46 protein-coding genes and 2 pseudogenes (2 of these 48 cut by a window edge) are annotated in these 57671 nt (G+C 38.3%); 25 read left to right on the top strand and 23 right to left on the bottom strand.

The genetic code is table 11. The annotated features are described in order from the left end of the window. The 3 genes and pseudogenes from K2F26_RS05360 to K2F26_RS05350 form a co-directional block, all read left to right on the top strand. A protein-coding gene (locus K2F26_RS05360; protein WP_220611727.1) for an IS607 family transposase crosses the window boundary here: on the top strand, positions 1-184 show its 3' portion. Its footprint begins 467 nt before the window's first position; the window shows 184 of its 651 coding nt (coding positions 468-651); the start codon falls outside the window, past its left edge; it ends in the stop codon at positions 182-184. Positions 185-193: 9 nt separating this feature from the next. After that, positions 194-1273 carry an RNA-guided endonuclease InsQ/TnpB family protein gene (locus K2F26_RS05355; RefSeq protein ID WP_220608164.1) on the top strand — a complete coding sequence of 360 codons (1080 nt, stop codon included), beginning with the start codon at positions 194-196 and terminating at the stop codon, positions 1271-1273. A gap of 75 nt (positions 1274-1348) precedes the next feature. Further along, positions 1349-1705 (top strand): annotated as a pseudogene (locus K2F26_RS05350) (DUF4126 family protein); the annotation flags it as partial. A 116-nt stretch (positions 1706-1821) separates the two neighbouring features. On the opposite strand, the gene hemH reads toward K2F26_RS05350, so the two are convergent. After that, the gene (gene hemH / locus K2F26_RS05345; protein ID WP_220610636.1) at positions 1822-2988 is read right to left on the bottom strand and encodes a ferrochelatase; all 1167 of its coding nucleotides are present in this window, start codon (positions 2986-2988) and stop codon (positions 1822-1824) included. Positions 2989-3081: 93 nt separating this feature from the next. Between hemH and K2F26_RS05340 the strand changes: the two genes are divergently transcribed. Next, on the top strand, positions 3082-3708 hold the full coding sequence (locus K2F26_RS05340) for a class I SAM-dependent methyltransferase (RefSeq protein WP_220610635.1): 627 nt from the start codon (positions 3082-3084) through the stop codon (positions 3706-3708). Between the two features lie 232 nt (positions 3709-3940). Here K2F26_RS05340 and K2F26_RS05335 read toward each other — a convergent pair whose 3' ends face one another. The 3 genes from K2F26_RS05335 to K2F26_RS25290 are packed head-to-tail and all read right to left on the bottom strand — an operon-like array spanning position 3941 to position 6626. Then, positions 3941-5539 (bottom strand): Hsp70 family protein, encoded by a 1599-nt coding sequence (locus tag K2F26_RS05335; RefSeq protein ID WP_220610634.1) that lies wholly within the window; start codon positions 5537-5539, stop codon positions 3941-3943. A gap of 47 nt (positions 5540-5586) precedes the next feature. Next, complete coding sequence (gene uvsE / locus K2F26_RS05330; RefSeq protein WP_220611793.1) at positions 5587-6543, bottom strand: UV DNA damage repair endonuclease UvsE; 957 nt, start codon at positions 6541-6543, stop codon at positions 5587-5589. Then, complete coding sequence (locus K2F26_RS25290; protein ID WP_367890334.1) at positions 6540-6626, bottom strand: hypothetical protein; 87 nt, start codon at positions 6624-6626, stop codon at positions 6540-6542. The genes uvsE and K2F26_RS25290 overlap by 4 nt, the downstream gene beginning before the upstream one ends. A gap of 210 nt (positions 6627-6836) precedes the next feature. Here K2F26_RS25290 and K2F26_RS05325 point away from each other — a divergent pair, with 210 nt between their 5' ends. The 5 genes and pseudogenes from K2F26_RS05325 to K2F26_RS05305 all read left to right on the top strand — a co-directional run bounded on the left by K2F26_RS05325 (position 6837) and on the right by K2F26_RS05305 (position 13003). Next, positions 6837-8225: a UbiA family prenyltransferase gene (locus K2F26_RS05325; RefSeq protein WP_220610633.1), complete on the top strand. Its 1389-nt coding sequence runs from the start codon at positions 6837-6839 to the stop codon at positions 8223-8225. Positions 8226-9372: 1147 nt separating this feature from the next. Further along, complete coding sequence (locus K2F26_RS05320) at positions 9373-10302, top strand: carbohydrate ABC transporter permease (protein WP_220611792.1); 930 nt, start codon at positions 9373-9375, stop codon at positions 10300-10302. Positions 10303-10409: 107 nt separating this feature from the next. Beyond that, positions 10410-10577, top strand: a pseudogene (locus tag K2F26_RS05315) (element excision factor XisI family protein); the annotation flags it as partial. Between the two features lie 426 nt (positions 10578-11003). Beyond that, on the top strand, positions 11004-11648 hold the full coding sequence (locus K2F26_RS05310; protein WP_220610632.1) for a hypothetical protein: 645 nt from the start codon (positions 11004-11006) through the stop codon (positions 11646-11648). A gap of 242 nt (positions 11649-11890) precedes the next feature. Continuing rightward, complete coding sequence (locus K2F26_RS05305) at positions 11891-13003, top strand: radical SAM protein (protein ID WP_220610631.1); 1113 nt, start codon at positions 11891-11893, stop codon at positions 13001-13003. 321 nt (positions 13004-13324) lie between these two features. Here the strand turns inward: K2F26_RS05305 and K2F26_RS05300 are convergent, their stop codons facing one another. Beyond that, positions 13325-18814 (bottom strand): translocation/assembly module TamB domain-containing protein, encoded by a 5490-nt coding sequence (locus tag K2F26_RS05300; RefSeq protein ID WP_220610630.1) that lies wholly within the window; start codon positions 18812-18814, stop codon positions 13325-13327. Positions 18815-19077: 263 nt separating this feature from the next. On the opposite strand from K2F26_RS05300, the gene K2F26_RS05295 reads away from it, so the two are divergent. From K2F26_RS05295 to murQ, 8 genes are all read left to right on the top strand, one after another. After that, on the top strand, positions 19078-19479 hold the full coding sequence (locus K2F26_RS05295; protein WP_220610629.1) for a DUF3110 domain-containing protein: 402 nt from the start codon (positions 19078-19080) through the stop codon (positions 19477-19479). A 198-nt stretch (positions 19480-19677) separates the two neighbouring features. Further along, positions 19678-20358 carry a response regulator transcription factor gene (locus tag K2F26_RS05290; protein ID WP_220610628.1) on the top strand — a complete coding sequence of 227 codons (681 nt, stop codon included), beginning with the start codon at positions 19678-19680 and terminating at the stop codon, positions 20356-20358. 308 nt (positions 20359-20666) lie between these two features. Continuing rightward, positions 20667-22055, top strand: a complete 1389-nt coding sequence (locus K2F26_RS05285) for a sensor histidine kinase (protein ID WP_220610627.1) — start codon at positions 20667-20669, stop codon at positions 22053-22055. Positions 22056-22173: 118 nt separating this feature from the next. Then, positions 22174-23148 (top strand): sodium-dependent bicarbonate transport family permease, encoded by a 975-nt coding sequence (locus K2F26_RS05280; protein ID WP_220610626.1) that lies wholly within the window; start codon positions 22174-22176, stop codon positions 23146-23148. A gap of 70 nt (positions 23149-23218) precedes the next feature. After that, on the top strand, positions 23219-23851 hold the full coding sequence (locus tag K2F26_RS05275) for a P-II family nitrogen regulator (RefSeq protein ID WP_220610625.1): 633 nt from the start codon (positions 23219-23221) through the stop codon (positions 23849-23851). A gap of 154 nt (positions 23852-24005) precedes the next feature. Further along, positions 24006-24692, top strand: coding sequence for a carbonic anhydrase (locus tag K2F26_RS05270; RefSeq protein ID WP_437441046.1), 687 nt, complete (start codon positions 24006-24008; stop codon positions 24690-24692). A gap of 300 nt (positions 24693-24992) precedes the next feature. Beyond that, a complete protein-coding gene (locus K2F26_RS05265; protein ID WP_220610624.1) occupies positions 24993-26303 on the top strand; it encodes a proton extrusion protein PcxA in 1311 nt (436 codons plus the stop codon). 207 nt (positions 26304-26510) lie between these two features. Further along, a complete protein-coding gene (murQ, locus tag K2F26_RS05260; RefSeq protein ID WP_220610623.1) occupies positions 26511-27431 on the top strand; it encodes an N-acetylmuramic acid 6-phosphate etherase in 921 nt (306 codons plus the stop codon). 239 nt (positions 27432-27670) lie between these two features. Here the strand turns inward: murQ and K2F26_RS05255 are convergent, their stop codons facing one another. From K2F26_RS05255 to K2F26_RS05230, 6 genes are all read right to left on the bottom strand, one after another. Then, positions 27671-28891 (bottom strand): acyl-CoA dehydrogenase family protein, encoded by a 1221-nt coding sequence (locus K2F26_RS05255; protein ID WP_220610622.1) that lies wholly within the window; start codon positions 28889-28891, stop codon positions 27671-27673. A 249-nt stretch (positions 28892-29140) separates the two neighbouring features. Next, the gene (locus K2F26_RS05250; RefSeq protein ID WP_220610621.1) at positions 29141-29521 is read right to left on the bottom strand and encodes a hypothetical protein; all 381 of its coding nucleotides are present in this window, start codon (positions 29519-29521) and stop codon (positions 29141-29143) included. Between the two features lie 20 nt (positions 29522-29541). Further along, the gene (locus K2F26_RS05245) at positions 29542-29949 is read right to left on the bottom strand and encodes a hypothetical protein (RefSeq protein ID WP_220610620.1); all 408 of its coding nucleotides are present in this window, start codon (positions 29947-29949) and stop codon (positions 29542-29544) included. A gap of 247 nt (positions 29950-30196) precedes the next feature. Further along, a protein-coding gene (locus K2F26_RS05240) for an IS630 family transposase (protein WP_437441045.1) occupies positions 30197-31278 on the bottom strand; the annotation gives its coding sequence in 2 pieces (ribosomal slippage) (positions 30197-30804 and positions 30804-31278; 1083 coding nt in all). 212 nt (positions 31279-31490) lie between these two features. Beyond that, a complete protein-coding gene (locus K2F26_RS24600) occupies positions 31491-33482 on the bottom strand; it encodes a Dyp-type peroxidase (RefSeq protein WP_246605527.1) in 1992 nt (663 codons plus the stop codon). Positions 33483-33648: 166 nt separating this feature from the next. After that, on the bottom strand, positions 33649-35835 hold the full coding sequence (locus tag K2F26_RS05230) for a galactose oxidase early set domain-containing protein (protein ID WP_220610619.1): 2187 nt from the start codon (positions 35833-35835) through the stop codon (positions 33649-33651). 25 nt (positions 35836-35860) lie between these two features. On the opposite strand from K2F26_RS05230, the gene K2F26_RS05225 reads away from it, so the two are divergent. The 4 genes from K2F26_RS05225 (at position 35861) to K2F26_RS05210 (ending at position 39497) form a co-directional block, all read left to right on the top strand. Then, the gene (locus K2F26_RS05225) at positions 35861-36445 is read left to right on the top strand and encodes an ABC transporter substrate-binding protein (RefSeq protein ID WP_246605526.1); all 585 of its coding nucleotides are present in this window, start codon (positions 35861-35863) and stop codon (positions 36443-36445) included. A gap of 8 nt (positions 36446-36453) precedes the next feature. Continuing rightward, positions 36454-37155 (top strand): ABC transporter permease, encoded by a 702-nt coding sequence (locus tag K2F26_RS05220; RefSeq protein ID WP_220610618.1) that lies wholly within the window; start codon positions 36454-36456, stop codon positions 37153-37155. Between the two features lie 48 nt (positions 37156-37203). Then, complete coding sequence (locus K2F26_RS05215) at positions 37204-38280, top strand: ABC transporter ATP-binding protein (RefSeq protein ID WP_220610617.1); 1077 nt, start codon at positions 37204-37206, stop codon at positions 38278-38280. Positions 38281-38711: 431 nt separating this feature from the next. After that, positions 38712-39497 carry an SDR family oxidoreductase gene (locus K2F26_RS05210; protein ID WP_220610616.1) on the top strand — a complete coding sequence of 262 codons (786 nt, stop codon included), beginning with the start codon at positions 38712-38714 and terminating at the stop codon, positions 39495-39497. Between the two features lie 33 nt (positions 39498-39530). On the opposite strand, the gene K2F26_RS05205 is transcribed toward K2F26_RS05210, so the two are convergent. After that, a complete protein-coding gene (locus K2F26_RS05205; RefSeq protein ID WP_220610615.1) occupies positions 39531-40175 on the bottom strand; it encodes an NADPH-dependent FMN reductase in 645 nt (214 codons plus the stop codon). A 64-nt stretch (positions 40176-40239) separates the two neighbouring features. On the opposite strand from K2F26_RS05205, the gene K2F26_RS05200 reads away from it, so the two are divergent. After that, positions 40240-41310 (top strand): LLM class flavin-dependent oxidoreductase, encoded by a 1071-nt coding sequence (locus K2F26_RS05200; protein ID WP_220610614.1) that lies wholly within the window; start codon positions 40240-40242, stop codon positions 41308-41310. Here the strand turns inward: K2F26_RS05200 and K2F26_RS05195 are convergent. Next, positions 41265-42404 carry an AbrB family transcriptional regulator gene (locus K2F26_RS05195; protein ID WP_220610613.1) on the bottom strand — a complete coding sequence of 380 codons (1140 nt, stop codon included), beginning with the start codon at positions 42402-42404 and terminating at the stop codon, positions 41265-41267. The genes K2F26_RS05200 and K2F26_RS05195 overlap by 46 nt on opposite strands. Before the next feature lie 134 nt (positions 42405-42538). Further along, positions 42539-43753, bottom strand: coding sequence for a tetratricopeptide repeat protein (locus tag K2F26_RS05190; RefSeq protein WP_220611787.1), 1215 nt, complete (start codon positions 43751-43753; stop codon positions 42539-42541). Positions 43754-44046: 293 nt separating this feature from the next. Here K2F26_RS05190 and K2F26_RS05185 point away from each other — a divergent pair, with 293 nt between their 5' ends. Next, the gene (locus tag K2F26_RS05185; RefSeq protein ID WP_220610612.1) at positions 44047-44826 is read left to right on the top strand and encodes a phosphate ABC transporter ATP-binding protein; all 780 of its coding nucleotides are present in this window, start codon (positions 44047-44049) and stop codon (positions 44824-44826) included. Positions 44827-45260: 434 nt separating this feature from the next. Here K2F26_RS05185 and K2F26_RS05180 read toward each other — a convergent pair whose 3' ends face one another. After that, positions 45261-45809: an NUDIX hydrolase gene (locus tag K2F26_RS05180; RefSeq protein ID WP_194059193.1), complete on the bottom strand. Its 549-nt coding sequence runs from the start codon at positions 45807-45809 to the stop codon at positions 45261-45263. A 98-nt stretch (positions 45810-45907) separates the two neighbouring features. Next, the gene (gene folK, locus K2F26_RS05175; protein ID WP_220610611.1) at positions 45908-46405 is read right to left on the bottom strand and encodes a 2-amino-4-hydroxy-6-hydroxymethyldihydropteridine diphosphokinase; all 498 of its coding nucleotides are present in this window, start codon (positions 46403-46405) and stop codon (positions 45908-45910) included. A gap of 371 nt (positions 46406-46776) precedes the next feature. Between folK and K2F26_RS05170 the strand changes: the two genes are divergently transcribed. Both K2F26_RS05170 and psb35 read left to right on the top strand, forming a co-directional pair. Then, the gene (locus K2F26_RS05170; protein ID WP_367890325.1) at positions 46777-49068 is read left to right on the top strand and encodes a transglycosylase domain-containing protein; all 2292 of its coding nucleotides are present in this window, start codon (positions 46777-46779) and stop codon (positions 49066-49068) included. A gap of 84 nt (positions 49069-49152) precedes the next feature. Continuing rightward, positions 49153-49350, top strand: coding sequence for a photosystem II assembly protein Psb35 (psb35, locus tag K2F26_RS05165; protein WP_220610609.1), 198 nt, complete (start codon positions 49153-49155; stop codon positions 49348-49350). A gap of 105 nt (positions 49351-49455) precedes the next feature. Here the strand turns inward: psb35 and K2F26_RS05160 are convergent, their stop codons facing one another. From K2F26_RS05160 to K2F26_RS05130, 7 genes are all read right to left on the bottom strand, one after another. After that, positions 49456-49878 carry a tellurite resistance TerB family protein gene (locus K2F26_RS05160; RefSeq protein ID WP_220610608.1) on the bottom strand — a complete coding sequence of 141 codons (423 nt, stop codon included), beginning with the start codon at positions 49876-49878 and terminating at the stop codon, positions 49456-49458. 57 nt (positions 49879-49935) lie between these two features. Beyond that, positions 49936-51276 (bottom strand): 16S rRNA (cytosine(967)-C(5))-methyltransferase, encoded by a 1341-nt coding sequence (locus K2F26_RS05155; RefSeq protein WP_220610607.1) that lies wholly within the window; start codon positions 51274-51276, stop codon positions 49936-49938. Between the two features lie 80 nt (positions 51277-51356). Further along, positions 51357-51695, bottom strand: a complete 339-nt coding sequence (locus K2F26_RS05150) for a type II toxin-antitoxin system PemK/MazF family toxin (RefSeq protein WP_220611786.1) — start codon at positions 51693-51695, stop codon at positions 51357-51359. Continuing rightward, the gene (locus K2F26_RS05145; protein ID WP_194059198.1) at positions 51682-51906 is read right to left on the bottom strand and encodes a ribbon-helix-helix domain-containing protein; all 225 of its coding nucleotides are present in this window, start codon (positions 51904-51906) and stop codon (positions 51682-51684) included. The genes K2F26_RS05150 and K2F26_RS05145 overlap by 14 nt, the downstream gene beginning before the upstream one ends. Positions 51907-52091: 185 nt before the next feature. Further along, positions 52092-53339, bottom strand: coding sequence for an ISL3 family transposase (locus K2F26_RS05140; RefSeq protein ID WP_437441044.1), 1248 nt, complete (start codon positions 53337-53339; stop codon positions 52092-52094). A gap of 605 nt (positions 53340-53944) precedes the next feature. Then, on the bottom strand, positions 53945-55417 hold the full coding sequence (locus tag K2F26_RS05135; RefSeq protein ID WP_220610606.1) for a glycoside hydrolase 100 family protein: 1473 nt from the start codon (positions 55415-55417) through the stop codon (positions 53945-53947). 843 nt (positions 55418-56260) lie between these two features. Then, positions 56261-57671: the 3' portion of a DnaJ domain-containing protein gene (locus tag K2F26_RS05130; RefSeq protein ID WP_220610605.1), read on the bottom strand. 392 nt of this gene lie beyond the right edge of the window; 1411 of the gene's 1803 nt are visible here — the last part of the coding sequence; its start codon lies off the right edge, out of view; the stop codon is at positions 56261-56263.

The following is a 57671-nucleotide window of genomic DNA, read 5'->3' as shown; positions in this document are numbered from 1 at the left end:
TCAGGAATCTTTATCACCTCAACAAGAATTAGTGGAAGACCTAATGGCAATTATCCACTGCTTTTCTTGTCGATTGTACGGATTGAGGAATTACTCCAAAGAAATCAAGGATCATCTCAAAAATGCTATTGACAACCCTGTACAAGATATGTCAGATTTAGACAGCAAAGAAATACAGTGTTGAGGTCGAGCAATGCTTTTATCTATCAAAACAAAACTCAAGTTAAACAAAACCCAGGAAATATTCATGGCTAAACACGCTGGTATAGCAAGGTTTACCTATAATTGGGGTTTAGCTACTTGGCAGGATTTGTACAAAGATGGATTAAAGCCAAACAAATACATCCTCAAGAAATTCTTTAATAATCATGTAAAACCTGAATTGGCATGGATTAAAGAAAAAGGTATTTGCCAGAAAATCACTCAATACGCCTTTGATAGTTTAGGTGAAGCTTTTCAAAGATTCTTTAAAGGACAGTCTCAATATCCTAACTTCAAAAAGAAAGGAAAAAATGATAGTTTTACAATTGATGCAGGTGGTAAACCAATTCCTGTAGGTGGTACATCAATAAAACTACCGACAATTGGATGGGTAAAAACTTATGAAGGATTACCTCACACCACCTGTAAAAGTATTATTATTTCCAGGACTGCTGATAGTTGGTATATAGCCTTTTCTTATGAACAAGAATGTCAACCAACTATCAAAAACCATGCTGTTGTTGGTGTTGATTTAGGAGTCAAGGAACTAGCTACACTAAGCACTGGTGTTATATTTCCTAATCCTAAACACTATAAACAGAATCTAGCTAAACTACAAAGATTATCCAAAGTCTATTGTAGAAAAGCTAAAGGTTCAAACAATAAGCATAAAGCTAAAATTAAACTGGCTAGACATCATGCAAGAATAGCAAACCTGAGAAAAGATACTCTTCATAAACTTACTACTTACTTATGCAAAAACCACGCCAAGATAGTAGTAGAAGATTTGAATGTTTCAGGGATGTTATCAAACCATAAATTAGCCCAAGCAATAGCTGATTGTGGGTTTCATGAGTTTAAGCGTCAGCTAGAATATAAAGCTAAAAAGTTTGGTTGTGAAATTATAATTGCTGATAGATTTTATCCATCAAGTAAAACCTGTTCTCACTGTGGACATAGAAAAGATAGTCTTTCTTTATCTGAAAGAATTTATCACTGCGAGAACTGTAGTTTTGAGATGGATAGGGATCTGAATGCTGCAATTAATTTATCGCGTTTGGCTAAAGCGTGAAAGTCTACCGAGGGATAACTGCTCCCATGCTCCCGTTGAAGTAGAAAGTAAAGTCTAGTTTTGTCTAGGTTTTATATAGCAGGACAGAGAATATTACAACTGGTGGAGTTATTTTTGTCCCCCATAGTAGGAGCAATTATGGGGTTAGCAGTAGCTTCAGCTACAGAATTACCAAGTTGGTTAATTGCCTTGGTAGGTGGTTTGTTGGCTTTGGTACTTCAGTTAGTACAGTTAGGCTGGTTTTATCGTTTGCGCGGTTTACCATTGTGGGCAGTTTTTTTGCAAGATAGCTTGTGTATTGTACTGGTAATTTTTGCCGTGGATGCTCCCCAACAAGGAGGATTAATAGCTTTAATTCTGCTCTGGTTTGCAGTTCGTAGTGCTGCACAGTGGTATCACTGGTATTGGGAAAATCGCCACAAGAGGGAATAGGGACTAGGGACTGGTGACTTGTGACTGGTGACTGGTGACTGGTGACTTGTGACTGGTGACTGGTGACTGGGTTATTAACCTCCTTGTCCTCCCCTGCCTCCCCTGCCTCCTGTCACCTACTGTAAAAGCCCTATAGCATGGAGTAAACCTCGACCGGTGATAATTTCGATGATCAAGGCAATGAAACCAAGCATGGCAATTCTACCATTCCAGACTTCGGCGCTAGTTGTCATTCCCCATTCCCAGCGTTCTTGAGGATACATTTTCACCTTTTTCTTCATCTGGGTAACTTGGGAAAGTTTGAGATCCGGTTTTTCTAAAGACTCAATAACCAAGTCTGCCAATGCTTTAATAAATACCGGATGAGTGTTGGGAGCAGCAGCACGTCGGAAGTTTTCAATTCCTGCTTCTTCGGCTATTTCCCGATATTCAATATCAATTTCTTGCAAAGTTTCAATGTGTTCAGAAACAAAGCTGATGGGTACAACTACCAAATCTTTAACGCCTTTTTCACCCAGTTCTTTTAAGGCATCCTCAGTATAAGGTTGCAGCCATTCCACTGGACCAACACGACTTTGATAAGCTAAAGTGTGGGCATTGGGGCGATTAAGGGTTTGCATAATTAATTGAGTACATTCCTCAATTTCCTGCTGATAAGGATCGCCGGCTTCTATAACATAGCTTTTTGGTACACCGTGGGCGCTAAAAAAGATGTGTGCCTGATCAGGGTTGGGAAATTGATTGAGTTGCTCAATGATCAGTTCCGCCATTGCTTGCAAGTAACCTGGTTGTTTGTACCAGGAAGGAATCACAGTGTATTCCAACGGTTGAAGTTTTGGGTTTTCTTGCCAAAGTTTTTCTAATAACCGGAAACTAGAACCACTGGTACTAATGGAAAATTGGGGATAAAGTGGCAAAATTACCAACTTTTCAATGTTATCCTGTGCCAGTTGGGCGATCGCTTCTTCTGTGTAGGGATGCCAATAACGCATTCCCATGTAGATGTTCGCTGCTTTGCCCATAGCATCCAGTTGCGCTTTTAAAGCTTCCCCTTGTTCTTCAGTAATGCGCCGCAGTGGTGAACCCCCACCAATTTGCTTATAGTTTTCTTGGGATGTTTTTTCTCGCCGTGTGGCAATAAACCAAGCTAATGGTTTTTGCATCCATCGAAATGGTAGGCGAATAATTTCGGGATCTGAAAACAGGTTATATAAGAATGGACCCACATCTTCTAATTTATCAGGTCCACCTAGATTGAGTAATAATACGCCTACACGACCCATAGCAGTTACTTTCCCCCAATCTTTACAATTTTTTTACTAATGTTAACAATATATCTTTATTCAATATAAAGCTTAACGTTGAGGAAATATGCAATGGCAACAATTTTTCGAGACTTGAGTTACCGCTATCAATGGTTATATGATGCCATATCCCGGTTAGCAGCCCTGAGTGTGGGCGGTGAGGGGCGTTTTCGTCAACTCGCTTTACAAGGTTTAAACCTCAACTCAGATACTAAAATTCTAGATTTATGCTGTGGTAGTGGTCAAACTACGGCTTTTTTGGTGAAATTATCACAAAATGTTACAGGATTGGATGCTTCGCCTTTATCTTTACAACGGGCAAAAAAGAATGTGCCGAATGCTACTTATATAGAAGCATTTGCGGAAAATATGCCTTTTACAGATCATGAGTTTGATGTGGTGCATACTAGCGCGGCTTTACATGAAATGCAACCTGAACAATTAAGAAAAATCATTCAAGAAGTTTATCGAGTATTAAAACCAGGGGGAATTTTTACTTTAGTAGATTTTCATACTCCCACAAATCCTATATTTTGGCCTGGTTTATCGGTGTTTTTTTGGTTGTTTGAAACGGAAACAGCTTGGCAGTTATTAAAAACTGATTTACCTCGTTTATTAAGAGAAACTAGTTTTGATGTTGGTGAACCAATTTTATATGCTGGTGGTAGTTTACAGGTAATTGTCAGTAGCAAGGCTTGAAAAAATAGGGAATAGGGAACAGGGAACAGGGAACAGGGAACAGGGAACAGGGAATAGGATTTTTGTAGGTTGGGTTGAATAAAGTGAACCCCAACAAACCCTTGTAAACGTTGGGTTTCGTTCCTCAACCCAACCTACGTGATTTCGTTGTTATTAGTTTGACGAAAAGTATTGAAATCTGTTCTTCCTGACTCCTTGAACTCCTGACTCCTGACTCCTAACTCCTGACTCCTTAACTCAATTGTGCCACAAGTTGATTTTCTACTAAGGTATTATTTGTTAATATGTCCTCAACGGTAATTCTTAAAAAACGTTGTTCATCAACTTGAAACATGACTTTAATGCGATCGCTCCCTGGAAAACCAGGGGGTGTCAGTCGAGCAATTTTTCTGGCTTCTTCTGTATCATTCAGCGGTTTAACTGTAGTTGTCACAGACTCAAGTTTGCGAGTTACTAAGCGATCGCCATCAAAATAAACTTCTATACCTCCGGTTTCTGCTCCTAATTCTCCTAAAATTAACTCAATACTCGGCTGATTTTCCCTAGAAGCACCTAAAACTAATTCTACTGGTTGACTCATGGGGTAAGCTTGGCCTGCTTTAATTATTGGTTGCCAACTATGACGCTGGTTACGTCTATCCCAGTACCGCACTCCATAGCTATGATACAGAAAATCTTTAATTTCTAACCCTTGGGTAATTTGTAATGCACCTTGAGCGATCGCTTCAAAAGGTTTTTGATAACGGATTTTTTCTGGTTCAAAATATTGTTGTACCCATGTGTTTACTACAGGTAATTGTACAGTTCCACCCACTAACAAAACTGCATGAATATCATCTAGTTCTATACCTTGACGACGGGCTTGTTGTAACAAGGTCATCATGGTATCATGTAACTTATCAAAAAATCCATTATCTTTGAGGATATTTTCTAAAGTTTGACGGTCAAGATCCAATTCATAACTTTCAAAAGTTTCATCATTAAAATAAACTTCACTGGCTTTATTTTGGGTAGATAATTGAATTTTTACTCGTTCTGCTAACCGAGTAATTACAGAATTTACAGGTAATCCTTGAGTTTTGACAAAATAATCAACTATCCAATTATCAATATCTGTACCACCTAAATTTTGCCCCGCTTTTGCTAATACACGGGCTGTTTTTACCTTTTGTTTGGAATCTTCCGCTAGGGATTTATTACCCCACTTTAATAAAAATCCTACTGGTTTACTATTAGTTTGTGCCTGTTGATCTAAACGTACCAAGGATAAATCTAATGTTCCACCACCAAAATCAATTACTAACAAATTTTCTTGTGCTGTTAAACCATAACCTAAAGCTGCGGCAGTAGGTTCATCTAACATCCTAACTTGTTCTACTGGAAGTGCTTGAAAAACTTTGCCTAACCAGTGACGATAAGCTTCAAAACTGTCTACAGGTACTGTTAAAACCAAAGAATCTAAACCACCTTCTATTAGTGTTAATTCTTCGATTACCTTAGTTAAAAACCATTTACCTATTTTTTCAAAGGTGACGATTTCTCCATCTATTTCTGGTAAAAAACCCTGAATATCTGCGCCAATACCCCGTTTAAAACTACGGAAAAATCGGTTATCACCTTTGAGATCCAAACCGCGATCGCGCACTTGCTGGCCTACTAAAACTTTACTTTCACTCGCTGCTTCTACATATACTAAACTGGGAATCAGTGGGGGATTGAGACTTTGTTGCAGGGATAAACCCGGTAAAGTCAAAGTTTCCGGTTGCTGGGTTACAGGATTCCAGCGAGTAATAACTGTATTGCTAGTACCAAAATCAATTGCGATCGCCATTTCTCAATTTATTATTGATCAAGTAATTAAGTAAAGTTAATATAACGTTAATTCTTATGAATTAACCACCAATCCCGCAAATGAGCGATCGCTTTTTCTTTGTGTTTGGCTTCTACTTCTATCCAGGGTACTTGGTGGTAAGCTTGAGGCATGGCTGTAATTAAATCACTGTGTTTTCTATCATTAAAACCTGTTTCCCCATTAGAAATATGTACTAACTGCCAATCTGGATTTTTCCAAGTTTCTCGCGCTGCCAAAACCACAGACTCTACACTAGGATGATCATAAGAATCTAACTTTTCATAGCAAATGTGATGATGTGCATCAAAAACCATCGGTATACCAGCTTGTTGACATACCTCTAAAATTTCCTGAGCATTATAAGCATATTCATCATTTTCTAAAGTTAAGCGGTTTTTGATACCTGGTGGTAGTTCAGAAATTACTTTTACCAACTTTTCTGAACGTTGAGATTTACCACCATGAATATTCATTAACGCCCAAGGTGACTGAGGTAAACCAAGTAAATCTAAAGTGTAGGCGTGGTTTGTTAAAATTTTGATACTATTTTCTATGACTTCATCAGAATCAGAACTCAAGACTACAAATTGATCAGGATGTAACACCATTCTGATGTTTAAATTTTCTGCCCTTTGTCCAATCTTACCTAAATCCTCTCTCATTTCCTCTAATATCTTCGCGCCAATTTTATCTTCCATATCACTCATGGGAAATAAAGCCGAAGTCATGCGATAAAGCCGAATATTTTGCTTTTGACAGAAAGTTAACGCCCCATCCAAGCAGCGCAAATTATTTTGATAAAGTTCTTTTAGGGTATCTTCTCTTTGTTGAGGAGAAAGTTTTAAATAACGTGTCCGGGTAATAGTCCGAAACCGCACTTGTTTATCAATAGTAATGCAAACTAAACCTAAATGTGGCTCAGTTTGTGTTTGCTGTTGTGGATTTATTTCTTTTAATGTTATCTCTTTTTGTTGTAATTTCATATTTTTTGGTAATTGGTAATTGGTAATTGGTAATTGGTAATTGGTAATTGGTAATTGGTAATTGGTAATTGGTAATTGGTAATAACATTTTGGATTTTGGATTGTTTTTGCCATTTCCAATCTAAAATCTAAAATTGTTCTGACTCCTGACTCCTGACTCCTGACTCCTGACTCCTGACTCCTGACTCCTAACTTCTAAAATATTAACAATGTTTTCCTAGTATTTTTGTAGAAACTTTTGGAAATTATATCTGTCAAGTTGTTTCAATATCTGAACATCTACATATTTACCTATGTCTCCTATTGCTCAAGGTATTCCCGGATTACCAGATTTAACACATCCTGATGAATTAATCAAGTTTGGTACGCAACTACTTCAAGGTTCACTATTGTTTGTGTTTTTAATTGTAGCTTTGGGAGTTGCGATCGCTCTCATCAGTTTTTCTCTGAGACGCAACACCAGCGAACAAGCTGTTTTCTTTGGGGAATGGTCCATTCGTTATTCCCAACTTCTCAAAGGACTACAACATTTAGCCCTAATTTTAATTTTAGTAGTTACGGGATTTTTCCTCACTTCTACTTTAAGCAACCGTTACCATCACTGGGAACAAGCAAAAGTAGCACAAGTAGCGGAAAGTGTCGCAGGTGATAAATTAGAACAAATTGCGCCCCAAGTGCGTTACATCGTCGAAGAACCTTATAGCTATACTACTCAAGTTAACGGCAAAATAGTCAAGGTGACAGATAAACAAAAAGTTACTCGCTATTTAAACTTAGCAGGTTCAAATATTCAAGTTAAAATTGACCAAAGTGTAAACGTACAAAATCGCAGTGCCATTTATAATACAGATTACAATGCTGATTATAAAATTGTCAATTCACTAAGTGATGTTAATAGTTTTTTCTTTGAAGCACTACCACCCTACGGTTATTCCTTACTTTCTAGTTATAAAGTAGAAAGAGATGGAACAAGATTAAAACAAATAAACCCTGGAGATTATGGTTTTCCTTTTCAGTTAGAACCAGGACAAGAAACCACAATTAAAGTTAGCTATCAAGCACAAGGTGGACCACGTTGGGTTTATAATGCCACTAATCAATTACTTTCTCAATTTCGCCTCACAACAATTGCTAATTTTAGAAATGCCGACTTTGCTAGTGGTATAGTTCCTCAAGAAATTAAAAATGATGGTGACAGTACCCAATTTACTTGGATATTTGATGATAATGTTTCTGTAAGAAATCCCTTTGGTGTATTTACTGCCACCAAACCAATAGGAAAAACTGGGATTATACCCCGGTTATTACTGTTAGCACCAGGATTATTTTTGTGGTGGATATTGCTTTTATATTTGTCCTTACCCATGAGTTTAAAAAATGTGACGATCGCTGCGGGTATTTTCTTTGCTTGCTTATTAACTTTAACCTATCTGGGGCGAGTAATGAATGCAGAAATAGCTTGGTTGATCATATCCTTGATTTTACTCGGTTTCATCTATGGTTTAGGTGCAAATCGTCACGCTGCTTTAGCCGCCATTATTTGTACTATTGCTGGAGCAATTTTACCTGTATTTGCATTATTAATTCCCTTGAGTGGTTTAACTTTGAGTTTGGCAGGTTTGTTATCAGTCGGGTGGTTAGCAGTACATCATTGGTATGGACAATTGATAATTGATAATTGATAATTGTCAATTGTCAATTGTCATCGGATCTCTATATATTTTTGGCATTAGGGATAACATACAGCAGATTCCATTGCTATGAGGTACAAATTTTAATAATAAAACTCTTGTGGGGTGGGCATCTGCCCCCGTGGTGTACCTCATAACACCAGAAAGTGCTGTATTTATTATCTAATACTGACGTTTGATATTTATGGCATTTTGGCAGATATTTGCAGTGTTGCATTGCTATCCTAGATGCGCGAATGTCTTTGTGCGATAATTCCGACTTGCAGAATCCCTCGGTGTAGAACCGGGGGTCTTTTTTTTGGTATCAGTTTCCACCACTATCGAAAATTGACCATAAAACCGCACTTCTAAATTACAGTTAAATTACAGTAAATTTCATTCATAAGAGGTACAAAACATGATCATAAAACTCTTGTGGGGTGGGTATCTTGCCCGCCAATAGTTTACCTCATTACACCGGAAAGTGCTGTATAATCATCATATTTCATTCGACGTAGAAAGCATAAATCAAAACCCTTTCCTTGCGATAGAGTGCATAGATTTGTTAGCAAGATAAATTGATATCAAGACTAGTCCACATTCCAATGTCTTTGATTCTATCCTCTGGTGACTGACCTTCGCTGGAGGTGATTTTTTGTCAGGAGTTATTGATTTTGGATTTTGGATTTTGGATTTTGGATTGTTTTTGTGAACTCCAATCTAAAATCTAAAATCTAAAATCTAAACTCTAAACTCTAAAATTTTCCTCCCTATTCCCTATTCCCTATTCCCTTCTTTACAACTATGAAAAAGCGCCAGAGAAAGCGGATTAAAATCTGGCGCATAGATTCCATCAGTTGTGTACGTGTTATAAACAAAGTGTAGATAACAGTAACAAAACCCAAGTTTCTTGATTTTTCAGAAACTTTTTGTTGGTTACTTTATCAGTACCACTAAAATTTTGCTACCAAAAAAACAACAGTTTTTCTAACAGTTTCAGTGGCACACCAGTTTGTATTAGAATCATAATCCATTTACTCAATCTTGATAATTAACTTATTACTTCTTAATATCAGCTATCAGCTATCAGTTGACAGTTAGCCGTTTTCAATGTTCACTGTTAACAGTTGACTGTAAACTGTTCCCTGATTAGTAGATGATGAATAAATTAACACCTAAAAACTGGATAATTATTCAAGAGAGATTGACACCTTATCTATTTTTATTACCAGCTTTAGTTTTATTAAGCTTAACTGTTTTTTGGCCTGCGCTGCAAGCATTTTACCTTAGCTTTACCAGCTATCAAGATATTGGAGAAGCGCCTAAATTTATCGGTTTTGACAACTTTCTCCGTTTATGGAAAGATGTTGTTTTTTGGAAAACCTTAGAAAACACCTTTCTCTATTTGGTTGGAGTTGTGCCAATTTTGGTAATTACTCCCTTAATTTTAGCGATTTTGGTAAATCAAAAATTGCGGGGTATGAATTGGTTTAGAACTGCATATTATACACCTGTAGTCATTTCAATGGTTGTTGCAGGTATAGCTTGGAAATGGTTGTATGCAGAAAACGGTTTATTAAATCAATTGTTGAAAACTTTAGGTATATTTCCCGAAGGAATTCCTTGGTTAACAAGTCCAGAGAAAATATTAGGAATTGTCCCCATTTCATTAGCTAGTGTCATGGCTGTAACTATTTGGAAAGGTTTAGGATATTACATGGTAATTTATTTAGCTGGATTGCAATCTATTCCTGCTGATGTTTATGAAGCAGCAGCAATTGATGGTTCGGATGGGATTCGCAAACATCTAGATATTACCATTCCTTTAATGCAGCCTTATTTAGCTTTAGTAGCGGTAATTTCGGCGATTTCTGCCACTAAAGTCTTTGAAGAAGTTTATATTATGACAGGAGGCGGTCCCCTGAATAGTTCTAAAACAATTGTTTACTATTTATATGAACAGGCATTTAGTAATTTAGAATTTACCTATGCTTGTACAATTGGCTTGGTGTTATTTTTAATCATCTTAGGATTATCAGTTTTGCGATTAGCAATTAATCAGCAAGATGATAATAATCTAGGTGTGTAATTAGGGGGTGCTGAAAATTTTCAGCACCCCCTAATTATTTCGGCACAGACCAAGAACGAACTTGACCTAAAGTTACTGGAATTCTGTCACTAACATCAATAGTAAGTTGTGTTTTGCATTTAGATATTAAAGATCAGAAAATTTGGATACAACATGATGGAACTGAGATTGGTATAGCAGATGAGTTAGTTAAATTAGGAGTGCCAAAATCAGATATTGTTTTAGCATTTCATGAACCTTTAGTGAGACAATATACAGGTTTTGCTGTTGGTTGATTTTCACGCTTTTGATGTCATATTAAGAATTTTCTTTGTCTGAATCAGGATATCCAGGATTTAAGGATTTACAGGATGTTATTTAAATTGTGTCGGGTGGGTTGACGGATGTTACCCAACATTTTGGTGATTTTGTGATTTAATTTTGTTGGGTTGCGCTTTCTTTGTACCCAACCTACATAATTTATTAGTATTAACACGGTTAAGCTAACCGCTTTTTTGCTAAATTAATGACAGTTTTGGGATATGAGATAGGAACTTTTTCAAATTGCTCTAGTCATAAGTGCTATGGGAGTCCTACTTGAATCTTGCTCAATATACTGAGACTCAATCCTTGATTATATGCGGTTTACGATTTACAGCTTGTTCAAAAATCAAATAGGAGTCCCATAATGTATTTTATTCTAACAAGTGAGAATATCACCTATGCCTACTCCAGAGAATCATCCTCAGAACAAAGATTATCATATAAACAGACAAAAAGTAGCACAAACTGTCCTGATCTTAACTGCTTTTATCCCATTAACAACTCAAAGTGGTTTAGGAACTCAGTTATTAAGCAGCTTAGATAAATACTTAATTCCAGTAGCGGAAGCAAGTCCCACTCAAATAGCGCAAAAACCCCTGAAATTGCCAAAAGTCCAATATGATTTGGTTGTTGTTAAAGACGAAAAATTGGTTAATCAATTAGGTGCGGCAACAATTTTGATTAATAGTAAAGAGATATTTGTTGTTGATGACAGTGGTAAAAAAACAATTGCACCAGATGGTCAATACAAACTTTCTAACAATTTAATTATTGAGGTTGCTCAAGGCAAAGTAATCAATCAGGCTATATTTGATTTAGGGAATAAAAATCCTGCTGCTAATGGTTCATGGGATCAGTCTTCATGGACTGATCAAGGAGGTTGGAAAGATTGGTCAAGAGGTAGTGCAATAGATTCTAAATTGAGTAATGTGGCACGTACTTTACCTAATTCAGTAGTGCGTAACACATTACAAAATATTATTCAACAAGAAGTAAAACTTCAAAAAAATCAAGACATCCGAAGAAGCAGACCTATCAAATGATAAAAATATAACCAGCATTGGCTGAAGAATAATGTAGAGATGTTCCGTGTAATATCTCTACAAAGATTCAGGACTTACGCAACTGGTACATTAGTAGAGTGCGTCAGATATCAATAATTTGTTTATTTGCTTGATTTATGCAGTCTGACGCACCCTACAAAAGATTTTTGGTGTGACACTTGCCTAAGTCCTAAGATTATCTAAATCAGGCTATATATTAGGAATACAAGGAATTTAAAACAATGAACTTGATCATGAAATTGAGTAAATTATGTAATTTAAGATGTACATATTGCTATGAATATGATGAATTAGCAAATAAAGAGAGAATGTCTTTAGATGGGATAGAGTTTTTTTTCAAAAATATGGCAGATTATATGATTAAAGAAGAAAAAAACTTCTCATTAACTCTTATTTTTCATGGAGGTGAAGCCCTTTTATTACCCCATAATTACCTTAGATCAATTTGTGAACTCAAAGATAAATATTTGACAAAAAATGGGATTAATACGAGAACTACTGTTCAGAGTAATTTATTCAAAATATCCTCTAAAACTTTAGATTTATTAGAAGAACTAGAGATTCAGTTAGGATTTTCCTTAGATGTCTTTGGAGAACAGCGTCTTGATATTGCTGGTAAAGTTTCTCAAGATCAAGTTTTAGATAATTTACAGCTTTTATTAGATCGTCAAATTCCCGTTGGTGGAATTTCTGTTCTGCACGCGCTCAATGTAGATAAAGCATTACAAACTTACCAGTTTTATAATGAATTAGGAATAGATTATCGAATTTTACCTATTCATAGCAGCCGGGAAATTCTTCCTGAGCGGATGAGTAATTTATTATTAAGTCATCAGCAAACTATTAATGCTTTAAAAATGATTGCTAAAGCTCAATTTAGTGAAATCTCTCATATTACTGTCCAGCCACTTAATGAGTATTTTCAAGCAGCCGTGAGATATATAATAAATTCTACAATTGACATTTATAATCCCTATATTCATGATTGGGCTTGGATTGTCAATACTAATGGTGATGTTTATGCTCATGGTGATGCTTATTTAGCGGAGGGTTTAATGGGTAATATTTTTCAACAAACTGTAAGTGAAATTTTTCAATCTCAGGATTTTGTAAATGTGACTAATCACCGGATGAAAAGGGGGGAACTTTGTCGTCGTTGTCAATATGATCGAAAATGCAATCAAATTGCAATTACAGAAGCGATTCCTAGTGAGCGCGTTTACGATTCATGTGGTATTTTGCAATGTGCAATTGCTAAACCGATGATTGAATTTATGATAGATGAAATTAGAAATTCACCTGATAGTCAATCAATCTTTGAAGTGTACAAATGACCTATTTTGCTAGGATAAATTTATTAATTGTGGACTGTATCAATGTAAAACCTAGATAGGGCTTGCTGAATAAATGTGGTTCTACCGTACTTGTTATGCTAAATTACCAGTCTGAAAGAGGGAACTCTTAACAGGGAACAGGGAACAGGGTAAAGAGGCAATTTTTGTAAAAATATCCAATATCTGTAGCTTATGTCTTATGTATATTAAGCCTTCCGCAGTTTTTTGAGATTGATTTTGCATACTATGTACTGAAGAACCTACTTTTCAAACATCCTCTTATGGGTGAAGCATGGGGAAGATAACTTTCCTTATTCCCTGCTAAAATCTTCTTTCAAACTCAATGATCGCCCGACTATCATCAGTGAAATTTGTGGAAGCACGAACCCGAAAATCGTCATTAATTCTGTAATTAATACCCCATTGGAAGGGGTCACTAGCGGTTAAAATTTTGATCGTAGAAAAAGAAAATTTACTAGAAATATCCACACCGGCTTCTAATGCTAATTCTATAGTCGAGTTGCTTTTACCTGCTTCGGGTCTATCAGAAAGAATGGTAGGAAATATCCGCAGTTCACTTAAACCAAAAGCATCACCAATTTGGCTAAATGCAGCTTGAAAGTTATTAAAAACAGCCGAACCAGCAATATTAATTAAACCCAATGTTGTGTCACCACGTCCTTGGGTGTCTACAAACCCACCTCCTAACAAAGTAACAATTTCTGTTTGTGAACGTGAGGGACTACTTTTCAATTCTAAATTCTCATTTAGTTGACTAGCGGGACCTTTAACTATTGCTTCGACGCGGACGGTTTCTAATTCTGATAACCCTGTAGAAACTTGTCTGCTGAGATCAATTGTTTGGATTCCATCTAATACTTTAGCAAACATTTTAATATCTAACTCAGGATCACGAGGATCAGAAGTTCTAAAAGTTGCAGTATGTTTATAGTTACGAGCTAAATTGAATTGGGTGGTAAACAAATTTACGCCACCTTTGGTTAATCTGATAGTTCCAGCGGGTATAGGATTATTTAAAGTACCACTCACATTTAAATCACCAGTTGCGAGGAAGTTGAAAACAGGTGGACGAGCTATTTCTACACTGTTTCCTAGCTTGATTTGCAAATTATTTAATCTGGTTATTCCGCTTTCAACATCACTGGTTTTGTTTTGTTTACTGGCTGCAAAAATTGATAAATCAGAACCTGTTTGAGATAAGGTTTTTGTATCAGATTCTGTTAGTAAAACTTGACCATTGGATAATTCTATCTCACCACCAATTGCTGGTTGTAATACTGAACCTGTAATTTCTAAATTACCACTTGCACCACCTTGATATAATCCCTTGAGATTTAATACTAATTGTTCTAGTTTCACACTCAATGGTTTATCTATTTGGATGTTTTGACTGTTGAAAATTGGTATTTCTCCTGTGGCTTCTATTTTACCATTGCTAAACTGCCCTTGGAGGTTTTCTACTACTACTTTATTAAAATCAAATTCGGCTTTTCCAGACACATTGGTTAGTTTACCTTGTAAAGCTTGGGCTGCAAATGTGGCGTTATTAAGAGAGGCAGTACCTTTAACTGATGGTTGTTTTCTGTTTCCCCTCACAGTTAAATCTACTTCTCCCTTACCGCTTTCAAATGTTATTTGATTAGTGAACAGATTTAATAATCCTAAACCTTCATCTTTGACTTTGACATCTAGGGTAATTTGATTGTTGTCTGGTGTTACTGATGCAAATGGTAATTTATAGGGAATATCACCAGTAATGTTAACTGGTTCGTTTCCTACTGCTATGACTTGACTACCAAATTTCAAACGTCCATCAGCATAACTAAAACCTGCGTTGGCTGACTGTATTGGTTTTTGATTGAGTGTTCCTTCTGTGATTTTTAATTCTCCTCTAGCTTGGGGGTTGGCTATACTACCAGCTATAGCAGCATCAATGTTGAGATTACCACTAATTCCTACTGGGATTTTGACAAAGTTATTTAATAGTTGAATTGGGAATTTTTCGACTGTTAATTTTCCTGATTGTTCTTCACCACCAACATTACCTATAAAGGCTATGAGTCTATCTTTCGCTTCGATGCTCAAAGGTTGTAACCGCAAAACACCTTTTTCAAAAGCACCTTTAGCAATGACTTTTTCGGCACGATAAAACCGATTAGGTTCTGTTTCTCGACCCCAAGTAAAGTTTTGTCCTTGTAAGTCAAATTGTGCTGTTAGTCCGTTTTTTGTAGCGGTGTTGATGGCAATTTCTCCGTTAAAAGTTCCTTTTAAGTCTTTTAAATCTGGTATGGGTTTTGATTCTAGCCGTTTTTGTTCTTCTGCTGCTAGGAGTGCATCAATTTCTGCTAAACGTTGAATTTGATTGAATAAAGTTTGATTTGCTAAACCTCGCGGGTTGGTGGTTAAATCTGCTGCTGTACCGTAGGTTGGAGGTGTTAAACCTCTTTGTAAATCTTGGATTTCAAATATTTGGGCAACGGTGAGTAAATCTTGAATTTTGCCTTGGTTGATGTTAATTTTGGCTTGTACTTGGGGACCTTGAGGAGTTTGTTTGAGGTTAGCGTCAAACAGGTAGCGACTTTGAGCGTTGATAAATTCGCTGTTTGTTAAGGTGGTTAAATTATTGTTGTATTGAAATTCGGTGGTGAAGCGATCGCCTTTAATTCTACCAAGTTGCGGTTTGGCGATCGCAATATTTCCCCGCGTTGCTAATGTTTTTTGATTTATTTGTAAATCTCCCGTTAACAAACCAGCTAATGCACCTTGTCCCAAAATCGGATTATTAGGTAAGTTTAAATTTAAGTTTAAATTTAACACTTGTAAGGGAAAATTATTAACTTTAACTGCCCAATTTTCGCCTTGAGATTGACCTGTAACTAATGCTTGTTGCCACTGTACTAAAAAAGCGTTAGGTTGATTATTAGCATTTAATTTAGCTGCTAGTCTGTCTCTTTTACCAGCAACATCTAAACTTAAACCCCTTCCTTGCACTAAATTAATGTTACCAGTTAATAATGGTTCAAAGGCAAACTTTTGTATTTTGCTTTGCACTTGCAAATTTCGCAAACCCAAAGATCCAATAACATTCGGTGCTGTGATTTTCCCGGTAATTTGTCCTGTAAAATCGGCTTTTCCGCCTACATTTACAGCATTAGGTAATTGCAAAGGTAATTGTTTGAGGTCATAATTTTGCGTTTGAACATTGAGATTTAATTGAGTAATTTCTGGTATACCTGGTTGTTTAGCATCGGCTAAAATATAACCACTGGCGGTTAAATTTGGAGTTCTTGCTTGGGGAATAGTTAATTGTTGACCATTCCAAGAAACTACAGCATTTAAAGGAGAATTAATTCCCGGAATACCTCGACTAAACTGCACTTGACCAGTAGCACGAATATTAGCTAATTTCGCAGACCCAACAATACCAGCAACTTTTAACTGACCTGCAAATTTACCTGATAATTGTTGATTTAAACGTTTTAATTGTACACCATAACTATTAACTAATGTTTGGTAATGACCATTAGCAAGTTGAATATTAGAAGCTGTAACTGTTCCCCCAGCAAGATTTAACTTTGCTTGACCATTTGCTTGAATAGTTTCCGGTTGAAAAGATGCAACATTACCAGCAACATTAAACTCACCAACTAACGCACCTTGTATTTGAGGTGGAACATTTGCTAATCTCTGCACAGGTACATTTTTAACTGCAACTTGCGCCTTGTAGCGACCATTACTAACTTGAATATTTTTAGCTGTAATTGTGCCATTATTAACTTTTAAACTACCTTCACCAATAGCACCGAAATTATTGAAGTTGAAATTTTCGGTATTACCTGCAATAGTAAATTTCCCGGCAATGGGATTATTGAAAATTGGGGCAGATTGTTTTAAGATTGTCCCTAAACGCACATTTTGAGCTATCAAGTCAGCAATAAAGTTTTTATCTTCTAACTGAAAACGAGAAATCGCAACTTTACCGCCAGCAATATTAATATTTGCATCTTCTGGACGAATATTAGTAATTTTAAAGTTTTCAGAAGTTCCTGAGATGACTAATTTACCGTTAAATGCTGCGTTATTTAAAGAGATATTTTCTAATTGTTGTGAGTTGAGAAATGGGGTTAATTTCACACCCGAAGCTTGAGCAACAGCTTGCCAACTTTGAGGATTATAATTACCATAAACCCGGATTATATTACCAGCAATATTAACAGCGACATTACGAAAATCAACTGTACGATTTGGGTTGATAATTGTTTCACCAGTAGCAGCATAAGTGGCTTGGGGAGCTTGCCATTTTACGAAAGTTTGGATATTGTTAGCTGTACCAATGAGGTTAGCTGTAGCTGAAACAGTGCCAATTTTGAATGTAGAGTTAATATGATCATTATAAAGTTTAGCGATCGCATCCCCTGGAACATTTTTAGCAGTTAAATTAACATTAATTTGCGGTACTTTCCCCAGGGAAATTTTTCCTGCCCCGCTAACTTCACCACCTAATTTTGTTTGTCCTTGAATATCCTTGAAAGTCAGCACAGCATCACGAGTTGAAAGCTCAAATTTACTACTAACTTTCTCAAAATCAACTTGATCAATTTTGGCAGTTTTGATATTAGCCACAGTTCCTGAAAGCACAGGTTCGTCAATATTGCCTAATATCTGTAAATCGGCTTTTACCACCCCACTCACAGGGAAAGGTGATTGCACTTTCAGAGTTTCTAAGGCATTTGACACACTTACAGCATTGACACTTCCTGATAAATTAAAGCCTTTTTCTCGGTCAATCACACCTTTAGCAGTAAGGGGAATTTTCCCATAATTACTAACTACATTATCTAACTCTATAGCTAATCCTTGAAACTTGACATTTCCCTGAGTATTACTTAATAGTTGTGGGACTTGGGGAATTTGTAGAGTTACAGCTTGTAAAGCAGCAGTACCATCTAATAAAGTTTGTTGATTTGGTATTAATTGAATTTGTAAATCACCATTTACCCGACCAGCTTGTAAATTTATTGGTAATTGAATCAAACGAGTAATATCTGCGGCTAATAAATCTTGCGTTTTTACCCTTAAATTACCTTCTAAATTTGCCTGGGCGCGGAGATTTCCTTGCAGGAAAATATTACCTCCGTTCTTTGGTTTTCCGGCTACGTCAAATTTAATTAGTCGGTTATTTTCTATCAATTGGGCAGTTCCATATAAACCTGAAAATGTTACAGGTATTAGAGACTGGTGACTGGGGACTGGTGACTCCGTTTTCTGGTTTCCTACTAATATTAACCTGGCGTTGCGAACGCGCAGTTTATCTAAATCGGTTTTAATCAGTCCTGGTTTTCCTGGTGGGGCGATAGTGGTAGTGATCCAGCGTCCTTGGTTATCCTGTTGAATATAAATATCTGGGTTAATTAAAGTAACATCTAATTTTAATTGGCGGTTAATAACTAACTGCCAAGGATCAAAACCAACGTCTACCGCTTCTATTGTCACCCGATCTGTATCCGTGGGTGTTGCAGGGATAGCTGAAGCAGCAAACCTGACTCCTGTCAGGGAAAATTCTTTGACTTTTCCCAGTTCAACTGGACGGTTGAGGGTATTGGTAAGATTTTGTTGTGCTAGGGGTGCTAAATCTTTTTGGATAAATTCTCTTAACCGCCAAATACCACCGATGATTACCATTAGCAACAACGCGCCTAAAGCCATGCTACCACGACTCAATATCATCAACCATAAGCGTTTGCGGCTTGCGGTTGGGGTTTCTTGATCTTGTTTGGAAGTGTTAGACATGGGTTTGCACTCTGGAAATTGCCGGAGTTAGTGGTCAAACATCCTCTTATAATTAGCACAATATTTAGGTGTGCCACTGGTAGGGTACAGACCAGTTTACATATTTCCCAAGGTTTAGCCAGAGATTACCACAATTAGGGTTTGATTTGCCTGAAATCTTGAAAAATATACCTTTAGGTCTATCGTTAGCTTTCCCAGAGGCACAATATCGAACTTTAATAGAAGTAATATAAACGTGAACTACAAGGATTAAAGGCTTAAAGATGCGTGTTTTTGTACTACTCTTCAATGCGGGAACTAATAATGAAGGGATTCACTCGATTCGGGTGGGCGATCGCAATACAATCATGATGTTTGAATCAGAGGATGATGCTACTCGCTTTGCTTTAATGTTAGAAGCGCAAGATTTCCCCACCCCCACAGTTGAAGGAATGGATGCTGAGGATATCAAGGAATTTTGTGAAAGTGCGGGTTTTGGCTGGGAACTTGTGCCAGAAAATAGTAATATCGTGGTGACACCTCCAGAACAGAACGTAGAAGAAACTGATTGGAAACCAGAAGGTCAAACTCAAAATAACTATGATAATAGTTCTCAGTCAGAAGAACAGGAAATGTCTGCTTCTGAACTAGACAGCTTCCGTCGCAGACTAGAAGGGTTATTGTAAGTAGTCATTAGTCATTAGTTGTTGGGAAAGTAGGGAATAGGGAATAGGGAATAGGGAATAGGGAATAGGGAATAGGGAATAAGTAAAGAATTTTCTACCCAGTCACCAGTTACCAGTCACCAGTCACCAGTCACCAGTCACCTGTTCCCTTACCTCACCAATAAATTCTCAACTAAAATAGGATTGCTAGATTGCTATATGCGAATTTTGCTAGTTGAAGATGAACCAGGAATAGCTCAATTTATCAGTCAAGGACTCAGAGAGATGAGTTACGCTGTTGATGTGGCTCATGATGGTGAAGAAGGTAAGGAATACATCTTTGCTGCTGAGTATGACATTATCATCTTAGATATTATGCTACCCAAAATTGATGGGTTAAAGCTACTAGAAGAATTTCGCCAGCAAAAAATTAAAACTCCAGTCTTACTTTTAACAGCACGGGATACTGTAGAAGATCGGGTAAAAGGGTTAGATCAGGGTGCGGATGATTACTTAGTCAAACCTTTTGCATTTTCAGAACTACTAGCACGGTTACGAGCTTTGCAACGTCGCCCACCATTACAATTTAACACCATTTTACAGGTTGGTGATTTAACTATGGATGTAGTCACAAGGGAAGTTCAGCGTGGAGGACGTTTCATTGAACTTAGCCCCTTAGAGTTTAAACTTTTAGAGTATTTATTGCGTAATTCCAATACAGTAGTTACCCGTACACAAATAGGTGAACACGTTTGGGATTTTGATTTTTATAGTGATTCTAATGTTGTAGATGTATATGTTGGTTATTTGAGACGGAAAATAGATCGGGGTTCTGATCAGCCACTACTGCATACAGTTAGAGGAGTAGGATATTGTCTCAAGGGAATAGGTGATAGGTGACTGGGGATTGGTAATTGGTAATTGGTAATTGGTAATTGGGAATTGGGAATTGGTAATTGGTAATTGGTAATTGGTAATTGGTAATTGGTAATTGGTAATTGGTAATTGGTAATTGGTAATTGGTAATTGGTAATTGGTAATTGGTAATTGGTAATTGGTAATTGGTAATTGGTAATTGGTAATTGGTAATTGGTAATTGGTGATTGGTGACTGGGTTATTAATCTCCTTTTCCTCCCCTGCCTCCCCTGCTTCCCCTGCCTCCCCTGCCTCCCCTGCCTCCTGACTCCTAACTCCTGACTCCTGCTGTATGTTTTTTCAACGATTTAATCAAAGTACAATTAGAACTCGTCTAACAACATGGTACATACTGCTTTTGGGCTGTACGCTAGTAGTTTTCGATACCTATTTATATATTCAATTAAAACATAGTTTACTTGGTCAATTAGACACAGCTTTGCAGGTTGCAGCTTCGGAAACTTTTACTGAAGTTATTCAGGTGGATGGTCATCCTACTTTGAAGATCAAACAACAGTCTGAAACTATTACCCGTAAGTTAACTAATGCTGGTTTTTCCGTGCGTTTGGTTTCTGCCCAAGGAGAAATATGGGATGGTATCGGTAGTTACAAAACCATACCACCGATGATGCCTGTAAAAATGGGTTATACCAGTGTTACCGAATACGGCAAGATTTGGCGAGTTTATACTCAACCATTATCTTTATCTTCAACCGCTGGTTGGTTACAAGTTGCCCAATCTCTAGATCCTATTTCTGAAGCTTCAGAACATCTGCTGACTTTGATGCTTTTGAGTTTTCCTTTAATTCTTTTAATTGCAGCTTGTGGAGGTTTATTTTTAGCGGATCAAGCGTTACTTCCTATTGATCGCATTATTCGCACCGCCCAAGCAATAGGACCTAATGATTTTACCCAGCGCATCGGTGATCAAGGTTCAACAGATGAAGTGGGAAGATTAGCTGTCACCTTGGATGGGATGTTAGATCGCTTGCAGGCTGCATTTGAGCATGAACGCAGATTTACAGCCGATGCTTCTCATGAGTTACGCACACCTTTGACGGTGATTAAAGGCAGACTGGGTGTAACTTTAAGTAGAGAGCGTACACCAGAAGAATATCATCATACCTTACAAGAATTACAACGGGAAGTTGATCGTTTGATTCGTCTTGCTAATGGTTTGCTTTTTCTCACTCGTTTGGATCAAAGTGAATCTGAATATCAATGGACTTTGACTCATGTTGATTTAAGCGAGTTACTAGAAGTTCTCATCGAGCAAATTCAGCTTTTAGCAGCAGATAAAAATATTACCATCTGTGCAAGTATAAAACCCTTACTTTACATTACTGGCAATTCTGATCACTTAACCAGTTTGTTTTTAAATTTACTAGATAATGCCGTTAAGTACACATCCCCGGAAGGTAAAATTAGTGTAGAAACATATCGTGAAAGTGAACAGGTGAAAGTAACTATCACTAATACGGGTAAAGGAATTGCAGCGGAACATTTACCCCATTTATTTGAGCGTTTTTATCGTGCAGAAAGCGATCGCTCACGGTATACAGGTGGCTCAGGATTAGGTTTGGCGATCGCCCATGAAATTGTTCGCTTACACGGTGGTAAAATTTATGTCACCAGCAACCCCCATCAATTCACCACATTCACTGTAGAATTACCATTTTGATACTGCCTAACTAATTCTAAGAAAATTCTTAATTTCTTCTCATGCTTTTCTTAAAATTTGTGGACTAATTTAGAGGGTAGTTCATAAAGTTTTCTAATGCTGAGGAAAGAAAAAATCAATGGATGGCAGTTTAATTCTTTTTAACATTCTCAATCCCCCTGTGTTGTTCTTCTTTTTGGGAATGCTGGCGGTTTTTCTAAAATCAGATTTAGAAATTCCCCAACCCTTACCAAAATTATTTTCACTGTATTTACTGTTATCCATTGGTTTTAAAGGCGGACATGAACTAGCAGAAAGTGGCATTAACTCGCAAATAGCAATGACGCTGATAGTTGCTATTGTCATGGCTTCTATTGTACCAGTATACACATTTTTTATTCTCAGACTCAAACTTGATCATTACAATGCGGCTGCTATCGCTGCTACCTACGGTTCTATTAGTGCAGTCACCTTTATTACCGCTAGTTCTTTCCTAGAAAAACTGCACATTCCCTATGGTGGACACATGGTAGCAGCATTAGCTTTAATGGAATCTCCAGCTATTATTATCGGCTTAATTCTGGTGAGAGCATTTGCACCCAAGACAGAAGGTGAAGAAGGATTTTCTTGGGGAAAAGTGATGCACGAAGCTTTTTTAAATGGCTCAGTATTTTTGTTAGTTGGTAGTTTGTTAGTTGGACTATTAACAGGAGAAAAAGGTTGGGAAAAATTACAACCATTTACTCAAGGAATTTTCTACGGTGCGCTGACTTTCTTTTTACTTGATATGGGATTAGTAGCAGCCAGAAGAATTAAAGATTTAAGTAAAACAGGTTCTTTCTTAATTGGTTTTTCTGTTTTCATTCCTGTTGTCAATGCTATCTTAGGAATTTTGATTGCAAAAGTCTTGGGAATGGGAGAAGGAAACGGACTTTTATTTGCGGTTTTATGTGCCAGTGCTTCTTATATTGCCGTACCAGCAGCAATGAGATTAACTGTTCCCGAATCTAATCCTAGTCTTTATGTTTCTATGGCTTTAGCTTTAACATTCCCCTTTAATATTATTGTGGGAATTCCTCTTTACTTGCAAATTTTAAAACTTGTTGGTGTATAAGGTTTTAGAGTTTTCCCAGCAGATTTGAAACCCTTTAATTCTTCTATTATCTCACTGATAGGTATTAGTCATGGAACTCTTTAACCGAGTAGAAATCATTGTTAGCTCCCTGGAACAACGAGAAGTAATAGATATCCTTAATTCTGTGAGAGTTCCTGGATATACATTAATAGAAAATTCTTCCGGGAAAGGGGATAGGGGGATTTGTCATAACGATTTGGGGAGAGAATTTAGCAATAGTTATATTTCTACTATTTGCACTAATCAAACACAATTTGAATACCTGATCAGAGATATTTTACCAATCCTCAAAACCATTGGTGGTATTTGTTTAATTACCACAAGTAATTCTCAGATATCAGATGACTTTTCTCCCAGTCTAACAAGTCTAAATTTATCAATCCCTATTATGCAAGAAGTCCAAAAAGTAGAGATTGTTATTGATACATCTCACATTGAAGATGCTCTGAACATTTTAGAAAGTGTCTTCGTTTCGGGATATACAATTATTAAAGATACCTCTGGTAAAGGTGATCGAGGTTTAGCATCTTCCGATATTGACTATGGATTTAGTAATAGTTACATTATGACAGTCTGTACCAATCAAAAACAATTAGATAACCTAGTGGAAAAAATCACCCCTCTGCTGAAAAAAATCGGAGGTGTGTGTTTGGTGACTGATGCAAAATGGGTTAATCACTAAATAATTAAGGAGTCAGGAGTCAGGAGTCAGGAGTCAGGGCTAAAGTCCTGATTTGGATGACTAAAGTCATCACTACAAGCCAGCAACTACCAAAGAAAGAATAAAGGAAAAAAACAGCCAAAAAGCAAGACAACAAAGGTAAAATCATAATTCTATGAATTCTACAATGCCAATGAAAAGAATTATCAAAGGACTGAACGAATTTCAAACTAACTATTTCACAATTCATCAGGAAATGTTCCGCCAATTATCTCAAGGACAAACTCCTGAAATTCTCTTTATTACTTGTTCTGATTCTCGCATTGATCCGAATTTATTAACACAAACTAAACCAGGAGAACTATTTATTATTCGTAATTTAGGTAATATTATTCCCACTCATGGAAGTCCTAATAGTAGTGAAGGTGCGGGAATTGAATATGCTGTTTCTGCTTTAAATATTAAGCATATTATTGTTTGTGGTCATTCTCACTGCGGTAGTATGAAAGCACTCCTACAATTAAATAATTTATCTGATGAAATGCCTTTAGTTTATGATTGGTTAAAACGCAATGCTGAATCTACCCGTCGTCTGTTACGCGAAAACTATCAAAATTATGATGGGGAAACATTGCTCAAAATAGCTGTAGAAGAAAATGTTTTAACTCAAATTGAAAATTTAGAAACCTATCCCGTGATTCGTTCTAAATTACATGGTGGTAAAATCTCTCTCCATGCTTGGGTTTATGAAATAGAAACAGGACAAATTGTTGCTTACAATGCTAATGATAGTAAGTTTGTGCCTTTAAGTTCTGACGCTTTTCCTGTTCCTGATCCTTTAGCTTGTTTAAAAGCAGGTTAATTGAGAAAATATTTATTTAATATTTATTTTTTGATGAGGTAGAAAAATTCAAGTTGATAAATACATAAACTTTGGATTTAAAAAATCAATTTTTATCAATTAATTCAAAGTTTATCTACCTCATTTTTTGATTTTTTTAGTAACGTAAGTTGCTAGTTAGGGAAAATGTCAGAATCAGGATAACCAGGATTTAAGGATTAACAGGATAATAACAGAATTTTAATTAGCAATTACCCATTACCAGCCTTAACAAATAACTAGCAACTTGAGTTAGTAAACATTTAGCCATCTACCATCAAAATGAAAAATTACGTACATTCAGATTTTTCAGATAAGCTAACTGAAAAAAACAACAACTTAAATATTTTGCATCAAGGTAATCAATGGTTTTTCCGCACACCAGAAAGAGCATTAGAACAAGCATATAAAATGGCTTTAAATATAAAAGAAATTGAGTTAGAACATTTTGCAGGGGATAAAGTATCTAGTCAGTCAGGTGTTTACAGTCAAAATGTATTAGATTGTTTTCAGACAGATGTGGAAAAATATTTAAAGATTATTAAAATCAGAGTTTTAGAATTTAAAGTGAGTCGTTTTTTTATCAAAAACTCTAATTACGCTTTTTTGGATAAACTAAAATTAATTGATGAAGTTCTCTCCAGATACAATAATGAGGATCTAGAATTATCTAATTCTAATGTTGTAGATTATTCTCAAAACCCAACTCTTACCAAGTTAGAATCTCACCAACAAACACCAAAAAATTTGTCTCAACTAACATCAAAACTCAGTTTAGAAAATATTGAACCAGTCACCAAAAAAACTGGTATTTTTCCCAGATCAATTGGTAGAACATTTCGCAAAATTACCAATGATATGAGTCCAAGTTCTGAACAGGAGGTATTGCGGAATTTTCAAGCATCGAGAAAAATTACCAAACGAGCTATTAACTGTTTGTTGTTATTAATTCTCATTCCCTTGTTAACTCAAGAATTGTCTAAAAAGTTTTTCATACTTCCTGCTGTAGAACATTTTCGCAGTGTTGAAAGTACACCTATTTTTCTGAACTGGGAAATGAAAGAGAAAGCACTAAAAGAATTGCAGTCTTTTGAGGAAGAATTAAAATTTGACAATTTATTGAAACATTCTCCTCAAATTTCTGCGGAAGCTATGGAAGAAAAAATTTCACTCAAAGCAGAAGAATTAGCAGAAGAATTTAAACATAAAAGTAATAGTGCAGTGGCAAATGTTTTTGCTGATTTATTAGGTTTATTTGCTTTTGCAGTTGTGGTAGTCACCAATAAAAAAGGGGTGATAGCTATTAAAAATCTGTTGAATGAAATTATTTATGGTTTAAGTGATAGTGCCAAAGCATTTATCATTATTTTATTCACAGATATTTTTGTAGGTTTCCATTCTCCTCACGGTTGGGAAGTGATTTTAGAAAGTATTGCTAGTCATTTGGGTATTGCCGCAGATAGAAATGCTATTTTCCTATTTATTGCTACATTCCCAGTAATTCTAGATACTATATTCAAGTATTGGGTTTTCCGTTATCTGAACCAAATTTCACCTTCAGCAGTAGCAACACTGAAAAATATGAATGAATAGGTAATTAATTGATAATTGATAATTGACAATTGACAATTGTTTCATTTAAGGTTTAAAACCTCCCCTTTGAAGGGGAAAAAAATTTCCCTTGGGTTGCGTTATCTCGTAACCGAAATTACAATATCAATTATTTTGTAACCTGAACCGAGTAGTATTGACTGATAACTGATAACTGATAACTGATAACTGATAACTGATAACTGAAAAATGACAAATTTACAAGAACGCGGACATCTACTCACAGAACAAGTAAATCCTAATAGTCTAAATTTAGACCAATTAAATTCTTTAGAATTGGTAGAATTATTTAATACTGAAGACCAAAAAGCTGTAGCTGCTGTTGCTGGGGCTAAGGTTGAGTTAGCCGCAGCTATTGAAAAGACAGCAGAACGTTTACATCAAGGTGGACGTTTATTTTACATCGGTGCGGGAACGAGTGGACGGTTAGGGGTGTTAGATGCGGCTGAATGTCCACCTACTTTTTGTACTCCCCCAGAGTTGGTACAGGGTATTATTGCTGGTGGTGCGGGGGCGTTGTTACGCAGTTCTGAGGGTTTAGAAGATTTAGCGGAAGACGGGGAAAGTGCGATCGCCCAACATAAAATTAATCAACTGGATGTAGTCGTCGGTATCACTGCTGGGGGAACTACTCCTTATGTTCAAGGTGCATTAAAAGCAGCACGTCAAAGGGGAGCTTTAACGGTTTTTATGGCCTGTGTTCCCGCCGAACAAGTTCCTTTTGATGCAGATATTGATATTCGTTTGTTAACAGGTCCAGAAATTTTAGCCGGTTCGACTCGTTTGAAAGCTGGGACTGCAACTAAACTGGCCTTAAATATCCTTTCTACCAGCGTGATGGTGAAATTAGGGAAAGTTTACGGTAATAGAATGGTGGATGTTGCGGTAACAAATCAAAAATTACGCGATCGCGCTTTAAGAATTTTACAAGATTTAACAGGTTTAAGTCGAGAAGCCGCAGGTTTCTTATTAGAACGCAGTGGAAAATGGGTGAAGTTGGCTTTATTAATGCATTGGACAGGTTTAGATAAAACCGCAGGTGAGGAACTTTTAGCAGTGCATAAAGGTAATTTGCGTGTTGCTGTTGATAGTTATAAACAGGAGTGCTAGTATGTCGAACAGGGGCTGTGTTTAGCTTTTGAGTTGTCGTTCTGGAAGAGAATCAATCTACTACAGAGCGCCCTCTCTCTTCGTACTCTTTTTTTGAACAATGTATTGATATACACCAGATTTCATTGCTATGAGATACAAATCATAATCATAAAACTCTTGTGGGGTGGGCATCTTGCCCGCCCATAGTGTACCTCATTACACCGGAAAGTGCTGCCAGTGTTTTTTTTACAGGATTGTCACTCCGTCAAGTTTTCTTGGCGAGTTGGGTGGGTGTTAAAATAGGCACGATCAAAGGACTGTCCTAGAATCTCCTGACCAATGGATGACAAAACGTGATCGCTATTATCGTGCAGGACGTAAAAGGACAAGTCTCGGAATATTCGCTCTAGAGGACTCGGTTGAATCAGGGAGCGAGCGCCACAAGCGTGTATGCAATCGTTCACCGTTTCCACTGCCAGCGCCTCAGTAATGTAACGGGCGCGATTGCCTGCTTGTTTAGCCTCTAACTCCTGGCCTGTTTCCCAGAGGGTGGCTACTTGCCGCAACCAGAAATGCATAGTATCAATATTAATTGCTGCCTTAGCAATCCGGTGTTGTACGTAGGGATCGTGTCCTTTTTTCTGCTTTTTGATGTATGCTAAAGCATAGTCATAAGCTCCCTCAGCAGCACCTAAAAAAGCCGCACCATACTGAGGCGTAAACCGCGTCTGCCACTCCTCAATCACGTACTGTCCTGGATAGCCAATTAGGTTTTTTTTAGGGATGAAAGTCTGATTAAAACGCACTAAATAACTAACTGTACCTCTCATCCCAATGGGCTGCCACCAACTATCATCAAAGCTGACACTGGGATCAGATAAATCACAGGCTAACATCAGGACTGAGGTCGGCGAACTATTGCTATGACGCGATCCTCCAGTCCCTGTTGAGTTCACCAGGAGAACTGCCCACTGTGTTGCTGGGGCGCTGGTGGCGAATACCTTTGTCCCATCAAGGATGTAGCCATCATCTACCACTTGAATGGTTGTACCGAGGCTGACTTTTTGACCTGGGATCTGTGACTGGGGTTCTCCACTCCAAGCTGCCCATTTTTCACCGCGTTGGACAATGCCCTCAAACCAACGCTTTTTCTGAGACTCATTCGCCATACCGGCAATTATTACCTGGGCATTGGCGTGTCCTTCCCAGCAACGGGCTAGGGATAGATCCACTTTGGCCAGTTCTTTGGTCATCATCCACAGGGTAAAGATATCGGTCTGATGTCCTAACCCTAAACCACCATGCTCAGTTGGTACAGCAGGTGCATAAAGACCTGCATTAAAAATGTCTTCAAAATTTTCTGTTGGGAAGGTGGCAGTGCGATCGTAACAAGCGGCGCGAGAAGCAAATTTATCGCGGGCAAGTTGGCTAATGCGCTCAACCAGGGTTTGCTTATTGAGAGTTAAATTGGAAATCATCTAATAGATATCTCCGAAAAAGAATCAAATTATGGTATAACAGAATTTAAACTCAAGCAAAATTTGCAGTAATGCAACTACCTCCGGGCAGGGTGAAAGTTAACGCTTGGAAGCCAGTGCGTTGGGCGGGTTTCCCGACTTGAAGCAACTGGCGTGGAGAGAACCACCTCTGGCTTAGATACTGCAAGGGATCTAAGTTAAGTGGACTCGTTGAACCAAGAATCTCAGCGGCTAAAGCCAGTGAGAGTGTCAATTAACCTGATAATAAAACTCCCGACAAAAATCGGTTTGCTGACCATCCTTGAACTTATGATATCCGGCAATGACGCACAAGCCTTTGTTCATGTTAGTGGCCAACAAGGATTCCACTGAATCCCGATCATATCGCGCAAAGAAGGCATTTTCTTTATTCATAACATCTACGTACGGCGTTACCTCTGCCTCACCCCAATCTTCTGAAGAGGTTAGACCATAGGCGTGGATGATGATTTGCTCATTATGCTTAGTCAGGGTAAATTTCCCGATCCATCTGGTCTTTGTGTTGGAGTTAATCCAGGTACCCAAAACTCGCGTGAAATCAACAACGGTGTCGTTTTTAGACTGGTTATCGTCAAATTCGTTTCGATCCATCTTGAAATACTCCTTTTCCACTAGCGATGATAAAATTCGCGGCCCAAATGGCTGGTTCGACCACTACCATCCAAGTAGCGGGTATAGGACTGAATGACCAGGATTTCTTGTTTTTCGTTGGCCACCAAATGTCTCTCAATGCCGTCTTGTTTGTAAAAAGCGTGAAATCCTCTGGCTACAATTGAGGTTTCTGCGGCATAAGGAACAGCCTCAACTTCACCCCAGTCAATGGGATCAGGTTCATTTGCTCCATAACCCCGAAACATCAGGCGACCATCTTGTTCAGTAAGAACCACTCGAACTAAGTAATTGCTCTCTGTCTTAGTATTAATCCACTCACCCACTAGGGGAGAAATATCAAGGGGCTTTGCCTCCGAGGGTCGGTGGTCAGCTTTCATCTGATATGCGTATTGAGTTGTTTGTTCCACGGGCTAACTCTTAACTTATACAATAATTAGTATAAAGCATGAATGAGATACAAGTCATAAAGATGAGATAGAGGCGAAATATCTGGATCTTTTGACCAAATTTATGGGAGGATGGTTTGCTTTGGTGCTAATAAAATTTTTAGAATCAGTTGGACTTCCAACCTATTTGCTTTCCAGGTCGTTGAGGACAAAGAGAAAAAATCAAAGCCGCCCCTGATTGACAAGAAACGACTCAGATATAGGACTCCTATTTGATTTTTGAAAAAAATCCGTACATCTGAAGAGTGGCAAAATCAAAGGTAGTGTGTCGAATAAACCATTCAAACATCCATTTCAAATGCGAGAATGTTGGAATTAAGGCACAAAAACGCCGCACCCATGTTTTGGCTTGTAACCAAATATCCTCAATAGGATTTTGTTCTGGACAATTGGGTGCAAAACGGACGCAGCGTATTTTCCATTGGTCAATTGTCAAACCTTGATTAACTTCATCCAAAAACCCTTGAATTTCTTTGGAACGATGATAGGTCGCACCATCCCAAAAAAGTAACAATTGTTGCTCGCCAGACTCATTTAGTAAATATCGCAGATAATCAATTGTATTTTCTGAGTTCCCCTTATCGTAAGCTCTGAGCAGCAATTTTCCTTCAAGATAATCAACTGCCCCATAATATGTTTGTTTATTGCGCTCATTCACCACTGGAACTGTTATTTCCCTATCAGTTCTCCCCCAGACATCGCCACTTAAGTCTCCCCACATTAAATGACACTCATCAATTAATAATACCCTCAATTTGCCGGTTTCTATTTCGGAACGCTTGCTTGCCAGTAGTGTTTCAATCTCTTTTTTTTTTCTGCCACAGCCTCTGGGTTGGCTTTGGGATTTAACTTTGTGGTCTTCTTCCAAGCTATGTCAGCAGCATCGAATAAATCATAGTAACTTTGCTTTGACTCATAAACCACATCATATTCAAAGGCTAGTTTGTACTCCAATTCCCCCAGTTCCCAGCAGTTCTTGGTTTGCAACCAACTTAACACTTGTTCTCGTTGTTCGCTACTCAAATGGCTTTTTCGCCCTTTGTGGTTTAACTTTAAGCCATTAAGTCCGTTTTCCTCGTAAGCTTGCTTCCAACCAGTTATCGAACCTAAAGACACATCTAAAATTGTCTGGATTTCTTCGTATAAGTAATCTTGGTAAACCAATTTCACCGCCAAGGCTTTTCTGGCTTCACGAGCATCACGACAACCTGCTATGAAGTCTTGTAGTTCGGCAATTGCAGTTGCCACTTTTGCTGGGTATGATACATTTGATAGATGCTGCTTTATCATTGTCTATTTTTACACTTATATCCTCACACGTATTTTCTCTTAATCTTTTTCAAAAATCAAATAGGATTCCTATAGTTTGGGCATTTAAACTCCAAACCCCTTTTTTTAACCTGCTTTCAGATTCATAGAGAGGTTTTGACAGCACCTCTCTATAAAGTAAACTCAGCCTAAGAGCTTAGGTATCTTCAGTTTTCCATTTTCAGAAAACTCATTTAGTTCTTGGGGTTTTCGAGGGTTTCGATGTATTGCTCGAGTGTTGCGATGTTGTTATCGTAAGCAGAAATCTCACCCCAGAAAACAAACTGTCCCCTTACTTTTGTCCTTACAAAATACTCAAATTCCAAGTTCCGCTGCTCAAAGAACTTAACAAATTCGTCCTCTTTTCCCGTATCCCCATTTAGACCAATTGCCCAGTTCAAATCTTTGTATTCCTTAAGTTCAGCGATTTTATTTCTACAGGCAATAATGTCCTCATTGTTCTCGGTTATGATTACGGGAGCAAGAGACTTGAGGAAACTGATGCTGGGGGCAAAGAAAAATTCTCCACCTCTCATAGTTATCCAATGCTTGAAGGTAACTTCCTTCGTTTCTGGTTTGCCATACTCTATTGGCCAATTGTATTGCTCTCCGGGCGCTCTTCCTGGATCGTTTTCAATGTCTGGATTAATGTCTCTTTTTTCTACACCAATGACTACATCTGTTCCCACATCTCGTTTTACAAAGTTCCTTTGTTTCGCCCAAGCCTGCTGCATGAAGTTGAACTGACTGATTAAACTGGCTTGGAAGCACATAAACAGCAGTCCAACTCCGCCTTCTGGCGCTGGTTTGGGTTCGCCATAGGTAATTCCCCTGCGGACAATGCGATGCATCTTCTCCTCATCTAGAGCGATGGGTGTGGCGACGATGTTTGGAAGTCCGGTATCCCCACGAGGATTAACTTTGCGAGTGTGGGCGAAGAAGGGACACTTAGAACCTTCTGAATCATCTTGATAATTAAAGTTGTCAGTATCAGGATGTTGAAGCTTGTTTTCTTCATTGTCTCTATCGGCGATGACTACGGGTGTTCCATCGCGGAAGCGTCCCATACTGTATGCTTCTGCTAATTTGACTTTTTGGCGTTCTTCTGGTGTTAACTGCATTTTTTCCATCCAATCTTGGAGGGACTGATTACGCATCGGCTCCCGCACTGCTTTAGTCTGGTTGTCGGTTTCCTTCGTGACACCTTCTGTCGCTTCCTTAGTGAGCATTCCCAAAGCTCTAGCTAGTTTGACCACATCTCTGTTCCAGCCCCCAACGTTCTGCTCCAGTTTGCGGAAGACCAAAAAACTGCCGTAACTCTCTTGTTCTTTACCCAAGGGATCTTTGAACAAAACCAAGCTCAGGGGTGCGCGGGGGTCCCATTTGTCAAATTCGTCCTTTGCTCTTGCCTTGTCAATATCTCGCTTCAGAAATAGCGGTTGACTGACTCCATCTCGAAATCCGAAGTGTTCGATCTCTTCTTCATTTTGATCTCTGAGGACGTATCCTATTTCCTCATGGGCAACTGTGGCGATGTTATTACTTAGCTCTTTTTTGATTTTCTCAACTGTTGTTCTCAATAGAGCAGGCAGCTCATGCAGTTTGGTTGGATCATTCTGCTCTTGTATCTTTGCTTCCTCTGTTCTGGTCCCTACTATCCTATCCCCTGCCAGCAAGACAAGAGCATGAATTTCGTTTTTAAAACCGTTTTCCCATTGACTGATATCGTCGCCGAGTTCATTTTGCATATTGGCATCTTGCATCCCTTGCCGAAATGCGTCTTCATTGGGCAACTGATGGAATGCATATCCTAAGTGCATATAACCAGCCCTGGTTAAGAAGAAGTTGGCAAATAATGGTTTGATTCCTACAGTTTCCTTATTGCGATAAATTTTTCCCTGCCTGGCTTGCTCTAGCGCTGAGTAAACATATTCATGACTAAAATTGCCAATCCATTGCTTGACAGCTTCGATTTCTGCTTTCCCAATGTCAGTTTTCATGTTGCCCTTGAATTTCAAGAACAAATAAACAGCATGGTTTCGTCCGTGTGATTTGAGGATGTTGCCTTGAATCTCGTTTAACAGCGGTTCATATTGTTTTTTTAGTGATTCATCTTCACCATCATCAAAAGGGGTAACAATTTCGACGATTTTGTTGATGTCAATTTTCTCAATGTTAGTTGTCATAACTAATTCCTTACTTTGGATTTACTGAAACTTGTCTGTTGGAGAGTCTCTATTTGAGAGTCGGATTGGGAGATATTTGATAAACAATGAGTTTAAAAAAAGCGAGTTTAAAAAACCACTACAAATATCTCCCGTGTGGAAGAATTAACGACAAGACAATTAGCCGTTAACTAAGTTGCACAATCTTGGCGTGGGAGGGCTTGCCGGTACTATTGACGTAAAACAGCATATAGTAGCCGGGTGGGGTAAAGTGTTTGTTGCTGGGGACGGTGAAGGAAAGGATACGACTGTTATTTTGGTTAACTGTGCTGATCTCATTGCTGGTGATCTTGAGATCTACCAATCGTTGACCATTATCAAAGGAGTGGGTGACAGATCCGAATTTGACGAGAACTACAGAACCTGGTTCTACAGAGGCATTGCTCACAGTGATAGTTGCGGACTCGCCATATTTCAGGGTTTTAATATCTGTGATGATTTCTGGGCGATCGCCGGGTCCGAAGAGATAGGGTGGGTAAAAGATCCCATGTTGCCAAATCTCACCGCTATTGCCTTCAGTGCCTTTGTCCACAAACGCGAAATCGCCCTTGGTATCCAGACGAACTGTTCCGTCTTTATCAAATCTAGCGGCACGAGAGTTGTTACCACCCATGACTAATACCCGTGCATCCGGCAACAGCAACGCGGTATTGTGATAAAGCCTGGGTTCGACATCCGGGTTCATCAGCTTGGTACGGAAGCCTTGGTGGTCGGTTTTGGTCTGATCAGGGATTAATAGGGTGGGGTTGTAAGCCGGACGAGCTTCGGCATAGTTACCCCCATTGACGACCAAAATTTCCTTGTTAGGTAGAATGACAGCAAGTTCCATAGCCCGCTTACCATAGCGACCCAATTTTGAGGACTGCTTCACATACTTGTTCTTGAGGGGAAAACCCTGGACTAAGTTATCTACGATAGCCTCAGTATCCAGCAGGATGTCCTCATCAATTTTGCCAAAGAAGTCGCTATCAATCTCCCAAGAACCCTTACTGCTAGAGTCCGTTGGCGCTTTCCAACGCTCTAGACTAGCAGCGATACTTGCTCCCGGAATACCATTTGTCGGTCCTAGCCCAATGTTATTTGTACCGACGATGCCACCCATTAAGAGGATATCTCCGTCAGGAGAATTGGGATCAAGTAGGGCAGTCCCATAGACTTTGTTGATGGCTTTTCTGTCAGGACCTGGCTCAAAGCTAATGGAATATTTTCCCTGAGCATCTTTATTGAAGGTTACGAAATAACTATGGACACTTGCGTGGGCAATCTTGGGTTCATTTTTACCACCGCCATCGCCTGTGATTAAGAATTGGTTTTCCTTTTTGGTGGGTAGTATGCGGGCATAGAGATCTATGATGTCAGAGCCAAAGCTCTTATCGTTCATCTGCGTGACAAACGGATTGTTGGGGAGATTCTTGACATCTATAGACTGCCAAGCCTTATCTTTGGGCGCGTTGGGATCGTAGATTTCCACCAAGGTGCTAACGATCTGAGAAGGATCTGTTGTGAATCCAGAGAAGGATGCGATCGCTCCATCAGCTAGAGGAATAAGCGTAGGATACCAGTGACCATCCTTGGTGAAGCCCAGGTTTTCCCACCTCATTTCCCCTTTTTCTGTTGTTTTCCAGTCATCTTCTTTCCAGTGATAAATATTGGCTTGTCTTGACCCTGAGAAGCGGACACCAGGGTAATATGAGCGACTACCACCAACAAATAACACATCACCGTTGGGCAATTGTAAATGACCGGAACAGAACGGGTCATTACTTTCGCCGTCTATTACCGCTGGGAGGGAGTTAATCCGCTTGAAGGGAGATGTGGTGAAGTCTGGGAGGATTTCCTTGTCCTTGTCCTTGTCCTTGGTGTAATAAGGATCAGAAAGAGCGGGATCGAAGATGGAAGTGTTGTCAACAACTTTGTCATCTTTAGTATTCACACCGTCTTCTATCTTGCCATTGGTTGTAACACGGTTCCGGTTGCTACTACCATTGACAATGAGAACTTTGTTGTTAGGTAATAACGCGGCGTGGACAGCTTGCATCCGATCTTTTTCTTCAGGCATCGGCAGCATATACCAAGCGCCCATTTCTTCTGGACAACCTTCATTGGCCAGCAGTTTCTTACCCAGTTTGCTGCGGAGTTCTTTTTCTAGCTTACTAGGTGGTCCTGCACAGATTTTCGGAGTTTCTGATGGTGCTTGAGCCGCAATTGCGTAATAATAACCGTTGCAAAAGGTGATTGCCACTGCTATGACAAAGATCACCAAAATTTTCAGGAGTTTGTTACGCGTCGTGATTGTCAATTGTTTTTGAGTCATAAATCCTTGTAACAGTAGTCTAAAAGTGCAAAAAGATAGAAAGGGTGCAACATCAGCTATTTACACTTCAATTACTCGTATATCAGATACGTCGATATTCTATATTTTAAAGTCACCACTGGAACTAGTTGTTATAATTTTTTACGTAGAAGCGTTCAGCCTGATTGCTAAAAACCAAGCATTGTTTATATCGCGGGGCGATGACTCAGGGACTAATAAATTGGAGATAAATTTATGGCAACAGGCTAAGATTAAACCTGCTGGTGCTTGGTATCAAGAAACAGGTGCGGGTATGGGGCAAACCCTACAAGTCGCTAATGAAAAATACGGTTATACCTTAGCAGACCGGGCAACATATATATTTCAAAAGCAAAACCTGTCTTTACCTATACTGGTGGAAGGAGACCCTAAACTCCTGAATCTCTACCATGTTATGGAGGTGAACCCAAACAAATTCACCAGAGTGAATACTTCAGGAGCTAAAGCATTTAGCGATTTTCTGTTGTCCCCTGAAGGACAAAAAGTGATTGCAGATCATGGAAAAGCCAAGTTCGGACAGGCGTTGTTTTTTGTTGATGCCGGTAAAACAGAGAAAGATTACGGATTGTAAAAAGATTTGTGGATAACATCATCCAAGGAATTATTAAAGCTGTTGAACTTTTAGTTAGTGGTAACAGTGATGTCTTTCAAGTCATGGCACTGACGCTGACAGTGTCTGGACTTGCTACAGCTATTAGTGTGGCATTGGGCGTACCATTGGGATTATGGCTGGCTTTAAAAGACTTCTGGGGCAAGCAGGTGTTAACTAGCCTCGTTAACTTCGGTATGGGATTGCCACCGGTGGTGGTGGGTTTAGTGGTCAGCCTGTTTTTATGGCGATATGGACCTTTAGGAAACTTTAACTTGATGTATACGCCCACAGCGATGATTTTCACCCAAGCAATCATTGCTTTACCCATAGTAGCCAGTTTAAGTTTAGCAGCAATTCTCAGTATTAATCCGAAATTGCGCTGGCAACTGTTATCAATGGGAGCCACTCCCTGGCAAGCTAACTGGTTGCTGATCAAGGAAGCACGATTGGGGTTAATGGCTGCTGTCATTGCCGGTTTTGGACGCATCATCTCGGAAGTTGGCGCATCCATGATGGTGGGCGGCAATATCAAAGGGCAGACAAGAGTGCTGACTACAGCGATTGTTATGGAAGTGGGGAAAGGTAATTACGATATCGCGATCGCAATTTCATTGATTTTATTGCTCATTGCATACAGCATTATTATGTTTCTGACGATCTTGCAATATGACAAACAAAGTCAACTATAGTCAACAATCTTACTTCTTCCTGATAACTGTAGCTTCTTGGAGGTCTCGATGAGCGAGTATATCCTCAAGATGCAGCAAGTTACTGTCAGTAGCAAAAAACGTAAAAATATCCTCGATATAGAACATTTTGCACTGCGGCCAGGGGAACTTGTAGCCATGCTCGGTCCTAATGGTGCTGGCAAAAGCACACTGTTAAACACAATAAATCTGTTACAACCTTTCCAGGGTGAAATGGAATTATTTGGACACAATGTGCATCATGCCAATCAAACATTGTTACGTCGTCGTTCTGCTTTGGTATTTCAGGAAAAGTTGCTGTTAAATGATACTGTATTTAATAATGTTGCCAGAGCATTACAGTTTCGCGGGATATCAACAAAGCAGATTCAGCAAAAAGTATATGCTACACTTGCAGATTTTAGCTGTGAGCATTTGGCAAATCGCTCAGTTCGTTCATTATCTGGTGGCGAAGCAAAACGCGTTTGTATTGCTCGTGGGTTAGTCACTGATCCGGAACTGCTGCTTCTAGATGAGCCTTCTGCCTCGTTGGATTTGGGAATACGTAGCGGGATGATTGAGAAAATTAGACAATGGGCAGAAGTTAGAGGAGCATCGGCAATATTAGTCAGTCATAATTTTACTGATATACTACGTTTTGCTGACCGGGCGATCGCTTTATTTGGCGGCTGTATTGTCCAGGATGATAAATTGGAAACCCTGATCCACCGACCAGCTAACGAGCAGCTTGCCAGACTGGTAGGGATAGATAATATTATTCCATGCCAGGTAAAACAGAGTAGCAGTGGATATTCTATCAATCTGGCCAATGGAATCAAATTTTCATACCCTGGAGAAATAAAAAAGTCCATTACTGCATGTTGTCTGTCAGGGGATACTTTCAATGTTTACGATGCAAATTCTTCAATGCAACACAAACCTTGGTCGGTAATTATTGAAGGGCTAGTAGAACGAGTTGTAAATGGTATGGGGACTTATAATATTTGGGTTAAGGTGGGAGAACAAACTTTAATTGCTAGAGTGCCTCGGAATCATATATCTGGTAATATGTATCGCCATGAAATGATTAAGCTGTCTTTCAATGCGGCAGATGCACATTTTGTTTAGAAAAAATTGACATTTTCTATGAGTATCGAATAACTAATTATTTGTTGTCTTCACAAATTCATATCATTCTGTGATGCAATTGCCAAAACAATGTAAATCAATGATTAGCTCATTCAAGGCGTATAATGTAAATCTTATCTTTTTACTGTTGCCTGAAAAACCCTGCATTATTGCAATGTAGTTTATATAAAAATTACATGGATTCAAAATCTAAACGACATTAATTGGTTATAGCGATTCTTATTCACGTGGTTGCACTATAACCTTTGATTTATAAGCTTTACAGTCTCACGCACGTATGTACCTTATCTGAGCGAGAAACGCTATAAGACGACAAATAATTTTTTATTCGACAGAAAAAACGATTGATTCTACAAGCAATAGTTTAGGCAAATCTAGTGTTTTTATACAGTAACCCACCGAAGATAACTATGGATTTAGGATTGAGTGGCAAAACCGCCTTAGTGACGGCCTCAAGTCGAGGCATTGGCAGAGCTATTGCCGAGGGATTGGCAGAGGAAGGATGTCAAGTTATTATTTGCAGTAGAAATGAAGAAAATTTATTCAAAGCTGCACAACAAATTTCAGCGAAAACTCAGCAACCCATTACACCAATCCAGGTTGATTTGTCGCAAAAAACTAGTATCCAACAATTACTAGAGCGGATTACCAATCAATTTGAAAAAATTGATATTTTAGTTAACAACGTGGGCGGTCCACCTTTAAATTACCACTATGAATTAACGGCACAAGATTGGCAAAAGTCATTTGAACTGACTTTTATGAGTCAGGTGACAATTTCTGAATATTTGATTCCCATAATGAAAAAAAATCATGGTGGCAGGATTATTTTTATCACTTCAGTTGCTGTTAAGCAGCCGGGAATACTGATTGCTAATGCTCACAGGGCAAGTGTTGCTGTTTATGCGAAAACTCTCTCCAATGAACTGGGGGGAGATAACATCCTCGTTAATACTATTTGTCCTTCTTTTACAGTTACTGATCAGTATTATGATGTTGTCGATGAACAAGCCAGAAGAAAAGGAATTTCTCCTGAACAAGTTATGGAAGAATGGATGAAAAGTGTTCCTCTCAAGCGCCCAGCATCAACAACAGAAGTAGCTAATCTGGCTGTTTTTTTGGCTTCAGAAAAGGCGAGTTATATTACCGGAACTTGTATACAGGTTGACGGAGGATTTGTAAGGAGCTTGTTTTAGGATGAAATTAAAAGTCGTGTCTTAATCAGGACTTTATTTAATCCGCACTGTACTAGAAGATTGTTTTTGATTAATCATCGCCTCCGTATACCAAACCAGTTCTTTGATAAACGATTCCAGCTTGGTTTTGAATGTTAAATTACGTAAGTTTCCCTGTTCGTCAAAAAGTTCCTGTACGTTGGAGATGGGCAACTTATCTGGAATTGGTAAGCCTCCCAGCGCCAAACATACCAGTTGTAACTGCGTCAGACAATTTAGCCCTCCGAAACCTCCAGAGGACACAGTACAGATGCCAATAGGCTTATACCGCAAAGCTAGGGGTTCGAGGTAGTCAAGGGCATTCTTCAATACTCCTGGGTATCCTCCCTTATATTCTGGAGTAACAATCAGTACACCGTCAGCTTGACTAAGTTGAGAACAAAACTGGACTACAGTGGGCAGGGGAGTTGATGTTTCATTCGATCTCTCCTCCAGGATAGGAAGCTGATATTCGCGCAGGTCAATGAGTTCAGTTTGAATGTGATCCCACTGACGTAATTCTTCCAATATAAATTCAGCCACCTTCACACTCTGTCTGAGAGTTCGGGAACTTCCCAGAAGAACAGGGATATAAGTTTTAATCATGCCTAGCTCTGCCAAAACCTGGAAATTGCTGTGTGGATTTTGCTCTTGTATCATATTATCCGTAAAGTAACTTGAACCTTTGTTTTCATGGTAATTTGAATAAAAAACTGACTTAATTATGGAAAAGCGTTTAAGATTCCATTGGAGTCTTTCCCAAGCAGGAGATACATTTAGAAAATCTAAATCCTTAAATACTCAATCTGGTGTTGCCAACATTGACGCTCAAATTGCCTTGTGCCAACGAGCCGAAGAGTGCGGGATTGATTCTATGCTCATGGCAATTGGCTTTACTCGACCCGATCCAATGCTGCTTTCACTAATGCTTGCTCAAAAGCTCGAAAAGATTAAATTTATGGTCGCTGTCAGACCGGGTTTGATTTCTCCCACTTTATTTGTGCAACAAATCAATACTTTATCTTGCTTGGTTAATGGCAGAGTACATATCAATGTAGTTAGCGGACGCTCTCCTCAAGAACATAAATATTATGGTGACTTTTTAAACCATGATCAAAGATATCAAAGAACAGCAGAGTTTCTAGCTATATGCAATGCTTTTTGGCAGCAAGAAGGAGAGGTTAATTTTAAGGGAAACTTCTATGAAATTGAAAAAGGTAAAATCAATACTCCCTTTATTTCACCAGAAACAAGTTACCCGGAAATTTTTCTAGGCGGCAACTCAGATAGTGCTGCGGAAATCGCTGGTAAATATGCTGATTGTCTTTGGCGTTTTCCTGATGCTCCAGAGAAACTTCAACCCCAAATTCAAACAGTATTGGAGCAAGGCAAAGAAGTTGGCTTATTAGTTTCGTTAATTACTCGTCCAACTCAAGAAGAGGCCATAGCTGCCGCTCAAACCCTCGTAGAAAGATTTGAAGATAAAACAAAAGAAGTGGTGAGAGAATTTCACAAACAATCGGATTCTGAGGGATTCAAATCTGTATTTGCTTTGTCCCAAAATGAGCAGTCGCACTGGATAACTCCTTATTTATGGACTGGTGCTGTTCCTTATCTTGGCGCTCCCGCGATCACTTTAGTAGGTTCTTATGAAAATATTGCTAAAGCAATGATGGAGTACAAAGCTATTGATATTAGTCAATATCTCTTTATGGGTTGGCCAGATATTGAAGAAATGACTCATTTTGCTCAAGGTGTGAAACCCTTGCTTGGTTCGGTTGTCACAGATAGCTGATGTTTAATCAGGGGAGTAACTAGCAGTGAACGTAGTCCCAGAATAATAAACATTCTAGTCAGATGCATTGACACAACCAGGCTGGTATCACCACCAAACTCAAGGGTGCTGGCGACCATTGCCTGTGTTCCTGTGGGCATTGAGCCGAGTATAGCGGTTATAGTATCAATGTTTGTAACTAAATGAAACTCGTATCCGACTACCGCGCAAAGTAGAATCAGCAACAGCGCCAGAACAACTTCAATCAAAACTGCTTTCACCAGTGGACGAAGACCTTGGAAGTTGAACTGTAAACCTGTAGCAAAACCAATAAGTACCAACGCGCTGTTGAAGATATTATCGGGAACTTGTATATTGTACGGCAGTACCGAACAGGCAACCAATCCTACAAATAAAGGTCCGAAAAATAGGGAAGCCGGAAAGCGGATTTGGCTACCTAACCAGACACCTAAGCCGCTGCATACAACAACGATGAATAAATTCAAAGACATGGGTATTGCTATACTCGTTGCAGGCAGTGTAGCGATCGCCTGTCTTGGGAAATCGGCATCAGCACTGGGAACAAGTAAACTAACTCCAATTGGAACTACCACAATAATCAATAAACTTCGCAGGTACTGAAGAATTGTCACGGCGATCGTATCAGCACCAACTTCCTCACTTAAGGTAATCAGACTAGGGATAATGCAGGGGATAGATGCTAAAAGCCCAGTTGTCCAATCCAGTCCAGCTAAACGACTCAGAAGATATCCCTTGAAAATACTTGCACTACTTGTGATGGCAATACAAATGAGTAACGGTATTGCATAGGTTGACATCATACTCACGCTATCCCAGGAGAATTGGGTAGCAACCGAAATACCTAGCACAGCCTGTGCAATCATTGAAAAGGCTGGAGACATCGGTTGAGAACTTTCTTGATTCATGGTATAGATAATCCCCACAACCAAGGGACCGATCAGCCAGCCCAGGGGGGTATGCAGCCAGTCAAACAAAAAACCCGCAACACTCGCTGCAAATAGCAACGCGACAGTCTTCGCAATTGTGGGAAGATATGAAACATTACTTTGGAAAACGTTCATATTGTCATTCATCTACAGAATATGGCTATTGAGTTCACTAAAGTTATTGGTATCGGAATTAACTTCAAATTTTTGACTGGTCTGACACCAATCCAATTTTAGGAACTCAGCCGTCCACTGTAAAGGTATATTAAAGAACTTACTCTCTATTGCAATAATGCCTCAATCTTCTGAGCAAAATATGTCTCTTGATGTTTCAGTTGTCGCGCTATTTCTAATCCCTTTTCAAACGCTGCTAATGCTTTTCCCTCTTCTTTCTTTTCTAAATACATTTCTCCCATTTGATCATAAGTTTGCATCAAACCATAAAAATTGGTTGCTAATGTTTCAGTTTCTAACAAAATTCTACTAGCTTGCAAAGCTTCATTAATTTGATTTTGGGAACGATACAACCTAATTAACTTCTGCAAAGCTTCACTCGCCGCCACATACTGTTCTAATTTCCAAGCAATAACATAAGCTTCTTGATAATTATTAAAAGCTTCTTGCAGAAAATTGGGATTTTCTCTGATCAAAGATTGATAATTTTCTGCTATTTTGATTTTTAAAGCCGGCACTTGAGTAAGATTCTTATTTCTATTATAAATTGCCGCTAACTTATTCAAAACATTGATCGCTTGTCGGGGTTGTTTCCCCTGTTCATAAATATAAGCTAGTTGTTGTAAATATGCTAATTCATTGTTCCTATCACCTCTGTTAGTAGCAAAATTTAGCAATTCTTCGTAAGTTTTAGCAGCTTGAGAATAATCAAACCAACTTAAATGTAATTCCCCTAGAGTATTTAAAGTTGCTAATTCAGTATTAACATCTTTTTGTTCTCTCACCAATGTTAAAATCTGCTCGTAAGCACCTACAGCTAATTTGGGAATACGCACATTTTGGTAAGCTTCACCAAGCGATCGCCATAATTGCAAATCTGTACTTTTCTCTTTTAACATCTGTTTTTCAATCTCTTGCAACCGCTGGGTAATATACATTACCTGTTCACGCTCATTTTCCTGCCACGCGATCGCCCCCACCCTAGATAACACTTGCACCTGGGCTAAAGAACCTAAAAAGCGCCGCAGTCGTAATTCTCTATTCCAAATATCAAAAGCAGCGGTTTTATCTCCCCTTTGAAAAGTCCTTGTCGCTTCTTGGTTTAACTCATCCAGTGCAGTTTCCAACTGTTGCAATTCCTCAGTAGTTAAAGGTTGTTTTTTCCATGAACTCCTCACCAGAGGATCAGGTTTAGTCATTTCCAAAGGACTCGGAGGAAACCACCTCATTTGTTCTGGTTTTTTATTTTGTGCCAGTGTGACAAAACTGCACAGATGCCAGACAATAATAGTAGTAACCATACAACTCAAACGTCTTACCATAAACAACTCACTTTTTTCTTGTCCTGTTAAAAATAGTCTAGAAAATTTACCCGTCAAATCTTGTATTAGCATCTTCTTGCTAACATCCCAGTTAACATCCTAGACTGTAACCCTGATTATGGCCTAAGATTACTGGTAATTGCTAATTTTACTCCTGACTCCTGACTCCTGACTCCTGACTCCTGCTCTATGTTTCTTAGTCATTAAATTTTAGATTTTGGATTTTAGGTTTTGGATTTTAGATTTTAGATTAATTCACAACATAAATCCCTATTCCCTATTCCCTATTCCCTATGAGTAAAATAATTCCTGCCATCCGAGTTAAAAATTTTAACTTTTATTACGGACATCAAAAAATCATTGAAGATGTCTCAATGGATATTCCCCAAAATAAAATTACCGCGATTATGGGACCTAGCGGTTGTGGTAAGTCCACATTTTTGAAATCTCTCAATCGCATGATTGAACTAGAAGGAGAAGTACAAGTTGAAGGGAAAATAGAATTTTTTAGTCAAAATATTTATGGTCGTCGTGTCAACTTAAATCGCCTACGTCGTCAAATTACTTTAATTTATGGTAAACCAAATCTTTTTCCCATGAGTATTTATGATAATGTAACTTATGGAGTAAAATTAATCGGATGGCATCCCAAAGCCGAATTAGATGAAATTGTCGAGTCAGCACTAAAAGCTGCCGAACTCTGGGAAGAACTCAAAAATAAACTTCATAAATCGGCTTTAGAATTATCCTTTGGACAACAACAAAGGTTGTGTATTGCCCGTGCTTTAGCAGTTAAACCGCAAGTCCTCCTCATGGATGAACTTTGTGCAGGACTTGATCCCATTTCTACGATGAAAATTGAGGAACTTATCGAATGTTTGCGTTCTGAATTAACAATTGTATTTGTCTCTCACAACATCCAACAAGTTTCTCGTTTATCAGATTTCACAGCTTTATTCTACTACAATGAAAATCATATTGGGCAGTTACTAGAATTTGCACCTACCAAGAAACTGATAACCCATAACTTTGATTATCGCTTGCGAGATTATGTTTCTGGACGTTTCCACTAAACCTGGTTTCTATCATAGCTGGGATAAATAATTGATAATTGATAATTGATAATTGATAATTCATAATTAAATTTATACTTTACTCAGGGACTTAAACATTGCCTGTAGGATACACCACAGGGGAATAAAACCCTTTTTAATTATTAATTATGAATTTCTAATTAGGGCTTGCTGAATAAAGGCAAAACCCAGATAAATCAAAGGTTTGGGGCTGAACAATAGGAAACAAAATGCAAGATTTTTGAAGGTTAGACCTGAAAAACTGTGCATTTTGGGGCTAAGAAATCCAAAAATTTGGGGATGACAGATAGCTGAAACTGTCACCTGTCACCTGTCATCACGACAAGACTTTCTCAGCAACCCCTAATTATGAATCAGATTCCTAACCTGTACCGTAGGCATCAGCAAGTGCCTTTTCTAGCAGCATATCACCATTACATCAACAAAGAACGGGCTAAGAAAAAACTAGCTATAGTTTTTGCATCTACAGGTTCTCCTTCACGAATAGCTGTTTCTAGTTGTTCAGGAGTCAAAAATACAGTTTCGATATCTTCATCTTCTTCTTGCTGTGGGGGAGTTTCCAGCTTTTCCAAATCTCTAGCCAAAAAAGCATAGATAATTTCATCAGAATAGCCAGGAGCTAAGAAAAACTCTCCTAGTTTATCCCACTTATGAGCGCGGTAGCCAGTTTCTTCTTGTATTTCCCTTTTCACTGTTTCCAAGGGTTCTTCATTAGGTTCTACCGTTCCTGCGGGAAATTCTAACAACCTACCTTGAACTGCAAAACGATACTGACGGACAAGAATCAGCTTACCATCGTCGGTAACAGGAAGAGCCAGAGCGCCACCAGGATGACGAATACACTCCCATTCTCCTTCAGATTTATTAGGTAAACGCAAACGATTCACTTCAAAGTCAAACTTGCGCCCTTTATGAAACAAACGTTGCTTGAGTAGCTGTGGTAATTCTCTACCTAGTGGCATAGTCCAATTCTATTGTCTGCAAATACTCAGAATATATACGGGGGATGGTTGGGAAATCAGGGTGTTTCTGCTGCCAAGGATGGTAATTTAATAGTCGGTTATTCATCTTTCACTAAGTGTACATCAGAACGGTCTACTTCTTGCAGCAGATTCCGAATTGTACAACCAGATACTGGTTCTCTCCAATCTGGGGCAATTTCTGCCAATGGGACTAGGACAAAAGCTCGCTCGTGCATCCGGGGATGGGGGATCTGAAGATTTGGCTCATTTAAGATTAAGTCATCATACAACAATAAATCCAAATCCAGGGTTCTTGGTCCCCAATATTCTCGACGCACACGACCAAATTTTTGTTCAATTGCTAACAAGCTGGTTAATAAAGCTTGTGGAGACATTTCTAATTGCAATATGGCACAGGTATTTAAATAATCTGGCTGTGGCGGTCCTACGGCTTTGGTTCTATACCAACTGGATTTTGCTTCGAGAATAATACCAGGAGTTTGGGCTAAAGTCTCTAAAGCGGCTGCTAAAGTTCTTTGGGGATCACCCATATTACTGCCGAGAGCGATCGCACTTCTGGCGAATTTTTTAGACATTCTTTTGCTGCTGAATGCTCTTGCTAGGAGGCGGGGGATCAGTTTTGCTGCATCAGCTACAAACTTTTTCCCATGTTTTGATATCCCAACAATTATTTAATCATCTTCAAAAGCCAATGGAAATAATGGTTTGGGAAATAAATCAATTTTACACTGAATTAATTGATTATTTATGGGGTATGATGATCTAACGCTGTGAGCGCAGCAAAACGAGCCTTTCGGCATCAATAATCAACTGAAGTAGCTCTGAGGAGAAACTGCTCTTGCCACTTGGGAATCATCATAAAAACGAGGAGTCCACAAACGAGGAGTCCACACATGAACACCTACCGCCAACTATGCTGGTGAAGGCAAGGCAGTTACTTAACCAGATGACTACTTTATCATCTGGGATGGTTGCCAGACTTGGTAGGAGTGATAAACCTTTTTATCGGCAGTTTTGGTTTTGGACAGGCTTAGGTGTAGTCAGTTTAGGTGGCGGGATCATTGCCTGTAATTATGGGATTAGTGTAATAGACAGTTCTTTACCGGATAAATCAGAACTGAATGCGGTAATACGAGAGCAAACACTGACTATTAAAGCTAGTGATGGAACTGTTCTCCAGCAGCAAGGAGAAGCAACCAGAGAACAGCTAAAGCTGGAACAAATACCAGAGAACTTAAAGAACGCTTTTATCGCTTCAGAAGACAGAAGATTTCAACAGCACAATGGGATAGATGCTCAAGGTATTCTCAGAGCATTTGTGAATAATTTGCGATCGCAAGATGTGGTAGAAGGTGGTAGCACTATTACCCAACAAGTTGCCCGCATACTGTTTCTCAGTCAGGAAAAAACCCTGTTACGCAAACTCAAGGAACTGCGTCTGGCTCAGAGAATGGAGCAAGAACTCAGTAAAGACCACATTTTAGAGCGTTACCTGAATTTAGTCTATTTGGGTTCTGGTGCTTATGGTGTAGCAGATGCCGCTTGGGTATACTTTAGTAAATCCGTGGATCAACTGACTTTATCAGAAATGGCCACCATTGCTGGACTTGCTCCTGCTCCCAACATTTACGCCCCAAATAAAAATCCTCAATTAGCTATAGAAAGGCGAAATCGGGTGTTACAAAGAATGTTGGACGATGGCGTAATTACACCAGAGCAACAGCAAGCAGCTATTCAAGAACCACTCACAGTAAATAGCAATTTACCCAGACGCTTTCAAGTTGAGTTTCCTTACTTTACTTCCTACATTCAGCAGGAATTACCAAAATATGTTCAGCCTGATGTGTTAGCAGCAGGAGGGTTAGTAGTAGAAACTACCTTAAACCCAACTTGGCAAAAGGCGGCAGAAGCAGCAGTGGCTAAAACTCTGAGAACTCAAGGTAGTTGGGCAAATTTTCAAGAAGCCGCTTTAGTAGCTATTGATCCCCGCACCGGGGAAATTCAAGCAATGGTAGGAGGTAAGGATTTTGGTAAAACCCAGTTTAATCGTGTAACTCAAGCAAAAAGACAACCAGGATCAACATTTAAAGGTTTTGTCTATGGGGCGGCGATCGCTACAGGAAAAAGTCCCTATGATAGCTACGTAGATGCACCATTAGTCATTGATGGTTATGAACCAAAAAACTACAATGAAAAATTCTATGGCTCAATGAATCTCAAAGATGCTCTTACCCGTTCTATTAATACAATTGCAGTCAAGGTATTAATAGATGTGGGATATGAGCCAACCATTAAACTAGCACAGGATATGGGGATTAAATCGGAACTCAAGCCTACCTACTCTTTAGCACTTGGTTCTAACGAAGTCAATCTCCTAGAATTAACCAGTGCTTATGGTTCTTTTGCTACCCAAGGTTTACATACAGAAGCGCATGGAATTCGTCGCATCCTCAACCGTCAGGGTGATGTGATTTGGTCCGCTGATTTCCGACCTCAACGGGCTTTAGATGCCGATAGCGCCGCCATCATGACTTGGATGCTACGGAATGTAGTCAGAAATGGTACTGGTGGGGCTGCCCAATTAAATGATAGACAGGTAGCAGGGAAAACTGGTACATCTGACGAAGCCCGTGATTTGTGGTTTATAGGCTATATTCCCCAAGTAGTTGCCGGAGTTTGGCTAGGTAATGACAATAACCGCCCTACTAATGGTAGTAGCACCAGCGCCGCTTATACTTGGCATGAATTTATGGAAACAGCAGTAGAAGGAATGCCAGTAGAAAAGTTTCCTGAACGACCTAAATTAGAAAATCGCAAAGGTACGATCAAAGCCCAACCCATCAAACCGAAAAAAATTGTTAATACTTCCGTTGCATCTGTTGCATCTAATGATCAACAATCAGATCAGGATGATGATGATTCATCAACCAAACGCAGACGCAGACGCAGAAGCTCTTATTCTGAAGTAGAACAGCAATCAAACTACACTTCAAGACGTAGACGACGTTACCGACAACAAGAAGAGTCCACTTCCAGAAGACGGAGGCGCTTTGATTCTCAATCAGGGAATAATTCTGGTGCAGAATCATCTCGTTCTAGAAGACGAAACCGCAGCCAAGATTCAAATTCTGCTCCCCCTGTAAACAATAATTCCTCTGGATCTTCCCCGTCCAAACCTTCCTGGAGAGAACGCCTTAAACCTGGTTCTTCATCTTCTTCTTCCTCCTCTGGTGAGTAATATTTCCCACTGGTGACAGATGTAGATGGTCAACTCGTTTTATACTTTGTAAAGAAGTGTTATGAACGGTAGGATAATATACTCATGAATTTATTACTTGAAACAGCAGCACCAGTCGCAGCCGGTAATCATTTTCCATTAGCTTTTACTTTAGTGTATGTAGTTGGTTTTATTGCGGCTGTCACCATCGGTTCAATCGCTTGGTACAACTCAAAACGTCCCGCAGGTTGGGAAAGCAAAGAACGTCCTGATTTTGTACCCAAGGTGGATAAAGAGTCATAGAAGGCAGAAGGAAGAGGTGACAGGTGACAGGTGACAGGTGACAGTGAAGAGGAAACAGAGAAGATATTTCCCAGTCCCCAGTCCCCAGTCCCCAGTCTCCATTACCTAATTCTGCACATCCACCCAGCGGCGGTAAAGTTTTTGAATCTGTTTTAACAGTGGGGTGTAAATGGGTTGAGTAGAATCATGGGATTTACTCAACTCCTCTAATGTGGTGAGTAGTTTAGCTTCTTCAATGGCTACTTCACCATCACTGTAAATCAATCCACTGATAGCTTCAATCAGAGTTTCACATTCTTCTAAACTAGGGCGATCGCCTAAATATTCTTTCACCCATTCATAACATTGATTTGGTTTGACTGGTACTAATTCATACAACCAAGGTTTAATCTCTGGATCAGTGGCTAAACCCTTAGCCTGAGCTATTTCCCGCAGATATTGTCTTTCTTCTGGCTGGATTCTACCATCAATCCAAGCTGCTCCAATCAGGATTTTAACTAGATTTTTAACATGAGAATTACTAACCATTGTTGCCTCTTCTCATAGATTCGGGCTTTGGTTAAATGGTACAATGGTAAAAAGTATTCACTCGGAATCCTTGGTTTTTCTTAAACGCACCATGAAAAAACCATCCATGTCTTGTTGATGAGGCCATACCTTCAACCACCCAGGGTGAGAAATATTAAGAAAATCAAAGCTGGGATGTTCAATTTGCCAATCAGAATTTTCTGCTAAGAACTTAGAAATAACCTCTTCGTTTTCCTGTGGATGCAGTGTACAAGTTGCATAAACTAAAACCCCTCCCGGCTTGACAAAATTAGCAGTATGTGATAATAGCTCTTTTTGAATTTGGGCTAATTCCTGCACAGAGGCGGGAGTTTGTCGCCAACGCGCATCGGCGTGACGGTGCATAGTACCCAAACCAGAACAGGGAGCATCTAATAATACACGATCCGCGATGTTGTGAAATTGGGTAAAAGTGCGGCTATCCCCCGTGCAGATTTCGATAGATTGTAAATTGAGACGTTGAGCATTTTCAGTAAGTTTGCGTAAACGAGAAGCAGTTTTATCACAAGCGTAAATTTTGCCCTTATCCCCCATTAACTCTGCAATATGGGTAGTTTTTCCTCCTGGTGCTGCACAGACATCAATTATCACCTCACCAGGTTGGGGGTCAAGCAAATGACCAACTAACTGGGCGCTACTATCTTGCACACACCACCAACCATCTTGAAAACCGGGTAAATTTTGAATCGCTCCGGTACTACTAATTAATCTTAAACCTTGGGGTAAATGGGGAATTTTTCTGACTAAAATACCAGCATCTTTAAAAGTTGATTCTACTTGTTCTAAGTCACTTTTAAGAATATTTACTCTTAAATCAATAGTCGGTGTTTGATTCATCCATTGACAGAGTTTTTCTGTTTCCTCAAAACCTAATTGTTTTAACCAAACTTCAATGATCCAATTTGGAAAACTATATAAAATTCCTAATCTTTCTACAGGATTTTCTGGTAATTTTAATGGTTCTGAGGATGTTTCTAAAAGGCGTAAATATTGACGTAAAAAACCATTAACAAAACCAGTTAAACCAGAAAACCCATTTGTTTTTGCTAGTTCTACGGTAGTATTTACAGCAGCAGAAACAGGAATTTTTTCTTGATAACGGAGTTGATATAAACCCAGATGTAAAATTGTCCGCAGGTCTGGTGGTTGTTGGAGTGCTGATTTCGTAGCCAGTTGATTAATAATAGCGTCTAAAGTGCGTTGTCTTCTCACACTACCATAGACTAATTCTGTCATTAAGCGACGGTCATTGTCGGGTAATTTATACTTTTGTAATACACGATCTAGAGCGACATCAGTATAAGCTCCTTTGTGTACTTCTTTGAGGGCGGTAAATGCAGCTTGACGGGGGTTAGACATGGAATACTTACACCATTATTAAAATATAAAATTAAATTCAGTAAAACCAAAAAGTTAGAAGAAAATAGTTTTAATATCTGCTACTCCAAAGCTAAATGTAACTTAATAGCATCATTTACTAAATCTATCAAATCTTGATTTAAACACCCGACGACATCTCCCAAAATGCGCTGTTTAGAAATTGTTCTTATTTGTTGCGCTTGCACCTTAGAAGGTTTAGATAAACCAGAATCTTCTGGATTTAATAAAACCTCAAAAGGATATATACGACTGGTATTAGATGTAATGGGTAAAATCGTTACCGTAGTAGAAGCATTATTATTAGCATCATGGCTAACAATAAGTACAGGACGACGTTTATCCATTTCTGAACCTATTGCGGGACTGAGATTTGCAAAATATATTTCACCACGTTTCATCACTGAGTCCATCCCCTACAGTTACATCCCATTCTGAGTTAATTTCCGTTGCTGCTTCTTGGTAAGCTCGTTCTAACTCTTGATAACGCAATAGTTCTATAGCTAGTTCAATCACTTCTGAACGAGATTTACAACCTTTAGTTAATTTGTAATTTTCAATAAACTGCAATAAAGGGGATGGTAAGGAAATGGAAATTTTTTCAGATTGCATGGTATTACCAAATGGTAATTATATTTTTCCTACTTTATAGTAGCATAGATAGTCAGCCAGGGAATAAATTCTCTGTCTCATAGCGGAAGTCGGTTAAAACCGACTATTTTCAATTCATTAATTGGATATTTTTACATCAATTATGATTGAATTTTTAGTGGTTCTTCAGTACATAGTATGCTAAACTAATATTTAAATCTCCAACTGAGTAAGCATCTAACTCGGAAATTACTAAAATTTCTAAATCCATAAGCAGAACGTTTAATCAACTTGAGTTTGTTATTGATACCTTCAACAACACCGCTAGTTGTACGATGATCAAAGTAGGCAATAATTTCATCTAACCAACGGACAATGGTGTTATGGCTGGTAGGATAATGATTTCTAGCTCTTAGCAACCATATACTAAGTTTATATAGACCCTTTAACCAATCCTGAGTTTTGTCAAAAATTCGCCGAATTTTCTCTTTTAATTCGTACATTATTTTCAAAGAGGGGGAGACTTTTTTTACTTGATTGAGCTTGATTTTTTGCTCATGATTTAAGTCTTCACCGTTCTTCAACAACACATATTTACTTTTATTTAACCCCTCTAATATTTTCTCTTTCTCTACTTTCTCTTGTTCATTTTTTGAACTTTTAATGGCATTCTCCACATTTCTTTTCTCTCTTTTTCTGGCTATATCTAATTCTTTGTTTATTTGTACAATTACATGAAATCTATCTGCCACTACTTGAGCATTGGGCATCATTTCTGTAACTAGATTTTTATATCCTTGCCATAAATCTATACTCACTTCTTCTATTTGTTCTAGCACCTGTGACCCCCATTCCATCAGCACTTTCCTGATATCTTCTTGTTTTATACTAGGTAAAATCGCCAGTAGTTCAGATTTATCTAAATCTATTAATACTGCACAATATTTCCCCTGTCCTTTAATTAAGGCTATTTCATCTATTCCTAATCTTTTTACTGCTGATGGTTTTGATTCTATTAATTCCGATTCCGCATCTTTCAACATCCTTTCTATTTCTTCTGTCGTCACTACTCCCTTAGATGCTACACTGTTGATATCATTATCTAACACCTCTTTGATTATCTGACGTGCTAGTCTTTTGGTATATGTTCTTCTTGTACCTATGAAATCCAAATTTTCACTAAAAGGTTTTTGACATTTTTCACATTTAAATTGTCGTCTATTTATTTCTAAATATACTGGTTTTTCTCCCCACGGTAAGTCTTTGACTATATGCCTATGATTCTGATGTAATCTCTGACTTTTTGTTCCACAACGAGGACATATACTTTCTTTTTTATTTGCTTCGACCTGTAATATTATTCCTATCCCTTCATGTTGACGATGTGAAATTACTTTGATATCCTTTATATCCAGAAGCTCTGTTAAGATTTTAATTCCCGGTTTTCTATTCATGACTGTAAATTCACCCAATTTTTAACATTCTCTCTTACAGTCAACAACAATTTGGTCTCCCAAGTCAACTATATCAATGGTTTTGATATTCTTCTTCATCTGATTTAGATTTTTTATTCTAATAATTTAGCATACTATGTACTGAAGAACCAATTTGAAGCTTGGTTTGAGTTTTTGCGGGTAGAAATTATCTCTAATGTAACCGTTTATAGCCTCTACCATGATAATTTCCGTCAATGGCTGAAAGGATATATGAGAAGTAGCCAAATTAATCGAGATCCCCCCTTCTCACAAGGGTAGGTATTTTACATTGTCGTGAGGGCAAGACTTGGGGGACAAGGAAGAACAGTGGACAAGGGAGGAAACCCGTGCAAATAATGTACAATTGGTCACAAAAACCGACGCTCAACAGACCATTTTTTGTATAAAATCTTCCTTGTCTACTTTCCCTCCTTGTCTTCCAGGTCCTGCCTTAACAGATAATATTAAAAACCTACCCCTGTGAGCCTTATTAAGGGGGGAAATTAATCAAAGTCCCCCTTTTGGGGATTGAGGGGGATCTACAAATAAAGGTGGGTAACACAGACGCTAACCCACCCTACGATTTATAAATTCATATAAGAATCTAAATTACCCACTTCAAATTCACAAGCTCTAGAAATTGTTTCTGGGGGTAATTTATCAAAGCTAATTAATGGTAAACAATCAGGATTATCCATTAGTTCTTTAGCTAATAAATATCCTGCAATAGTCCAGGTTTGATATTTCCTTGCTTGTTTACCAATTAGTCTACCTTTTTTGCCATCATAATATTCTGGCCATTCATCATTACTCAATCTTGCTTGAGCTATTTCAATTGCTTTTTTTGCTAACTGTGCTTTGTTGGTTTTTACTGCTGCTGCGGCTAACATCCACATCAAAACTGGCCAACTTCCTGCATTATGATATGACCAGGGGATATTTTTGGGATCGCATCCGGTAACTACTCGATACTCTTCACCTTGTAAGGCAGGATAACAGATTTTCATAGGCATATCTCCTACTAAATCTTCCCATCTTTTTTCAATTAAATTTATAATTGCTTGTGATTGTTCTTCTGTGGATAAATCACAAATTACAGCCATTAAATTTCCCAGGGTGAAGAACCGAGTATCAAACTGTGAAGGACCCACATTTCCGGCAAAATAACCACCCTTTTTTGGTAGCCATTTATCTAATTCATAATAAGGTAAAGAATCTGCATAAATATTGAAAAGATTGACGGCGGTTTTACCATATTCTTCACTTTTGAAGCGATAAATGGCATTTAACCGAGCAATATCTATCCAATAATGTTTGCGAATATGCCCACATAACAAGGGTAATCTATTATCTATAGCTTCAATGATATCTTGATTACCTTGACAAATTAATAGCTCTCGCGCTACTCGCAAAGCTGCAAAAAATAGCACTTGAATTTCTAAAGGATGTCCATAAATTCCCATGCGTCTATCAATCATACACGCGCCATCGGGAACTAATAAAGTGGGATACATATCAAAACGATTTGCCAAACAGATTTCCATAATTAACCGGATACCTGTTTGAAATTCCGGTTGATAAGCTAATTCATAATCATTGGTAGCGACTACATAAGCACGTAATAAAATCAGCCACCATAAACAAGAATCAACAGGTGTGACTCTGGCGATCGCGTGTTCCCCAAAATCAGCTTCTAGAAATTCTTCCCCATTGATAGTCACAACTTTAAAGCTGGCTGGAATCAAACCTCTACCTGGTTTATAAGCATCCAACGCCTTTTCTTTAGGCTGTAATTTTAATGTTTCTTCCAAGAAGTTTTTGACAATATCGGTTCTACCTTTAATCAGAAAAATCAACGCTGAAGAAACAAAATCTCTAATGAAACATTGGTCATAATTCAATGCTTCTACGGATGGATCATAAGCCGCTAACGTACCAATAGGACGACCTTTATAGTAAAGTATTGAATTTTCTAATGCTTGCCATGCCTCGTTTTCTATAGTTTCACTTGTAGTTTCACTTGTAGTTTCACTTGTACTTAATTCATTTAGTTGCATCGCCAGAATAACTCCATTGAGATAGTGAATTTGTGGTGAATGCGCCTTTATTTCTCATGAGTATTTGCTATGTTCAGCAGCATATAACTTGAGCAGTAGCAAATAACAATCATTAGTAGCAATCCTCAAACAAAATCAGTTACAATTACTGATTCTCAGCAAATTACTCAGGTCATAATTAGTTAATTTGCTTTTGATCAATTATCTAGAATCTAGAGCGTCTATTCAGTAATGCTAGGTAATTTATTTTTACCTTGTAGGGGCGAAGCATTCGGGTAATAACCTATCGCTGAAACCAGTTCATATTCTGTCCGAATGCTTCTCCCTGACGATTAATGAATCGGTGTTCTAGCTATTCACATCAAACAATACAAAAAATATTCATCAGAAAAATTACAGCAAAATATACAAGATATATTTTGAGATTCCGCATTATCCCATAAGAAAATCTAGGATAGTGCTTTTACAAACAAAAACATACCCCTCATGCTGTTTTAGGATCGTAATAATGAAGTTCCAACCCCTTACAGTATATTTACTTCACAATGATTGACTGTTTGCAACTGCTGGTTAAATTATTCCCCTTTAACTTAACAATTTATAACGTTTTTTCGCAATATGCAATATAGATCATTAAAAAATTTAAAATGTCAATTTTCTGGAAAATTTCAACGTTATAACCCAATCATCAAACCAAATCACAAATAACTAGCTCATGCTGCTAAATTCACCACAAATCTACCAGACATGAATCATAATATCTCATACTGCTATTTTTCGTAAATTCTGTCACATTAACTACATATTACCCTATATTACTCTTGAATTTTTAAATCAGATTAATCAACCCCTGTTAACATTAACAAACCTCTGAAAATGTTGATAAGCTTGATTAATTGCTTGCATTGCAGCTTTAGCAGTATCCGTATTGTTAATATCAGGATGATATAGTCTCGCTAATTTTCGGTAGGCAATTTTTACATCTTCACCATGAGCATTTTTATCAACTCCTAAAATTTCCCACCATTCCCCAGTTAAAATTACATTTTCCCGATTTTTTAGCTGTTGCCAAATTTTGATTGTTCCACTTTTACCACCACTGACAAGCATTTTACCATCGGGTGAAAATACCAAAGGACTAAACCCAGAAAGAGTTTCTAAAATTTCCCCATTTTGTAAATTCCAAAGTTTGATAATTCCGTCTTGACTACTACTAGCAATAGTTTTACCATCTGGATGAATAGCAATAGCTAAAACCTCTGTAGAATGTTGAATAAAAGTGCGGTGTAATTCTCCAGTTTGTAAATTCCAAATTTTAATAGTTTTATCCCTACTTCCACTAATCAAAATTTTACCATCGGGAGTAATAGCTAATGTATTTACTTCTGCTAAATGTTCATTGATAATAAACCTTTGCTCACCAGTTTGTAAATTCCAAATTTTAATAGTTTTATCAGCACTTCCACTAACTAAAGTCTTATTATCAGGACTAATACCAATAGCTAAGACTGCTGCTGTATGTTCATTTAAAATGCGTTTGTATTCTCCGGTATAACGTCCCCAAATGATAATTTTTGTATCTGTACTTCCACTAACAATAATTCTGTGATCTCCACTGTAAGCGACTGCATTCACAAAACCATGATGACTGTAAGTATTATTTAAATAATAAAATGTCCGGTTAAATCTTTTAGTTTCTAATTGCCAACTGCTAATTTTTCGGTCTACACTACCGATAATTATCTCTTTACCATCGGGACTAATAGCAACTGATAAAACTGCTTCTCCTTGTCCGACAAAATTATATAAAATTTTTCCTGTTTTTAAGTCCCACCAAATAACTTGTTTATCATCGCTACCACTAATTAAACTATTACCATCGGGATGAATAGCTACTGCGTTAACCTTGGCAAAATGTCCTTTTAAGGTTTTTACACATTGCCAATTTTCAGGTAAGTGGTTATTCAAAGATATATTTTGATTTTCAAGTTGTTGATTTTCAAGTTGTTGATTTTCAAGTTGTTGATTTTCAAGTTGTTGATTTTCAAATTGAGGACTTTGATAATTTGACTTATCATTTATTTTAGCCTTGAATTTTTCTAACTCATCCTCCATTTCTAAATCTGCAAATTTTTGGTTAATATCATCACCGGATAAGAATAAATCTAACTCTAATAATGCCGCATTGTAATAATCCATTTCTACAACTTTTGTTTCCATGCGTTCAAAAACTTGCATGGGAGTTTCTTTAAAT

This window comes from Sphaerospermopsis torques-reginae ITEP-024 (genome assembly GCF_019598945.1).
Classification (GTDB): Bacteria; Cyanobacteriota; Cyanobacteriia; order Cyanobacteriales; family Nostocaceae; genus Sphaerospermopsis.
This window is presented reverse-complemented; position numbering and strand designations above follow the sequence as displayed.

Bases quoted from the DNA above. Each gene is read 5' to 3' on its own strand.
- K2F26_RS05355 (WP_220608164.1), top strand. From the start codon at position 194: ATGCTTTTATCTATCAAAACAAAACTCAAGTTAAACAAAACCCAGGAA.
- hemH (WP_220610636.1), bottom strand. From the start codon at position 2,988: ATGGGTCGTGTAGGCGTATTATTACTCAATCTAGGTGGACCTGATAAA.
- K2F26_RS05340 (WP_220610635.1), top strand. From the start codon at position 3,082: ATGGCAACAATTTTTCGAGACTTGAGTTACCGCTATCAATGGTTATAT.
- K2F26_RS05335 (WP_220610634.1), bottom strand. From the start codon at position 5,539: ATGGCGATCGCAATTGATTTTGGTACTAGCAATACAGTTATTACTCGC.
- uvsE (WP_220611793.1), bottom strand. From the start codon at position 6,543: ATGAAATTACAACAAAAAGAGATAACATTAAAAGAAATAAATCCACAA.
- K2F26_RS05325 (WP_220610633.1), top strand. From the start codon at position 6,837: ATGTCTCCTATTGCTCAAGGTATTCCCGGATTACCAGATTTAACACAT.
- K2F26_RS05320 (WP_220611792.1), top strand. From the start codon at position 9,373: ATGAATAAATTAACACCTAAAAACTGGATAATTATTCAAGAGAGATTG.
- K2F26_RS05310 (WP_220610632.1), top strand. From the start codon at position 11,004: ATGCCTACTCCAGAGAATCATCCTCAGAACAAAGATTATCATATAAAC.
- K2F26_RS05305 (WP_220610631.1), top strand. From the start codon at position 11,891: ATGAACTTGATCATGAAATTGAGTAAATTATGTAATTTAAGATGTACA.
- K2F26_RS05300 (WP_220610630.1), bottom strand. From the start codon at position 18,814: ATGTCTAACACTTCCAAACAAGATCAAGAAACCCCAACCGCAAGCCGC.
- K2F26_RS05295 (WP_220610629.1), top strand. From the start codon at position 19,078: ATGCGTGTTTTTGTACTACTCTTCAATGCGGGAACTAATAATGAAGGG.
- K2F26_RS05290 (WP_220610628.1), top strand. From the start codon at position 19,678: ATGCGAATTTTGCTAGTTGAAGATGAACCAGGAATAGCTCAATTTATC.
- K2F26_RS05285 (WP_220610627.1), top strand. From the start codon at position 20,667: ATGTTTTTTCAACGATTTAATCAAAGTACAATTAGAACTCGTCTAACA.
- K2F26_RS05280 (WP_220610626.1), top strand. From the start codon at position 22,174: ATGGATGGCAGTTTAATTCTTTTTAACATTCTCAATCCCCCTGTGTTG.
- K2F26_RS05275 (WP_220610625.1), top strand. From the start codon at position 23,219: ATGGAACTCTTTAACCGAGTAGAAATCATTGTTAGCTCCCTGGAACAA.
- K2F26_RS05270 (WP_437441046.1), top strand. From the start codon at position 24,006: ATGAATTCTACAATGCCAATGAAAAGAATTATCAAAGGACTGAACGAA.
- K2F26_RS05265 (WP_220610624.1), top strand. From the start codon at position 24,993: ATGAAAAATTACGTACATTCAGATTTTTCAGATAAGCTAACTGAAAAA.
- murQ (WP_220610623.1), top strand. From the start codon at position 26,511: ATGACAAATTTACAAGAACGCGGACATCTACTCACAGAACAAGTAAAT.
- K2F26_RS05255 (WP_220610622.1), bottom strand. From the start codon at position 28,891: ATGATTTCCAATTTAACTCTCAATAAGCAAACCCTGGTTGAGCGCATT.
- K2F26_RS05250 (WP_220610621.1), bottom strand. From the start codon at position 29,521: ATGGATCGAAACGAATTTGACGATAACCAGTCTAAAAACGACACCGTT.
- K2F26_RS24600 (WP_246605527.1), bottom strand. From the start codon at position 33,482: ATGACAACTAACATTGAGAAAATTGACATCAACAAAATCGTCGAAATT.
- K2F26_RS05230 (WP_220610619.1), bottom strand. From the start codon at position 35,835: ATGACTCAAAAACAATTGACAATCACGACGCGTAACAAACTCCTGAAA.
- K2F26_RS05215 (WP_220610617.1), top strand. From the start codon at position 37,204: ATGAGCGAGTATATCCTCAAGATGCAGCAAGTTACTGTCAGTAGCAAA.
- K2F26_RS05210 (WP_220610616.1), top strand. From the start codon at position 38,712: ATGGATTTAGGATTGAGTGGCAAAACCGCCTTAGTGACGGCCTCAAGT.
- K2F26_RS05205 (WP_220610615.1), bottom strand. From the start codon at position 40,175: ATGATACAAGAGCAAAATCCACACAGCAATTTCCAGGTTTTGGCAGAG.
- K2F26_RS05200 (WP_220610614.1), top strand. From the start codon at position 40,240: ATGGAAAAGCGTTTAAGATTCCATTGGAGTCTTTCCCAAGCAGGAGAT.
- K2F26_RS05195 (WP_220610613.1), bottom strand. From the start codon at position 42,404: ATGAATGACAATATGAACGTTTTCCAAAGTAATGTTTCATATCTTCCC.
- K2F26_RS05190 (WP_220611787.1), bottom strand. From the start codon at position 43,753: ATGGTAAGACGTTTGAGTTGTATGGTTACTACTATTATTGTCTGGCAT.
- K2F26_RS05185 (WP_220610612.1), top strand. From the start codon at position 44,047: ATGAGTAAAATAATTCCTGCCATCCGAGTTAAAAATTTTAACTTTTAT.
- K2F26_RS05180 (WP_194059193.1), bottom strand. From the start codon at position 45,809: ATGCCACTAGGTAGAGAATTACCACAGCTACTCAAGCAACGTTTGTTT.
- folK (WP_220610611.1), bottom strand. From the start codon at position 46,405: ATGTCTAAAAAATTCGCCAGAAGTGCGATCGCTCTCGGCAGTAATATG.
- K2F26_RS05170 (WP_367890325.1), top strand. From the start codon at position 46,777: ATGACTACTTTATCATCTGGGATGGTTGCCAGACTTGGTAGGAGTGAT.
- psb35 (WP_220610609.1), top strand. From the start codon at position 49,153: ATGAATTTATTACTTGAAACAGCAGCACCAGTCGCAGCCGGTAATCAT.
- K2F26_RS05160 (WP_220610608.1), bottom strand. From the start codon at position 49,878: ATGGTTAGTAATTCTCATGTTAAAAATCTAGTTAAAATCCTGATTGGA.
- K2F26_RS05155 (WP_220610607.1), bottom strand. From the start codon at position 51,276: ATGTCTAACCCCCGTCAAGCTGCATTTACCGCCCTCAAAGAAGTACAC.
- K2F26_RS05150 (WP_220611786.1), bottom strand. From the start codon at position 51,695: ATGAAACGTGGTGAAATATATTTTGCAAATCTCAGTCCCGCAATAGGT.
- K2F26_RS05145 (WP_194059198.1), bottom strand. From the start codon at position 51,906: ATGCAATCTGAAAAAATTTCCATTTCCTTACCATCCCCTTTATTGCAG.
- K2F26_RS05140 (WP_437441044.1), bottom strand. From the start codon at position 53,339: ATGAATAGAAAACCGGGAATTAAAATCTTAACAGAGCTTCTGGATATA.
- K2F26_RS05135 (WP_220610606.1), bottom strand. From the start codon at position 55,417: ATGCAACTAAATGAATTAAGTACAAGTGAAACTACAAGTGAAACTACA.